General features: G+C 45.9%; 66 protein-coding genes and 2 pseudogenes (2 of these 68 cut by a window edge). 35 read left to right on the top strand and 33 right to left on the bottom strand.

Features of this window, described 5'->3' with window-relative positions; translation table 11 throughout:
- The 9 genes from GN241_10995 to GN241_10955 all read left to right on the top strand — a co-directional run.
- A protein-coding gene (locus GN241_10995) for a hypothetical protein (protein ID XAT57840.1) crosses the window boundary here: on the top strand, positions 1-103 show its 3' end. The gene continues 770 nt to the left of window position 1, outside the view; 103 of the gene's 873 nt are visible here — the last part of the coding sequence; its start codon lies off the left edge, out of view; its stop codon occupies positions 101-103.
- A 97-nt stretch (positions 104-200) separates the two neighbouring features.
- Positions 201-698: a hypothetical protein gene (locus GN241_10990; protein XAT57839.1), complete on the top strand. Its 498-nt coding sequence runs from the start codon at positions 201-203 to the stop codon at positions 696-698.
- A gap of 83 nt (positions 699-781) precedes the next feature.
- Positions 782-1,093: a hypothetical protein gene (locus GN241_10985; protein ID XAT57838.1), complete on the top strand. Its 312-nt coding sequence runs from the start codon at positions 782-784 to the stop codon at positions 1,091-1,093.
- On the top strand, positions 1,090-1,380 hold the full coding sequence (locus GN241_10980; protein XAT57837.1) for a hypothetical protein: 291 nt from the start codon (positions 1,090-1,092) through the stop codon (positions 1,378-1,380). Before GN241_10985 ends, GN241_10980 begins: the two co-directional genes overlap by 4 nt.
- Before the next feature lie 63 nt (positions 1,381-1,443).
- The gene (locus GN241_10975; GenBank protein XAT57836.1) at positions 1,444-2,133 is read left to right on the top strand and encodes a TIGR02594 family protein; all 690 of its coding nucleotides are present in this window, start codon (positions 1,444-1,446) and stop codon (positions 2,131-2,133) included.
- 1 nt (position 2,134) lies between these two features.
- A complete protein-coding gene (locus GN241_10970) occupies positions 2,135-2,392 on the top strand; it encodes a hypothetical protein (protein ID XAT57835.1) in 258 nt (85 codons plus the stop codon).
- On the top strand, positions 2,389-2,751 hold the full coding sequence (locus GN241_10965) for a hypothetical protein (GenBank protein XAT57834.1): 363 nt from the start codon (positions 2,389-2,391) through the stop codon (positions 2,749-2,751). The genes GN241_10970 and GN241_10965 overlap by 4 nt, the downstream gene beginning before the upstream one ends.
- Positions 2,684-2,995: a hypothetical protein gene (locus GN241_10960; protein ID XAT57833.1), complete on the top strand. Its 312-nt coding sequence runs from the start codon at positions 2,684-2,686 to the stop codon at positions 2,993-2,995. The genes GN241_10965 and GN241_10960 overlap by 68 nt, the downstream gene beginning before the upstream one ends.
- Positions 2,992-3,444, top strand: a complete 453-nt coding sequence (locus GN241_10955) for a hypothetical protein (GenBank protein ID XAT57832.1) — start codon at positions 2,992-2,994, stop codon at positions 3,442-3,444. Before GN241_10960 ends, GN241_10955 begins: the two co-directional genes overlap by 4 nt.
- 398 nt (positions 3,445-3,842) lie before the next feature.
- Here the strand turns inward: GN241_10955 and GN241_10950 are convergent, their stop codons facing one another.
- The 3 genes from GN241_10950 to GN241_10940 form a co-directional block, all read right to left on the bottom strand.
- On the bottom strand, positions 3,843-4,064 hold the full coding sequence (locus GN241_10950) for a hypothetical protein (protein XAT57831.1): 222 nt from the start codon (positions 4,062-4,064) through the stop codon (positions 3,843-3,845).
- A 524-nt stretch (positions 4,065-4,588) separates the two neighbouring features.
- The gene (locus GN241_10945) at positions 4,589-4,963 is read right to left on the bottom strand and encodes a hypothetical protein (protein ID XAT57830.1); all 375 of its coding nucleotides are present in this window, start codon (positions 4,961-4,963) and stop codon (positions 4,589-4,591) included.
- A 68-nt stretch (positions 4,964-5,031) separates the two neighbouring features.
- Positions 5,032-5,415 (bottom strand): hypothetical protein, encoded by a 384-nt coding sequence (locus GN241_10940; GenBank protein ID XAT57829.1) that lies wholly within the window; start codon positions 5,413-5,415, stop codon positions 5,032-5,034.
- Positions 5,416-5,674: 259 nt separating this feature from the next.
- On the opposite strand from GN241_10940, the gene GN241_10935 reads away from it, so the two are divergent.
- Positions 5,675-6,913 carry a hypothetical protein gene (locus GN241_10935; protein XAT57828.1) on the top strand — a complete coding sequence of 413 codons (1,239 nt, stop codon included), beginning with the start codon at positions 5,675-5,677 and terminating at the stop codon, positions 6,911-6,913.
- Positions 6,914-7,023: 110 nt separating this feature from the next.
- Positions 7,024-10,077 carry a DUF2075 domain-containing protein gene (locus GN241_10930; protein ID XAT57827.1) on the top strand — a complete coding sequence of 1,018 codons (3,054 nt, stop codon included), beginning with the start codon at positions 7,024-7,026 and terminating at the stop codon, positions 10,075-10,077.
- Between the two features lie 114 nt (positions 10,078-10,191).
- On the opposite strand, the gene GN241_10925 is transcribed toward GN241_10930, so the two are convergent.
- From GN241_10925 to GN241_10905, 5 genes are all read right to left on the bottom strand, one after another.
- Complete coding sequence (locus GN241_10925; protein ID XAT57826.1) at positions 10,192-11,292, bottom strand: AAA family ATPase; 1,101 nt, start codon at positions 11,290-11,292, stop codon at positions 10,192-10,194.
- Entirely contained in the window at positions 11,289-12,128 is an 840-nt protein-coding gene (locus tag GN241_10920) for a virulence-associated protein E (GenBank protein XAT57825.1), read from the bottom strand. The genes GN241_10925 and GN241_10920 overlap by 4 nt, the downstream gene beginning before the upstream one ends.
- Positions 12,129-12,449: 321 nt before the next feature.
- Positions 12,450-12,647 (bottom strand): transcriptional regulator, encoded by a 198-nt coding sequence (locus GN241_10915; protein XAT57824.1) that lies wholly within the window; start codon positions 12,645-12,647, stop codon positions 12,450-12,452.
- Between the two features lie 78 nt (positions 12,648-12,725).
- Positions 12,726-13,277 carry a hypothetical protein gene (locus tag GN241_10910; GenBank protein ID XAT57823.1) on the bottom strand — a complete coding sequence of 184 codons (552 nt, stop codon included), beginning with the start codon at positions 13,275-13,277 and terminating at the stop codon, positions 12,726-12,728.
- Positions 13,270-14,466, bottom strand: coding sequence for a DUF4102 domain-containing protein (locus tag GN241_10905; GenBank protein XAT57822.1), 1,197 nt, complete (start codon positions 14,464-14,466; stop codon positions 13,270-13,272). Before GN241_10905 ends, GN241_10910 begins: the two co-directional genes overlap by 8 nt.
- A 410-nt stretch (positions 14,467-14,876) precedes the next feature.
- On the opposite strand from GN241_10905, the gene GN241_10900 reads away from it, so the two are divergent.
- Both GN241_10900 and GN241_10895 read left to right on the top strand, forming a co-directional pair.
- Positions 14,877-15,269 carry a hypothetical protein gene (locus tag GN241_10900; protein XAT57821.1) on the top strand — a complete coding sequence of 131 codons (393 nt, stop codon included), beginning with the start codon at positions 14,877-14,879 and terminating at the stop codon, positions 15,267-15,269.
- Position 15,270: 1 nt separating this feature from the next.
- The gene (locus GN241_10895; protein ID XAT57820.1) at positions 15,271-16,173 is read left to right on the top strand and encodes a hypothetical protein; all 903 of its coding nucleotides are present in this window, start codon (positions 15,271-15,273) and stop codon (positions 16,171-16,173) included.
- Positions 16,174-17,239: 1,066 nt separating this feature from the next.
- On the opposite strand, the gene GN241_10890 is transcribed toward GN241_10895, so the two are convergent.
- Entirely contained in the window at positions 17,240-17,968 is a 729-nt protein-coding gene (locus GN241_10890) for an SDR family NAD(P)-dependent oxidoreductase (GenBank protein XAT57819.1), read from the bottom strand.
- A 194-nt stretch (positions 17,969-18,162) separates the two neighbouring features.
- Here GN241_10890 and GN241_10885 point away from each other — a divergent pair, with 194 nt between their 5' ends.
- The 9 genes from GN241_10885 to GN241_10845 all read left to right on the top strand — a co-directional run bounded on the left by GN241_10885 (position 18,163) and on the right by GN241_10845 (position 23,807).
- The gene (locus GN241_10885; protein XAT57818.1) at positions 18,163-18,366 is read left to right on the top strand and encodes a hypothetical protein; all 204 of its coding nucleotides are present in this window, start codon (positions 18,163-18,165) and stop codon (positions 18,364-18,366) included.
- Positions 18,367-18,486: 120 nt separating this feature from the next.
- On the top strand, positions 18,487-18,801 hold the full coding sequence (locus GN241_10880; protein ID XAT57817.1) for a DUF3764 domain-containing protein: 315 nt from the start codon (positions 18,487-18,489) through the stop codon (positions 18,799-18,801).
- A gap of 143 nt (positions 18,802-18,944) precedes the next feature.
- Complete coding sequence (locus GN241_10875) at positions 18,945-19,319, top strand: hypothetical protein (GenBank protein ID XAT57816.1); 375 nt, start codon at positions 18,945-18,947, stop codon at positions 19,317-19,319.
- Between the two features lie 72 nt (positions 19,320-19,391).
- On the top strand, positions 19,392-19,844 hold the full coding sequence (locus GN241_10870; GenBank protein ID XAT57815.1) for an aldehyde-activating protein: 453 nt from the start codon (positions 19,392-19,394) through the stop codon (positions 19,842-19,844).
- A gap of 136 nt (positions 19,845-19,980) precedes the next feature.
- Positions 19,981-20,604, top strand: coding sequence for a DUF1989 domain-containing protein (locus GN241_10865; GenBank protein XAT57814.1), 624 nt, complete (start codon positions 19,981-19,983; stop codon positions 20,602-20,604).
- 199 nt (positions 20,605-20,803) lie between these two features.
- Positions 20,804-20,998 carry a hypothetical protein gene (locus tag GN241_10860; GenBank protein XAT57813.1) on the top strand — a complete coding sequence of 65 codons (195 nt, stop codon included), beginning with the start codon at positions 20,804-20,806 and terminating at the stop codon, positions 20,996-20,998.
- A complete protein-coding gene (locus GN241_10855; protein XAT57812.1) occupies positions 20,995-21,405 on the top strand; it encodes a hypothetical protein in 411 nt (136 codons plus the stop codon). The genes GN241_10860 and GN241_10855 overlap by 4 nt, the downstream gene beginning before the upstream one ends.
- A gap of 324 nt (positions 21,406-21,729) precedes the next feature.
- Entirely contained in the window at positions 21,730-23,178 is a 1,449-nt protein-coding gene (locus GN241_10850; protein ID XAT57811.1) for a hypothetical protein, read from the top strand.
- Positions 23,179-23,501: 323 nt separating this feature from the next.
- Positions 23,502-23,807, top strand: a complete 306-nt coding sequence (locus tag GN241_10845; protein ID XAT57810.1) for a hypothetical protein — start codon at positions 23,502-23,504, stop codon at positions 23,805-23,807.
- 111 nt (positions 23,808-23,918) lie between these two features.
- On the opposite strand, the gene GN241_10840 is transcribed toward GN241_10845, so the two are convergent.
- From GN241_10840 to GN241_10830, 3 genes are all read right to left on the bottom strand, one after another.
- Entirely contained in the window at positions 23,919-24,317 is a 399-nt protein-coding gene (locus GN241_10840) for a hypothetical protein (protein XAT57809.1), read from the bottom strand.
- A 600-nt stretch (positions 24,318-24,917) separates the two neighbouring features.
- Positions 24,918-25,142, bottom strand: coding sequence for a hypothetical protein (locus GN241_10835; GenBank protein ID XAT57808.1), 225 nt, complete (start codon positions 25,140-25,142; stop codon positions 24,918-24,920).
- Entirely contained in the window at positions 25,135-26,367 is a 1,233-nt protein-coding gene (locus GN241_10830; GenBank protein ID XAT57807.1) for a DUF4102 domain-containing protein, read from the bottom strand. Before GN241_10830 ends, GN241_10835 begins: the two co-directional genes overlap by 8 nt.
- Positions 26,368-26,989: 622 nt before the next feature.
- Between GN241_10830 and GN241_10825 the strand changes: the two genes are divergently transcribed.
- Positions 26,990-27,208 (top strand): hypothetical protein, encoded by a 219-nt coding sequence (locus GN241_10825; protein XAT57806.1) that lies wholly within the window; start codon positions 26,990-26,992, stop codon positions 27,206-27,208.
- 140 nt (positions 27,209-27,348) lie between these two features.
- Here the strand turns inward: GN241_10825 and GN241_10820 are convergent, their stop codons facing one another.
- The gene (locus GN241_10820; GenBank protein ID XAT59261.1) at positions 27,349-28,116 is read right to left on the bottom strand and encodes an HIT domain-containing protein; all 768 of its coding nucleotides are present in this window, start codon (positions 28,114-28,116) and stop codon (positions 27,349-27,351) included.
- A 630-nt stretch (positions 28,117-28,746) separates the two neighbouring features.
- Entirely contained in the window at positions 28,747-29,073 is a 327-nt protein-coding gene (locus GN241_10815; protein ID XAT57805.1) for a hypothetical protein, read from the bottom strand.
- 285 nt (positions 29,074-29,358) lie between these two features.
- On the opposite strand from GN241_10815, the gene GN241_10810 reads away from it, so the two are divergent.
- Positions 29,359-29,595: a DUF3303 domain-containing protein gene (locus GN241_10810; protein XAT57804.1), complete on the top strand. Its 237-nt coding sequence runs from the start codon at positions 29,359-29,361 to the stop codon at positions 29,593-29,595.
- Between the two features lie 251 nt (positions 29,596-29,846).
- Here GN241_10810 and GN241_10805 read toward each other — a convergent pair whose 3' ends face one another.
- A complete protein-coding gene (locus GN241_10805) occupies positions 29,847-30,545 on the bottom strand; it encodes a resolvase (GenBank protein XAT57803.1) in 699 nt (232 codons plus the stop codon).
- Between the two features lie 442 nt (positions 30,546-30,987).
- Between GN241_10805 and GN241_10800 the strand changes: the two genes are divergently transcribed.
- Complete coding sequence (locus GN241_10800) at positions 30,988-31,812, top strand: hypothetical protein (protein XAT57802.1); 825 nt, start codon at positions 30,988-30,990, stop codon at positions 31,810-31,812.
- 317 nt (positions 31,813-32,129) lie between these two features.
- Here GN241_10800 and GN241_10795 read toward each other — a convergent pair whose 3' ends face one another.
- Positions 32,130-32,441 (bottom strand): hypothetical protein, encoded by a 312-nt coding sequence (locus GN241_10795; GenBank protein ID XAT57801.1) that lies wholly within the window; start codon positions 32,439-32,441, stop codon positions 32,130-32,132.
- 125 nt (positions 32,442-32,566) lie between these two features.
- Here GN241_10795 and GN241_10790 point away from each other — a divergent pair, with 125 nt between their 5' ends.
- The gene (locus GN241_10790) at positions 32,567-33,034 is read left to right on the top strand and encodes a hypothetical protein (protein XAT57800.1); all 468 of its coding nucleotides are present in this window, start codon (positions 32,567-32,569) and stop codon (positions 33,032-33,034) included.
- Here GN241_10790 and GN241_10785 read toward each other — a convergent pair.
- Together GN241_10785 and GN241_10780 are read right to left on the bottom strand one after the other, a co-directional pair.
- Positions 33,031-33,264: a hypothetical protein gene (locus GN241_10785; protein ID XAT57799.1), complete on the bottom strand. Its 234-nt coding sequence runs from the start codon at positions 33,262-33,264 to the stop codon at positions 33,031-33,033. The genes GN241_10790 and GN241_10785 overlap by 4 nt on opposite strands.
- Positions 33,261-33,428 (bottom strand): hypothetical protein, encoded by a 168-nt coding sequence (locus GN241_10780; protein XAT57798.1) that lies wholly within the window; start codon positions 33,426-33,428, stop codon positions 33,261-33,263. The genes GN241_10785 and GN241_10780 overlap by 4 nt, the downstream gene beginning before the upstream one ends.
- A gap of 143 nt (positions 33,429-33,571) precedes the next feature.
- Between GN241_10780 and GN241_10775 the strand changes: the two genes are divergently transcribed.
- Both GN241_10775 and GN241_10770 read left to right on the top strand, forming a co-directional pair.
- Positions 33,572-33,757, top strand: a complete 186-nt coding sequence (locus GN241_10775; protein XAT57797.1) for a hypothetical protein — start codon at positions 33,572-33,574, stop codon at positions 33,755-33,757.
- Between the two features lie 55 nt (positions 33,758-33,812).
- Positions 33,813-33,995 (top strand): hypothetical protein, encoded by a 183-nt coding sequence (locus tag GN241_10770; GenBank protein ID XAT57796.1) that lies wholly within the window; start codon positions 33,813-33,815, stop codon positions 33,993-33,995.
- On the opposite strand, the gene GN241_10765 is transcribed toward GN241_10770, so the two are convergent.
- The 5 genes and pseudogenes from GN241_10765 to GN241_10745 form a co-directional block, all read right to left on the bottom strand.
- Positions 33,992-34,453 (bottom strand): hypothetical protein, encoded by a 462-nt coding sequence (locus GN241_10765; GenBank protein ID XAT57795.1) that lies wholly within the window; start codon positions 34,451-34,453, stop codon positions 33,992-33,994. The two genes, GN241_10770 and GN241_10765, sit on opposite strands and share 4 nt — an antisense overlap.
- A gap of 502 nt (positions 34,454-34,955) precedes the next feature.
- Positions 34,956-35,669, bottom strand: a complete 714-nt coding sequence (locus GN241_10760; protein ID XAT57794.1) for a hypothetical protein — start codon at positions 35,667-35,669, stop codon at positions 34,956-34,958.
- An 81-nt stretch (positions 35,670-35,750) separates the two neighbouring features.
- Positions 35,751-37,293: pseudogene (locus GN241_10755) on the bottom strand (phage tail protein).
- 524 nt (positions 37,294-37,817) lie between these two features.
- A complete protein-coding gene (locus tag GN241_10750; GenBank protein ID XAT57793.1) occupies positions 37,818-38,519 on the bottom strand; it encodes a hypothetical protein in 702 nt (233 codons plus the stop codon).
- A gap of 94 nt (positions 38,520-38,613) precedes the next feature.
- On the bottom strand, positions 38,614-39,141 hold the full coding sequence (locus GN241_10745; GenBank protein ID XAT57792.1) for a hypothetical protein: 528 nt from the start codon (positions 39,139-39,141) through the stop codon (positions 38,614-38,616).
- Between the two features lie 1,156 nt (positions 39,142-40,297).
- Between GN241_10745 and GN241_10740 the strand changes: the two genes are divergently transcribed.
- A complete protein-coding gene (locus tag GN241_10740; protein XAT57791.1) occupies positions 40,298-40,747 on the top strand; it encodes an aldehyde-activating protein in 450 nt (149 codons plus the stop codon).
- Between the two features lie 396 nt (positions 40,748-41,143).
- Positions 41,144-41,848 (top strand): IS6 family transposase, encoded by a 705-nt coding sequence (locus GN241_10735; GenBank protein ID XAT59260.1) that lies wholly within the window; start codon positions 41,144-41,146, stop codon positions 41,846-41,848.
- 153 nt (positions 41,849-42,001) lie between these two features.
- On the opposite strand, the gene GN241_10730 is transcribed toward GN241_10735, so the two are convergent.
- Positions 42,002-42,412 (bottom strand): hypothetical protein, encoded by a 411-nt coding sequence (locus GN241_10730; protein XAT57790.1) that lies wholly within the window; start codon positions 42,410-42,412, stop codon positions 42,002-42,004.
- 768 nt (positions 42,413-43,180) lie between these two features.
- Here GN241_10730 and GN241_10725 point away from each other — a divergent pair.
- A complete protein-coding gene (locus GN241_10725; GenBank protein XAT59259.1) occupies positions 43,181-43,981 on the top strand; it encodes a tyrosine-type recombinase/integrase in 801 nt (266 codons plus the stop codon).
- Between the two features lie 32 nt (positions 43,982-44,013).
- On the opposite strand, the gene GN241_10720 is transcribed toward GN241_10725, so the two are convergent.
- The 4 genes from GN241_10720 to GN241_10705 all read right to left on the bottom strand — a co-directional run bounded on the left by GN241_10720 (position 44,014) and on the right by GN241_10705 (position 45,606).
- On the bottom strand, positions 44,014-44,358 hold the full coding sequence (locus GN241_10720; GenBank protein XAT57789.1) for a hypothetical protein: 345 nt from the start codon (positions 44,356-44,358) through the stop codon (positions 44,014-44,016).
- Between the two features lie 2 nt (positions 44,359-44,360).
- Positions 44,361-44,708: a cupin gene (locus GN241_10715; protein ID XAT57788.1), complete on the bottom strand. Its 348-nt coding sequence runs from the start codon at positions 44,706-44,708 to the stop codon at positions 44,361-44,363.
- A 90-nt stretch (positions 44,709-44,798) separates the two neighbouring features.
- On the bottom strand, positions 44,799-45,029 hold the full coding sequence (locus GN241_10710) for a hypothetical protein (GenBank protein ID XAT59258.1): 231 nt from the start codon (positions 45,027-45,029) through the stop codon (positions 44,799-44,801).
- 121 nt (positions 45,030-45,150) lie between these two features.
- The gene (locus tag GN241_10705) at positions 45,151-45,606 is read right to left on the bottom strand and encodes a hypothetical protein (GenBank protein ID XAT57787.1); all 456 of its coding nucleotides are present in this window, start codon (positions 45,604-45,606) and stop codon (positions 45,151-45,153) included.
- A 116-nt stretch (positions 45,607-45,722) separates the two neighbouring features.
- Here GN241_10705 and GN241_10700 point away from each other — a divergent pair, with 116 nt between their 5' ends.
- Positions 45,723-46,220: a transcriptional regulator gene (locus GN241_10700; protein XAT57786.1), complete on the top strand. Its 498-nt coding sequence runs from the start codon at positions 45,723-45,725 to the stop codon at positions 46,218-46,220.
- A gap of 1,031 nt (positions 46,221-47,251) precedes the next feature.
- On the opposite strand, the gene GN241_10695 is transcribed toward GN241_10700, so the two are convergent.
- Positions 47,252-49,213 (bottom strand): tetratricopeptide repeat protein, encoded by a 1,962-nt coding sequence (locus GN241_10695; protein XAT57785.1) that lies wholly within the window; start codon positions 49,211-49,213, stop codon positions 47,252-47,254.
- A 189-nt stretch (positions 49,214-49,402) separates the two neighbouring features.
- Between GN241_10695 and GN241_10690 the strand changes: the two genes are divergently transcribed.
- Positions 49,403-49,720, top strand: coding sequence for a hypothetical protein (locus GN241_10690; GenBank protein XAT59257.1), 318 nt, complete (start codon positions 49,403-49,405; stop codon positions 49,718-49,720).
- 318 nt (positions 49,721-50,038) lie between these two features.
- On the opposite strand, the gene GN241_10685 is transcribed toward GN241_10690, so the two are convergent.
- From GN241_10685 to GN241_10675, 3 genes are read right to left on the bottom strand one after another with little or no spacing between them, the layout of a single operon-like run.
- The gene (locus GN241_10685; protein ID XAT57784.1) at positions 50,039-51,094 is read right to left on the bottom strand and encodes a methyltetrahydrofolate cobalamin methyltransferase; all 1,056 of its coding nucleotides are present in this window, start codon (positions 51,092-51,094) and stop codon (positions 50,039-50,041) included.
- 3 nt (positions 51,095-51,097) lie between these two features.
- Positions 51,098-52,030, bottom strand: coding sequence for a methylenetetrahydrofolate reductase (locus tag GN241_10680; protein XAT57783.1), 933 nt, complete (start codon positions 52,028-52,030; stop codon positions 51,098-51,100).
- 23 nt (positions 52,031-52,053) lie between these two features.
- Positions 52,054-52,350, bottom strand: coding sequence for a hypothetical protein (locus GN241_10675; GenBank protein XAT57782.1), 297 nt, complete (start codon positions 52,348-52,350; stop codon positions 52,054-52,056).
- A 297-nt stretch (positions 52,351-52,647) separates the two neighbouring features.
- Here GN241_10675 and GN241_10670 point away from each other — a divergent pair, with 297 nt between their 5' ends.
- Entirely contained in the window at positions 52,648-53,760 is a 1,113-nt protein-coding gene (locus tag GN241_10670; protein ID XAT57781.1) for a Ppx/GppA family phosphatase, read from the top strand.
- Entirely contained in the window at positions 53,760-54,476 is a 717-nt protein-coding gene (locus GN241_10665; protein XAT57780.1) for a 23S rRNA methyltransferase, read from the top strand. The genes GN241_10670 and GN241_10665 overlap by 1 nt, the downstream gene beginning before the upstream one ends.
- Here GN241_10665 and GN241_10660 read toward each other — a convergent pair.
- Positions 54,432-55,330: pseudogene (locus tag GN241_10660) on the bottom strand (helix-turn-helix domain-containing protein) (it continues 87 nt past the right edge of the window). The gene GN241_10665 and the pseudogene GN241_10660 overlap by 45 nt on opposite strands.

Here is a 55,330-nt window from a genome sequence, read left to right as displayed (position 1 = left end):
CGCTCTCGAAGTTCCGAGCCCACCAATGCAGACCATTTACCCGCTCCCGGACAGCGCCGCCCTCGGCGCACCGGAGGGCTATTCCTATTACATCAAATACTAAGGAGGCGGCTATGCAGACCGTTTACAAATTCGACCCAAAGACCCGCCGCCCGATTGGCCCTCAGGAATGCCGCACTGACCCTAAGAGCGGCGGGGTAATGCGTCCACGTTACAGCATTGATACCCCGCCACCTGACTATCCTGACTTTGTGGCGGTGCTGGCAGGCGAAGGCGTCTGGTTTGTTGACCTTGAGCGCAGTCGTATGAACGCGCTTGCGGAGGTGGATCAGATCCATGCTAGGCAATTACGCCAGCTGACAGGCAATGCGACCATCGAGGAGCGCGACACGTGGGCACCCAAGGCCAATGCCGCCCGTGCGCTGTTGGCTGGCACTGCGTATGATGCGCAGGCTGCGATGGTGGGGTTCGAGGCTGCGCAGCGTGGCATTTCGGCGGAAGAGCTGGCCCATGCCATCCTTGCCCGTGCGGCAGCGTTTGAACAGTTGATCGGCGTGGCAAGCGCGATCCGCACGAAAGCCCGCGCAGCGTTCAAGGCGGCTGAGACGTTGGATGAAATGCTCCTGGTGGGTCAGGCTCTCTATGCGGAAGCCGACGCGGCCATTGCGCAGATCAGCGCGGCGCAAGTCAAAGCCTGAACCGAAGTCGGCTCAGGCGGATGGATAACAAAACAAACCGGCGGTGAACAAATATACCCACTGAAATGGAGTTGAGTGGAAAAATGGAAGATCAGACAAGTTTGGCGGCGCTGTTTGCCAATATGAAAGAGCAAATGACCCTGCTGGCCTTTTCTGGCATTGGTGGGGCGTTTTTCCGGACTGTGCTGGCCCCTGAAGAACAATGGAAGCGCCGCATTGTGCAGGGGATCAGTGGTGCATTGTCTGCCATTTTTCTTGGCGGTGTTCTGGCCCATGTTATCGACGCGATGACCGGCGCGGGGCTGTTGTCCTATTTGGCCGCAGGTTTCTTGATGGGGTCAGGCGGCGAATTGGCCGTGAAGGCCATGCAAGACAGTCTGATGGTGAAGAAATGAACATCCTCTTGGTTGCTGATAACATCGTGTCATCGGCGCTGGTCATCGTGTGTTGGTGGCTGGCGCATCAGAATTCTGGCGGCCGTCAACCTTTCAAACGTGCCATCGCCACGGGGTACAGTCTGCTGGCAATGACGGTGCTGGCCTCAATGATGATTCTCAGCGTTTCTGATCTGCGGTGGTTAGTGCCCTATGCTGAATTGGCTGGGCGTACCGTTTTAACTGTAACCCTTGGCGCTGTTGCCGTCCGTCTAGCGGTGCTCCATTCCCCGCCGCCCGATCACTGATCACCTCACATTTTGAACCTTAACCGGCCCGCCATCGTGCGGGCCTTTTCTTTGGAAATTTCCATGACGATTGACTGGTTCGCCGTCCAGAAACGGCTGAAAGACCTTGGGTTCAATCCCGGTTCGATTGACGGGGTGCGCGGCCCCAAAACTGATGCGGCGGTCATCGCGTTCAAGCGCAGCGTGGGCTTGCGTCCGCGCCCCTACATTGGTCCGCTGACCTATGAAGCCCTGATGGGCGCACAGGTCCAGAAGGGCGGCAAGCCTGCTGATCTGCCATGGATGGCTGAAGCGGCGCGTGTTCGGGGGTTGCATGAGGCCCGTGACCTTGGCCAGTTGCGCGGCTGGTTCGATAAATCTGTCAGTTGGATCGATCCACGCGACGTGCCGTGGTGCGGCGCATTTGTTGCCACCTGTTTCCGGCAATGGAAGCTCGGCATCGACATCCCGGAAAACCCACTTGGCGCGCGTAACTGGGGCAAGTTCGGCCAGCGTTGCGATCCGCAGTTCGGTTCGGTTCTGACCTTCTGGCGCGGTAGCAAGTCCGGCTGGAAGGGGCATGTGGGGTTCTATCACGGTGAAGATGCCACCCACTTCCATTGTTTGGGCGGCAATCAATCGAACGCTGTGACGGTGTCGCGCATCGCTAAGTCGCGGCTACTGACCGCGCGTTGGCCCAGCGATTTTCCACTGTCCGGCAAGCGCCTTCAGGTGAGCGCAGCGGGCGTCCAGACCACCACAAACGAGGCGTGACATGCTGAAATTCTTTGGCCGCTATATGATTGGCGGCAGATCGGGCAAGCGGGAACAGGCATGGGCCGTGTTCCTGCTGTGGTGTGGTGCCTTCGGCTGGATGGCTGCGAAAGAGGCCGCAGGCGTTCCTATGGATGGCACCCAGTCTATCCTGTCGCTGGCTTTTCCCATGGTCATCGCCAATCTGGCCTTGGCTCATGGCATGGAGTGGGTCAGCACCCAGACCAACCTTGGGTCCACATGGGGTGAAGGCGAATGATGGCGCTGGCCTTACGTTACGGCGGGCGGTTGTTGTCCAGTCGCGGCGGTCTGGCCGTGGTGCTGTGCGCCCTGCTGTGGGGCTGGCACGTTTATGACAAGCGGCAGGCCATCAACACGGCGCGGGAAGGTTTTGTGCAGCAGTTCGAATTGACGGCGACACAAGCCGAGTTGGAAGCCCTGCGCCGCCGGATGGCTTCTGCGAGAGAGGCCAATCGCGTTCTTCAGGAAAAGGTGCAGGTGGCAGAGGGTGAAGCCCTTCGCTTCGCTGCTGAATTGGAGGTGTTCGAGCATGAGACTGGAATCAATCCTGATGGCGTTGTTGATTCCGATCTTATTGGCCGCTTGCGGTCAAACTGATCTGAGCCGCATCGACGCCGCAGCACAGGCCGTTGGTGAGGCCCGCGCAGCTGATGTCTGGCCGGAATTACCTGCTGATTGTCGCCAGATATCCCGCAGCGGCATTCAGCAAGGTGACAGGCTGGATGTGGCAGTCCTGAAAGCAGATGAAGCGTTATCGCGCCAGAACGCCCGCACGGTGCGATGTGCGGGTTGGTACGACCAGCAACGCGCTGATGCTGCTGCGGCGGGTATGGTCGAATGATCACGCTTGCTTTCTACAAAGGGCGTGGCAAGACGCGCTGGCAGCGGTTGCAGGATGTGGCCATTCGGTTTGCAACCCGTGGGCGCTATAGCCATGTTGAATTGATTGCGGGCGCTGCGTTGCATGGCGACATTGCGCGGTGCTTGTCTTCATCGGGTCGGGATGGTGGCGTTCGCGCCAAGCGCATCCTGCTTAGACCGGAAAATTGGGATTTAGTCGAACTTCGGATCGATCCTGCCAAGCCTGCCCAGTTCATCCATGACCGCATCGGCGAGCAGTATGATTACAAGGGTATTCTGCTGTCGCAGGTTTTCGCCCTTGGGCGTCACGATGAATCACGCTGGTTTTGTTCCGAGATATGTGCAGCTGCGCTTGGCCTGTCCAATTCGCAGCGGGTTTCACCGCAGTTTCTGTTCGATGTTGTGACGTGGGACAATCGGTCAAAATAGCGGTTATCAGGTTCATGGCTTGTTCAGTGTTTGTCCTGATAACTGAGACACACTAAGTGCCTGATTAGATTGTGCATACATCTGGATTTGCAATCCGCTGAAATGCGTTTTCAAGCGTGGTCCACCCTCATTGTAAGTCATTGATTTGTTTAGGGGCTTATAACCCCTTTTCGTGGTCCACATGACCCCTGTTTTATATGGGTGAAACGGCGATATTTGTTGACCGTGTGGGGGCACCATATTTCATCATAAAAATATTACATATCAACACGTTAGTTTTTATTGATGAAATTTGTCCCCCCTTTAGTCCCCCCTTTTGTTGACGGTACATCAAAAGTTTGGCACGCGGGCGCGCCTGTGCGTCGGCGCGTTATTTTCTGCGGTAGGGGTGGTTGTCATTACTTTTTGACGATTAAATTCATGCGGCTGAGAAAGCCCATCGTTAGATCTTTAGGCTTTGAGGGTTGTTCAGATTTTAAAGCGCCGCTCTTTATTTGAGGCTTATCGTTCAGTCCATACTGAAACTCTTGATCAAAAAGCTCACGTTCTTGTGTGGTCATTTCGGATACTTTTTTACCTGCCATTGAATTTCTGAGCGCCTGCTTTTCATTATCTGACATGCAAAAAACTCTCCATCTATAAAAGTAGTGGTAATGTACCACCTCCAGCAACGAATGGGGTAGCGCAGTAATCTTTAATTCTTATTTTTGTCGGTACATCGATAAACTATCTGATAAGTATTGTTACCCTTCACGCCGCAGTTGTTGCATCTGGCTCTCTGACGTACCTGATGGGCTGTGGCGTCGCCGCCTACTACAGCAATCAGGTTTGCCACCTCTAGAAGCGTATGACGTTTACAGATGCCGCAGGTGATGTTGAGTTGGTGCTGTGGTATGGTGGATAGTCTGGTCATTGATGCGCTTTTATTATCTCGCTCACGAAGGCTTATTATTTTTCAGCACCGCTTCGTTTAAGTGCATCTTGAATTTGAGATGCTTACGAATGAACTTCGTAATGCCGAACCAAATGACCTCTGATCCGCGCACGATCAATGGATCGACTAAGGTTTAGGGCGAGGCTAGAGCGGCTTTGAAGGATGCTGGTGTTGAGGGGCTGATCGCTCAGCCCGCTCATTAAATTGAATTTAAATCTTACAATGCTGCGCCCAATACTCACTGTCCCAATAAATATCAAAACTGAATTGCAACTCATCTTTGACGACGAAATGATGGACGGCCTTGCCGCTTAAACCGCCATCTGCAGTACAACTACAAAACACAACAACATCGGTTTCATTGGCGACAACTTTATCAATGTTGGGCATAAATCCCGGCCATGCATCATTAAGCTTACTTAAAACACCTTCAAGAAATGCAGGAAATCCGTGGTAAGTTCCCGACAAAGCATGCTGAGCATGCATGGTGTAAGTACATTCTGGATGATTTAGTTTGGCTAAAGCATCCATATCACCCGCGCCAAAGGCTGCATAAGCGGACATCACTACTTCTTCGGCGGTCATAATTTTCTCCTTTTACTGTTTTAAGGGATGTTGGTGTTGAGGCGCTGATCGCTCAGCCCGTTCATTAATCAAAAGATGCCCCAAATGGCATCAAGCTGTGTAAGTGCGGTAGCTCCGAATAAAATAGTTACAACAGTCTTAAACATGCCCCAAGGTGCTTTAAGGAACTTTGCTCCAAAGTTTGAAGCAGCTTCCTCTGCATCCATATCATCAGCGTTTGCCTTAAGGTCATCCATGCAATCAAAAGAATTGATCATGACAAAAATAAACGTCGCCAAGACCATTACGGAAATTGCTAGTGAAGGTAAATCTCCACCCTGCGAAATGATAAATAGCGTAACTAAATTGCTGAATATTGCGATCGTAAATCCCCAGTATAAGTCTCGCCCCCTCGTGGCTCCATTCCGCTGACGTCGATCACGATCCGCTACAATGTTCATAATATCTGACATTTTCCTCTCCCTAGTTATGGCTACCGCTATCGAAAAGGATTGATCCGTTTCTGTCAAATATTACGCCACGAAAGATAATATCAACATGACACGGGGCGAAAAAATATGCGCATTTATTGAGCATTATTGCCTAATTCCAGAAGGCGCTGTGTCTCCGTCCGCGTTTTCTTAACAGATTAAAATGTATCACCTGTTTTGATTGGCGTACGGGCCATTTGAAAATTTGTGGCATTAATCTGGCTTGAACGCAGGCACTGTGATGCTTGATGATCTGAGACCTATGTGTTTGGTTTACAGCATGAAGAATCTAAGTTTTCTGAAAAGCGGTCTGTTCGCTTTATTACTCGTTATTTACACTGGCGTTGCCTTTGCCGAAGAGCGCAGGTACGGCAGCTTTATATATAATTCCAAAATTCCCAACGCTCTGTTTTTTATGTCTTTAATTAATAATGGTGATGACTTTGAGCTGAGAAAAGCGCTGCGAAATCATGAAATAGATACTATTGTTTTGGCTAGTCCAGGCGGCAGTGTCTGGGCTGGCCTAAGCATGGCTGGAATTATTTTCGATAAGAAACTAAGAGTTTACGTCCCACCAAAGGGAGTATGCGCATCTGCTTGTTCTTTCATGTTTTTCGGGGGAAATGAGCGGTTGAACCACGGTAAATTGGGAGTTCACCAATTTGCTTCTCCTGATGCTTCAAAGAAAGAATTGGCCGGTAAGACTCAAGCACAATCTCAGTTCACGGTTTCCGAAATAATTGGATTTCTAAATGAGTTTAATACGCCCAGATTTGTACTTGAACGTATGTTTGAGGATCGTCAAATGTACTGGTTTAATGATGAAGAAACCGACCAGCTTAATTCAAAAGAGTTTACCCTAAATCAAGCCACTCAATCCTCAATCTCCGGATACATCGCCGAGAAGATAGATGCTGCCGCTAAAGAACCTGCGCGGCCTGACTACTCTGCAGAAGAATTAATTACATCAATTCAGGAAAGACTGAACGAAATTGGTTGTTCTGCAGGCGTAGCAGATGGTATTTGGGGACATAGGACTAACGCTGCTGCTGTCTTATTCGCTAGTAGAGTAGGTTTACCAACATCACAAAAGGATCTTATTTCGGAAGCCTTTTTGAATGCACTATCCAATGCAAAAGAAGGAGCTTGTCCTAAATCAATTGTGTTGAGATCATTTTTTCAAAGTTACACACTTTCATGCAGTAATGCGGTCAACCTTTCCAAAGCAAAGCCAGCAAGACTAAACAATGTTGTTTATAATCGTTCAAATGGAATTGGTAGCTTTAGGATAAAATGGAAGGATAGGGCAGCAAAGAGAGTAAACTTCAAGAAAGTTTCGAACAAAAGTATCTCAATCAAATTTGTTGAAGGCGCACTGCAATCCTCTTTGGTGATAGATAATACAGGAAAAGTAATAAGTTTTAGCTGGCGGCCCCACGTACAGAAATACTGTAAAAAGTATACTGCTCGGGCCAGATGATCTGAACGCTGCTGGATAGGGTTTTAAAATACTAGCTTACCTCACGTAAGTCGAACATCGTTTCTAACAATCAGATTGACCTTTTAAAGATATCTTTGTGATATCTTCACATGGCCTCATTTAACGAATTTATAAATTCCATAATCGCAGATGGAAATGACGGAAAAGCTTTTGAGCTTTTCTGTAAACACTTTTTGGAAACCGCTCCGGAATATAAAGACCAGTTTGAAAAAGTCTGGCTCTGGGACCAGTGGCCAAACAAGTGGTCGCACGACAAGGGCATCGATTTAATTGCTAAATACAAAGGCCGCGATACCTACTGTGCAATACAGGCAAAGTGCTACGCAGCTCACAATACTGTTCCATATGATGAAGTCACAAATTTCTTAGCTGACAGCAATCGAAGTGAGATCGAAGATCGCATTTTGATGATGTCGACCAATCGGCTTAACGAAAGGACTTCCAAGGAAGTTATTCAAGGGCAGGAAAAGCAAGTTGTAATTCGCGACCGCCACTATTTTGAAAGTATAAATTTCAACTACCCCAGTCATATCTCTGAATTGAGCAAAGCTTCCTTAAAACCAAAAGCTGAACCGCGAAAACATCAAGCCAAAGCAATTGCAGATGTTGAAAAAGGACTAATAGAAAACGACCGCGGTCAGTTGATTATGGCGTGCGGGACAGGAAAAACATTCACAACGCTATGGATTAAAGAGCGTTTAAGAGCGAACACAGTGCTTGTTTTACTTCCCTCCCTTAGCCTGCTCTCGCAGACCATGCGTGAGTGGGTTTGGGGTGCCAGTGAACGATTTGAGGCATTAGCAGTCTGCTCTGATCCTACTGTGGGTAAATCTAAGAAGGGCGATGAAGATATTTCCACTTCAGAAGTCGGTAGGGTCACATGGCAAGTTGAGGAAATTAAGTCCTTTATGACTTCCACAACTCCCAAGGTTATTTTTTGTACTTATCAAAGCTCAGAGCTTATTGAAGAAGCGCAAAGAGATGCTGAAATTCCGGCGTTTGATTTAGTCGTTTGTGATGAGGCCCATAGATGCGCTGGCAAATCAGACGCTGGCTTCGCGACGGTCCTTCATCATGATAAAATAAAAGCAAAGAAGAGATTATTTACGACCGCCACCCCACGTTATTACGGAAAATCCATCAAAAGCGCTGCTGAGGGCAGGGGCGTCGAAATCATCGGAATGGATGACGAAAGTAAATTTGGTCCCGTTTTACATAAGCTCACATTTGGGCAAGCCATCGAGATGGATATGCTCACGGATTACCAAGTGGTCGTGGTTGGTGTCGATGAGCCTATGGTGCGAGATTGGATTGCCGATGGTGAAATAATTTCCACAGGTAAAGATCACACTACTGACGCGCGCACCTTGGCCGCCAAGATAGCGGTCCTGAAGGCAATCAAAGATTATGATTTGAAACGAGTGATTTCGTTTCACGGAAGTATTCCACGCGCGAAAGATTTTGCTCAGGAGGTAGAGCAAGTCTCAGAGATTATCGAGGTCGAGCAAAGGCCTTCCGGAAAGATTTGGTCAGAACATGTTGATGGAACTATGTCAGCCGGAAAAAGGCGCGATTTAATCAACAACCTAAAAGGGCTGGATGGTTTTGACGTAGGCTTGCTAACTAATGCGCGCTGCCTGTCAGAGGGTGTTGATGTACCTTCACTTGATGGGATTGCCTTTGTTGATCCAAAAGGGAGCCAAGTTGACATTATTCAAGCAGTAGGTCGAGCTATTCGCAAAAGCGACAACAAAGCGAAGGGTACAATCGTGCTGCCAGTTTTCTTAGAAGCAGGCGACGACCCAGATACAGTTATAGATGCCAGCAACTTTAAGCCGGTTTGGGATGTGCTGAAGGCGTTGCGAGCGCATGATGAAATTCTCGCTAATACTCTTGATCAACTAAGGTTGGCTACCGGCCGAAAAGTAAATAAAAATATTGATCACATCGACAAAGTAGTAATTGATGTACCGCTGGAAATAACCCCTGATTTTGCCGCAGCTCTTAGGGCTGAATTAGTCGACGCTACGACCCATTCTTGGTATTTTTGGTTTGGGTTACTTGAAAAATATATAGAAAGTAAGGGAGATGCTAAAGTTCCTTCTAAGTATGTGACTGAACAAGGTTTTAAGCTAGGAATCTGGTGCGATACCCAACGTGTGAGGTATAAAAGTCAAAACTTAGAAACAGCTCGATTTAAAGCGTTAGATGAACTGCGATCAGTTGGCTGGGTTTGGTCTTTATTTGATTTTCAAAGAGAGCAAAACATTCGTGCGATCAAACGTTTTTATGATCTTGAAGGTCATGCAATTATAAAGGATCGATATATTGCCCCAGGCGGCGAAAAGCTTGGTGCAGTGGCAAAAAGTTTTAGGCAGGCTTACAATTCTGGCACTCTTGAAAAAAAATGGGTTGTATATCTCGAAAAAGAATTAAAATTTAAATGGAATTTGGGCCAATTTTGGTGGTTGGAGCAATATAAAGCTCTGCGACGCTGGCATCTAAAAAATCCATACTCTTCGCCATCTCGTAGTTTACGGGTCCAAATTAAAGTAACCGAAAGATATTCCGAAACTAGAAATCTTGCGCAATTTCAGCAGAGTTTAATAACATCTTTTAATTGGTATAGCGGGAAAAGAGGGCGATCTGGTCGGTCTGTGGCTCCAAAGCGTCTTACGGAAAAACAAATATTAGCTATTGAAAGAATTCCCAATTGGAGCTGGACAAAGCGTAAGGATGAGCAAGACAAATGGCGCGCTGTATTAAGAGATTTCCTTTCGACCAATAACGTTAGCGTTTTGAAGAGTGAAACCATCCATAAGGGCTACGCTATTGGAAGAAAAATCGCAAAATTAAGATCTAAAAATAGAAAAAAGCCGCTTCCAAGCCACGAGTTAGATTTTTTGACAGAGATGGGAATAAACTTAGATCCCTTTCAACAGCAGTGGGAGCATGCCTACAATTTACTTCTCAATTATGTGGAAGAACATGAAACAGCGAATGTACCTCAGTCCACGTCTCACGAGGGGTTCAAATTAGGCGCTTGGATTTCAACACAGCGGCAATCATACAAAGACAACAAGCTTTCGCAGGAGCGAATTAATCGGCTCTCAAATTTAAAAGATTGGGCTTGGATTTCTTAAAAAGCAAGGACACGTCGGACATCAGGACACCCTATTAGGGGGGTGTCCATGTCTGTCCGTCAGCGAATGTCCCGCTAGACAAGTCAGACATGTCCATCAAATGTCTTGTCTGTCCTATTCATGAATAATCCAAACTTCATCATTATAACAATGAACTATGCCGCTTTCTTGAAGTCTTGCGGATTGGCGCGTGAAGTCTTTTTTAACGGATTCTTCCTTCGCTCCGCTGTCTATTCTCATTTTCAAAAATACTGAACGCCAGTTGTCGATAGAAACTACATTGCGATTGGCGGGGTAATTTTCCTTATCAGCCATCTTACGGCCAAACTGTGCTATTGCCGCGTCTAGGGCCTGCTTGGCTATGCGTTCATTCGGGCTGACCTTCTTCGCGCGTCCTACATTGCTCAAGTCTGCGTCTGACTGCTCGACCACGCAGCTGGTTATCAGGTCATGTTCATCATCAAGGCCAAGCTCTATGACGCGCAACGTAAAGCCGACTTTTTTGCCGTTTTCCATATCGCGTTGCTTTTTGGTTTCTGCAATGCGGATTGCACCATCAACTTTGACCTCAATTTCTGTATCCACAGCTGCGCGAAGGGACGTGTGTCCTCGTGCGCCTCTGCTTTTATCCTTGCCTGTGTGGTGAATGATCATGACATGGCAATTATAGTGAGCCTTAAGCTTGCCAATATTTTGGATAAACTGCGCCATGTCCGCTGAGTCATTTTCTGAGCCGGCGCCGATTGACATGGCCAGCGTATCAACAACAATTAACGACAGCTTTTGCTCCGGTATCGCAGCAGTAATGGCCTGAGCATCTTGCTTGCCGTGCAAATCGACTTGGAGCGGAAGCAGTAAGAAATTATCGCTGTCACGCTTTTCTTTCAGAAACGACTTGGCTCTGCTGATAGCCTCAATTCGCGGCGCAAAACTCTTTTTACCGCCTTCGCACGCCAAATATAGAACCTGCCCAATTCGCGTTTTATGTCCCATCCATGACTGGCCCGTTGCAATATGGACTGCAATATCCAGTGCGAGGAATGATTTGCCGCAATTACTGTCCCCATAGATGACAGACATAGTGTCTGAACCAAGCCAGCCTTTCACAAGGTAATCACTTTTTAGATCAAAGCTTATATCCGCTGCGCTCAAGACTGCGTTTTTAATTTGGGACACGCGTTGGTTTTCAACTGGGGTAGCTTGCTGCCAATTCATAGCGGACCTCCGATTTCAGATAAAAGTTCATCATTCCAGTCGCGCCCGAGGGGTGGGATCATTGTTGAGGCATTCCAGCCCTGCAAAGACGCTCGCTGGCCGAGGTCATAGCTCGCGGCCATTCCTACTTTGTCGCCATCAGAAAAAATCATCAAATCCCTGCAATCATCTGGCAACGCAAATTTCCGCATGCCGGTAGCAGAAAGTGATGCATAAAAATTGGCGCGGTGATCGCCGCTCATACGCCGAACTGCGAGCGCATTTTCGATACCTTCGGCCACTGCGAGATACGAACCTGTTCCGCCCACGTAAACTGAGCCTCCTCCGCAAGGACCAAGCATCTTTTTACCAAGTTTTTTCCCATTAGCATTCAAAAAGGTGCGATGTAATCCAACAATTCGCCCGTGACGACGCACAGCGCAAACCATTGCTGGCCGTTGGGTGCTGTCATCAGAAAAGTGCAGTTTAGGATGAAAGCGCATATCATCTGAGTAAATTTCGAGACCGCGCGACTTAAGATAAACCTCCGCTATGGTTCCATTGAGAGCTATAGTTTGCTTCCAGATACTGAGCGCATACGCTGTGCGCTCTGCCTCGCTTTTTTGCGGGGGTTCTGCTCGAATGTATTTGCTGCCATCTTGTAAGTGTTCACCTTTCAAGCCGGTTGCAGCAAGGATTTCCTCGAAGCTGCATCCCGCAAAGCAGTGGAGAAGCAGTTTGCCATCCTTCGTATGATTTATGCTGAGTGATGGTGTCCCGTCATCATGGGCGGGGCATGTGTCAACATATCCATTTCCATTGCGCTTTGCTTTTGCGGAAAGTGGGAAGTTGATCATTTGCAGTCCCTCCGCTTTATCTTTTCGGGCAACTTTAGAAGTTCGTCCTTAATTTCTGAGCTGCAGAGCAAATTTAAATGCGAACAGACGTCGATAAGGCTGTCGCGCGTAGTGTGATAGCTCTTACCCACCCAAACGCCTCGGTTCGGCTTTTTCGTGGATCGCTTTTGAATGATGAATTGGAGTCCGTGGCGGCACAAAATAATACGCCAACCATTGCGAAGCTCCATAATCGCATTTTTATAGTTGTCATCCCGCTCGCGATGTGATTGAGGCGCTGTGACATATACCCCCGTGACATTTCGTGGGCGGGCGGGGGTTTCATGAGCGCTCATCTTGGCCCTCCTGAAGCTCCAAAATGCGTTTGTCGACCTTTTGCTCGTACCAGTATGAGCGCCGGCCCATTTTAATGGGCTTTGGCAGCCTTCCTGCCTCTAAATCAGTGTATATTGCAGAGCGTGATCTGTTTCCCAGCTTGGACTGCAGCTGTTGAAAGTTGATCAAGTTATTTGCGTTCATGATGTGCATCCTCGTGCAGTTACGGATGCTTTCAGTTTTACGGGTTGAAATTCTTCGCGTAAAAAGACAGAACTGAGGTCAGGTTTTGTCCAACGGGAAACGCTTTATTTCACGGGACCAAGCGCGCATTATCGCAAAAGAATCTTGGTAACCGGCAGCAAGGTCTAGATCAAATAGAACGTCCCAAACCACGTCCGCGGCGCAGATTTTGTTTATGCTCGTAGTCTCATTCTTAGTGGGTTGCATTCCCGTCCGCATGCATTCCAGAATGGCGATTCTTAAGCAAGTTGAGAAGCTGACATCTTTTGGACGGCCACCCTTGTTTTGAGGTTTGAATTTTGGATCAAGTTTGTATTTCGCGTCTGCCACTCTCGCTATGGCTGGGACTTCGAGACCATTAAGGTCAGCATAGGCAATGCCTTCGTTAAGTTTGTTGTGCCATTCATAACTGAGCTGCGCATCGGCGACTAAGCTTTCGGGCGATGCGATTAGGATCTTATATCCGATTTCGTCTGAGCTGCCAAAAATCAACTCACCGTTAATTTCATAGATCTCAACGCTTGGGGTACCGCTTTTATATCCCTCGAAGATGAAGCGCACTTTATTTTTGAGTTGCTCGAGTTCATCCATGGGGTAGCTTTTCAACATCCACGGCACCATCTCTGGTCACAAAATTTGCCCAGCGTTCCATTATGGGTCGGCGCTCTTCAACGAGTTCGGTTCTAGTATATCTTCGAGCAACAGAAGTCCCGACCTTGTGAGACATAATTGTCTCTTGAATATAATCCGACCCGATTGAATTTTCTGTCATCCAAGTTTTCATGCTTGCCCTGAAGCCTCCTGGGCGTGCTTGAATTCCTAAGCGCACCATGTGCTGCCGAGGCGTATTGATGCTCATGACTGGATTTTTGCCATCGCTGGGGAATAGGTTTCCGTTTTTGCTAAACGGCTTTAAATGGTCGATTATCCGCAGCGCTTCTAGTGATAAGGGTATGCTGAAGGCCTCTGCACGCTTAACCTCGCCCTTCATAAATTCCTTTGGGATCGTCCAGACATCGCCATCGATTTGATCAAGATTGATTTTTGTCAGCGGGCCAACCCGAGAGTTTGTGAGGATCAAAAGCCTTAAAGCCAGATGCGTCTGACTTAGTTGATCTAGGCTTTTATAAAAATCAGGGATCTCTTTATACGGCATCGATGGGAGGGGAGTTTCTTGATGATTTTGTTCCCCGAGGAGCGTCTTGGCTTTGAGGGTAAGTCCGAGATCAACGTCAAGACCAGCGGCTGCGGCATGCTTTATGGCAATATTAATTCTATTGATACATTTGCGTGCAACATCTGGGTGGACGTGCCAAAGCGACTTTAAGCAATGCGCTACGTCTCTTTGCGTTAGAGATGTGATTTCTAGATCGCCGAGTTTTGGCAGAACGTGCTTTTTAACTGGGCTTAGCCAGCGACCTGCTTTGCCTCCGTCTTTAAGTGTCGGCTGTTTTGCTTCAAATGCCTCAAGCATTACTTGTTTGAATGTAGTATTGTACCGCAGGTTATCTGAAATCACACGGTTCCTAGCCTGCCTTGGGTCAATGCCTTGCTTCGCGAGGTTCACGTAATGATCGCGAGCTTCTCTAGCGGCCTTGAGGCCAATTTCGGGGTAGCCGCCTAATCCCATTTCATGCCGCGCGGCATTGAGCCTGAACCGCAGAAACCAATCCGAGGTTCCAGAAGCGCGTTTGCGAAAGAAAAGACCCGCTCCATCGAGATGCTTCCCCGTTGGTGCTGTTTTTAAGAATGCATTTGTGAGTTTGTTTGCGGCGGCCAATTCTTGTCCCCCCTTTCGTCCCCCCTTTTTTACTGGATGCACGCAAGTAAAGAAAGGTATTAAAGGACAAGTTATCCATAAAAAATTGGATTAATATGAGGCTTTAACGCGTAGAAGTTTATCCATGGATATTCGTGTTGTGCCGTGTGGGGGCACCATTATTTTCCTAACATATTGATAACAAACGATAAGTGCATTTTGCGCGGTACTCGCGTGGTCCACATTGGGATTTTTAGGGCATCTGACGGGGTCGAACGCGAAAATCGTGGTACACCTTGCCCTTATTTTTATAGTGCAAACGCCGTTATTCTTGCTCCCCAGTGGACTCGCATTAATTTGAGGTGAACTACCTTACGGTTGAAAGCAGCTGTCAGAAATATTAACTGCGTTGGATTGACAGGAGAAATTTTATGGCCGGAAAGAAACGAGCATTCATTAGCTTCGACTATGATAACGACAGCACAGTAAAAATGTACTTGGCTTGGCAAGAGAAGAACCCCGACAGCCCATTTGAGTTCAAAGACAATTCGGTTAAAGCGCACTTAACTGGAGATTGGGAACAAAAGGTTCAGCGTAGGATGGACAACATTGATGTTGTGATCGTGCTTTGTGGCACCAAAACCCATACTGCATCTGGCGTTGATGCTGAGCTGAGGATTGCGAAAAAGCTGAACAAGCCCTATTTTTTACTGGCCGCGTATAAGGACAAACACTGCACAAAGCCAAGGGCCGCATCTGCAAACGACAAAGTCTACTATTGGACTTGGCCCAATCTTAAGCTGCTGATCGCAGGGCGCAGGTAGAATGAGAGCATTTTTGATACATCGAACTGCTCTTCGTGATGAAGCGAAGGCGTTCTTTGCATCGTTGAAGCGAACGGATGGAATTTACGTTGAGCTTTCAATTCTAAAGAAGTCATTCGGTTCCAAATGGAAGTTCCAAGCAGAAAGCAAGATAGAGTCTTCGGAGATAGTTGTTGTTTACGATCTGGAAGCCTGCGAGGATTCTGAAAACACGGTTTGGGAAATTGAACGGGCAAAGGAACTTGGCAAACCCGTTTTGACGCTATCGCGTAGTGACATCAACACAAGAAATGTCGCTGAATTGCAGTCAGCCTACAGCTTCAGTTCTGAGTTTGAGGAGTGTTTCGAAGAAGAAGCACGGGATGCGGCCCAAAGCTTGGAATTATACAAGATAATGGTGACTTCCTCTGAGCAACTTATTCAAAGACGCCAAATCACGAATGGCTTTTTCATCACTGTTATCGGTGCCATCGTTGGTGCTTCAGGATTGATCGTCAAGGAAAAGGTTCTAACGGATAGTACTGTCTTGGTTCTTCTGTTTCCACTGATGATTGGGCTACTAATGTGCCGATCTTGGTCAAATTTGATCAACAACTACGGCAAATTAAACGCAGGTAAATTCCAAGTTATTCACAAACTTGAACAAAAATTTGAAGCGCAGATATTTGCCGCTGAGTGGGTGGCGCTTGGGAAAGGAGTACGAAAAGAAAAGTACGAATCTTTTACAAGTACCGAGCAAAATGTCCCTAAGTTATTTTCGTATTTGTTGTGGGCGGCAATGTTGCTGACGTTGTTGATTGCAGATTGGCAGCCCATACTCGATTTCATTCAGACCGGATGGACAGTAACCACAAAATTTGTATCAGGTATCTTGAATCGCTTCCCGGCTGGCATCAGCGGATAATTCACCGAAAAATCAGTCATGGTGATGAAGCAAACGTGGTCCACATGTCTGGTAACCTATTGATATGTTTAGGGCGGTTTGGGGCTTAAACGTGGTCCACATCATCCTTATTTTTAAGGCAAATATGGCGCTATTTGTGGGTCGTGTGGGGGCACCATAAAATCAATAACTTAGATGACTTTAAAGCCTCTATGGGGAATATTATCACCTAAATAGGTTTCACTTAGGTTTCACCGTTAGGCTGATAAGTCTATCTGAAACTCAAATATATCGCTCATTATACCAAATCATTTTGACCAGACCCCCACCCCAGGGGTACCCCCTATATTGAGAAAGGCTTTATATAAAACCATGTATGAAGAAATGCTGAATTAGTTGGCAAATGGATTAGATTGAATTTATAAGATGTTTGGCTGCCATTGGTCCGCGGGAGAAGCGGTCACGCAAGCATAATATCGAGTTCAACTATAACAGCTGTGTGACACTAGCCTAGTGCCTGCACTTGTTACATTGAGTGTGGACCAAATGTATATTGATCAATCAAGTGTAGTAACTTGTGAATTTGCTGAATTATGCAGTGGCGCCGATCATAGCGCCAATTATCAAGAATGAAGCGCAGACGGCAACAATCAAAGGCATTAAGTTAAAATTGTCTAAGGTTTTGGAACTCAGTAATGTTCCACAACTTGGGCAATCTTCACTTAAAGAATTGCATATAGCTTCGCACTTATAGCAGATTTTCCGTTTCATACCGTGAGAAATATAACGCCAGTGCTCATAGTCAAAGAATACATAGGTATACTTTCAACGCACATTTTATCTGCATAAAATTCAACCAGTGAAAACTAGGTTATGGCTAAAATATGATCAATTACTCATCGGAGTGCATAAGCACAGCCATATCGCTCGCTTTACAGCACGAAGCATTGAACAACACTCAGGCGTCAGGCTGTCACATGCGAAGATTACCAGTGGCTGGTAGGTTGCTAAGATAACGCTCTCACATTTTATTTTCTCAGGGTACGTCAGCTTTGAGTTTTAAAAGTTGAGATATCTTATGACCAACTTAAAGATGCATATCAGGACTTTTCCAGGGCGAACGTTGGGGTTGTACGGTTATCTCAGTCGGACAAGCTGTTGTGGAAGTGCTTAAAATAAATTGAACAACTTGCGATATATCCTCTGGCTGCATCATTAGTTCTGGATTTAAACGTTCAGGATTCACCATCGATGTATTAACAAATCCAGGGTTTATAGTGCAAACTTTAGTACCGTATTCCCTAACATCTTTAAAAAGAACCTCCATGTAACCATCGATAGCCCGCTTTTGAGCGGTTTGAATACCTATGCCTGTATGTGGTGCGTCTCCAGAGTTTATTCGAATAACAGCACCACCTGGTGCCTTATTAATTTGTGGAAGTAAGTGCCTTGCAAAATGATATGTGCTGCGAAGATTTGCATCTAAAATATCATCCCAAACCTCTAAGTCGCACTCATCAGCTGAAGACTTATTATAGTTTCCTGCACAGTGAATTAAATAGTTTAATCCGCCAAGACAGTCGATTGCCTCTTCACAACATTTTTTAATTTCCTGACTTTTGGATATGTCACAGGAAAAGGTAAAACATGGATTTCCAGACGAAGAGCAAATTGAAAAAACATCTTCAAGTTTCTGTTTATCACGGCCAACTAAAGCGCAATGCACACCATTTTTGGCAAGCATGGTTGCTACTGCACTTCCCATTCCACCACTTGCACCAATGATTAGAGCTTTTTTGCCAACAAAATTGTCCATAGTCTCTTCTAGGCTCAGTAACCCAACATCACCGTGTCCAATCCAAATATTTAGTAGTCAAAAGCAAGTCAAGATAAATAAGGACATAACGAGAGGTCGTAACAGAATTATGAAAAAACGATCTGACAAAAATGGTGTGATCTCTGCGGTGGCAGGCTCATGGGCCGTATCCAAACACTGAGCAGACTGTTTTCGTGAAAACGGGTGTAGCTAGCGGTGTGGGCATAACTGTTTATCAAAATGAAAAAGCGCGTTTGGCTGGACATGAGATACGTAAAAAAGGACTGCAGACAGATATTTTTAGCAAGCATTTAAAAGATACCGTGGTCTTGGAAGGCGATGTGCTCATTCAATTTGGCAGAAATATCATAGAAGAAGAAAACCAACTTACCAAATGAGCGGCGTACTCATAAGTATTATTCTGAATATGATACAAAACATCGATAACGCCACGTTATGATTGCTTTTCGCCTGACCAGCCTTCATAACTAATTACGTTTGGCCGATCGGAGAGGGAAATGGCAATTATAGTGAAAAGTTCAATAAAACTTTCAAAAGGTTTTGATACTTGGCAAACGATGGTAAAGTCACAAGAAGACAGAATTAAAGAAATGGGAATTAAGTTTCTGTTTGCTGGTACTGAGAAGAATGATCCTACTCAACTTCATGCAATTATGATGTTTCCTAGCATGGAAGTGCTTCAAGCCTTTGGTTCTGATGCAGAGTTGACTGAAATTAGAAGGCAAGGCGGTGCCGGCATTGAAAGCGGCGTAATGACACCAATATCAGAAGAATATTTTACCAATTATCCAGACGCTCACATGAAACATTAGCTAGTAAAAATCTACGCATTTTGCATTTGGATTTGGAACGAAAAGAGCCTCCACAACTTATAAGGTTAAGTTCACGGGGGCTTAAAAAATTCTAAAAATATCTAAACGGGCTCATCACAAGCAAACAAAATGAAGGTTGAAATATGCTCAAGGAACGTTTTTCTAAACATTTTTTTGTTATCCACTCATTTGTATCTGATGAGGCGCGTCAAGAATATTTAACGCCGCCTGAAAAACGTAATCCGCCCCAACCACAAAAGTCAGAATTGCAGTGGGCAGTAGAAGCGATTGGCGAACACGCTCAATGTATGCAGACTTGGTGTGGAAACGATGACTTCTTTTACTGTCACTGGATTGCTGAAAGTGAAGATGATGTTTATCAGCAACTGAATGCCTTTGAACTTGAAGGCACAGTGGTTAATTCCAGGGTCAGCGAGATGCACCAATTTGTGTCCGCTTATCGGGCCTCCGATGAAATTATGCGTCAGTACCCTGCTGAAGGTGATAAATGGGAATAAACCTTATGCGCACCAAACTCATTGTACTGCTGATTACAATCCCTAAGCAGATAGCGGTTTTGGAGATATAAAATGAAGAAAATTGGTTCATGCCATTGTGGCAGTATCGAAATTAAATCGAATTATGCCCCAATGCTTATTAACCAATGTAATTGTACAAGTTGCAGGAAACTATACAGCGTTTTGTCCGTAACGGGTATTTTTTCGCAAGAAGAAATCGAAGTTTCCGGTGACTTAAAAAAATATACCTACAACGGAGGGAGCGGAGGAGATATTGAGCTATTTTTTTGTCCTAACTGCTCCACGAAAGCCTTCTACAGTGTTGAGGTTATTGAAGGGTTAGCCATTATTCCTATTGGAACTCTTGATGATAGCACGAAGCATGAACCCGACATTGAAATTTTCACCAATTCAAAGCTCAACTGGCTTTCAGATAATGGATGCATTTCAGAGCGTTTTGAGGAAGCAGCTGTCATGGAAAGAATTGAAAAAGTTATATTATCTCTTTCAGAACGTGAATTATAAAGCGAACTCTGTTATCGCTTGCTGTTAGATAAAGTAGCGCCATCCCTAGGGCCACTCCCTAGATTTTGTAGGGCTTTATGTAAAACTATGCATGAACAAATGGGCCCTAGATGTGGTTCTATTTTGAAAATCTGATATCCCTGAATTAAGAGATAGAAGGAGTGAAAATTTGGGTATTTACGAAGAAGAGGTCGCAGCTAAAACTTCATGGTCAGGAGTTGTAAAAGAGGGCCAACGCCTGAAGATAACTGACCTTGAAGGTCAACAAGCCGTAGACTTTCTCTGCTATAATAATGTTGATCGCTCAGATCGATATTCAGCTACTAACACGGTTAAAGTTCAGGGTAATGTCTATGTAGGATTAGGTAGTGTATTGTACTCTGATAGTGGCACCCAGTTACTTGAGGTGGTGGAAGACACTATTGGGCGGCATGACACTATTTATGGCTGCTGCAGCAATCCTAACAACAAGCTCAGATATGGCGTTGAAACGACGGAGTCCTGCTACGATAACTTTCAGGCTGAGCTTATCAAAAACGGGATGGGTAAAGAGGCTATAGTTCCCAATATAAATTGGTTTATGTCGGTTCCTGTTTTGGAAGACGGATCGGCTGGCGTCGATAATGTAACTCTTAAACCAAATAGCTATGTAACACTGCTGGCTAAGACAGACACTTTAGCAGTGCTGTCCAACTGCCCTCAGATGCATAATCCCTGCAATGGTTATAATCCCACGCCGGTAAGGGTAGAGATTTATTGATATACTAAGTTAATCTTAAGCTCAGATTCTCACACTGGTGTGTTTTAAAAACTAGTCCGCGTTGGCTTGTAAATTTGCTGTAATTGGTGTATGGAAGATATGTAGTAGATGTGAATAGCACATTTATCTGAACTCCATTAGCTGCAAGCGAGATCGCCATTTCATGGCACCTCTAGTCTTGCTCTGATGGAGAAAAATCATGACTGAAAATCAACATAAACGCCGCTCCTCAATGAGGACGCGTGGCTTTGGCGTGAGCGCTGCTGAGATACACCTCAACAAGCTAAACGCCCTGAGCAAGGGCAAGAGGGTTATGGAGACCATACCTAACCCCAACACCACCCAGACCAACAAGCCCTTCATACGGATCCAAGCAGAAAGGAAATATAAATGATACACTTCCTCCCAAATAACACCGTCACAGAGCGCCACTTACAGGGCGCTCTGGAGATCCTCAGAGACCCTAAGCGGTGGTGTAAGGTATATTTGCGCAAAGGGGATGCATATTGCATTAATGGTGCACTCTATGCGGCGGGTATGCCTGTATTCGAGGTCCCTGCAGAACATGTAGCTGACCAACCTAACTACGTCAGGGGCGACCTTGAACGCGGTGAGTTGCAAGAGCCATTTTGGTTCCTCCGCTCTGCGCTGGGCTTGTTCTCAGACTATCGTAATGTTGGATTGTTTAATGACGCTCCAGAAACGGAACACCATCAAGTCATTAGTCTGATAAGTTTGGCTACTAAGCTGGTACAGGCTGAAAATGTGGGCGTCAGTTATTCTGTTCGAGCGGTAGCTTAAACTTGGGGCGCCGTTTAATGACGGCGCCGCTAAAAATTGACTCCACAAAAAGCTGGATTTTTGTTTAGTTTGATGCATGCAGAAAACTCACTTTAATTTTATGATTGCTTTTGTTTTGTTTTCTTTGGTTACACTTATTGCCTCGCTGGCAAATAGCTCTACTAACTTTTGCTCTCAAAGAGCAAGCGCTTGTACTTCTAAACAATTATGCTTGTTTGCAACTAACCCATCTGTTGATGGTAATAAAAATGGAGTGGGGCTATTTGGCGAGAACATGTAAACGAAGCTAAACGACGAGGTTTAGGTTGTGGAGTCGCAGGTGCCGTGAATTCTACACCTTTGCGGACAGCATTCATTAAGTTAGCCAAAGAAGATCGAAAATTAGTTCAAGAGATTTTGAAGGAAAAAGGCCTCTATACATCAAAAGTTGATGGCCTTTATGGGAAAAGAACTTCAACAGCCTTAGGACAATTCAATAAAGCGCATTTTTCAGCCGCTGACTTGAAAAAGAAAGAGAACGTAGAAGCTTTATTGAATGCAGTTTTAAGGCTTAAAAATAATGTTGAAGCAGAATGTTCATATACTACTTCCACGTCATATTGCAGCGCAGCTCAGCTTTGTTATAACGCAACTCAATCGGTCAATGGCCAGCTTCAATGGGTCACAAATTCCTTCGCTGATGCTGCCAAAAAGAAGGGCTATTCATGTAACGTTGCGGAGATCAAAAAGCCTGTCAGTTGTTCTTCTAACCCAACGGCATGTCGAGATGATGAGATTTGTGCTCTAGCTACCAAAACGGACAGTGGTGTTGTGCAATGGCAAAATAATCCCAAGCTTAGAGCGCATATAGATGCTGCAAAAACCCGTGGGCTTGAATGTGGTGTGCTTGAAGGAATTGCTGCTGCAACCGTCGCTTTCGAGTCTGGTAAGTACAATACAGCTTTTGAATTAAGTCAGGTTCTCGCTGTTCAGGGAAACGCTGACGCTCAATTTTATTTGGGTAAGATGTATGAGGAAGGTCTGGGTGCTCTGCAGATATCAACACTAGCCCACATGTGGTTTAACATCTCCGCGTTGAACGGCAATGAGGAGGCTCCAGAACGGCGTAAAGTAATTCAGCAGTCAATGACTCCTGCGGCAGTGGAAAAAGCCCAGACGATGGCTTTGAGCTGCATACAAAGCCGTTACGTGGACTGTGGAGCAGTCATGCCAGTGGCTCCAAAGGTAAAAACACAGCAGGTACAGAAGCCCACAAGGGTAGAACCGACCTCTTCAGAACTTAGAGCGTATTTTGTCAGCCAGAGCCTAACTGAAAGAAAGCAGATCCAATATGCGCTTAAGCAGCTAGGATATTATGGCAGTTCAGTTGATGGCTTGTGGGGCAAGGGCACTAACAGAGCACTGGTCAATTATGTTTCTAATGAGCGCGACATAACTCTTCCTTCAGCGATCTATCCAAGTCTTATTGCGAAGGTGGAGGTGCCAAGCCGTTTTGCGACTGTAAAAAAGAAAGTCGTTCAGCAAAAGCCAGTATCAACTGCCAACCTTTCTCGTGATGGCAAGAAATGCGTGAGTAATGGGTTTTCACCAGGTACACAGGAATATTTGCAGTGCTTATCTTATGAGCAGCAAAGAAGACAAAACCAATCAAATATGCTATTAAATCTAGGCCAAGGCCTATTGCAGACACCCTCATTTCCAGCACCATCAACTGGCGGTTTAAATGGCGGCGTGTTCTGCAATACCATGGGTAATTATACGTACTGCAACTAGGTTAAGAGTATGATCACAGCGAAGCAGAATGAGTTTGCACAACAAGTGTCTGATGGTCTTTCGCAGACCAAGGCTTACAGATCTGCCTACAGTTCTGATAATATGGCGCCAAAGACTGTCTGGGAGGAATCCTCGCGGCTCAGGAGGCACCCCAAGGTGGCTGCAAGGATAATCGAGCTGGAGGCAGACTTCTCGTAAATTATTGATTTTATTAAATTAAAATATCTTAATTGGCTGAATTGGTACCATTTTTGGTACCATAAGTTTTCAGACTCCACAAATTTCGGAACCGCGTTATTCTGTAGCAATCAGAGGAGTTAATTATGGCTGGAATGATCAACTGTATGCGATTTCGACCTAAAGAAGGTCAGGAAGAGGCGCTTTGGAAAGCTTATGCAGAGTATTTACGAGATTATCCCATCGACGATATCATGCATAACATAATTGATTTGGGTACAGGTGAGTATGCTTTGATAGGCGTACATCATAGTGTCGAAAGTTTTATTGACATAATGAACCGAGACAATCGTGTAAGCGATGTGTTCAGATTATATATTGAACCTTACGAAGATGGTGAAAGTTTTCACTCATTTTCGGGTCCAGTCGTAAATTATAATGATTACCTTTAACCCCATGCGCACACTCCTGATAGCACTTCAGATGACACTCGCGACGCAGGCGGGGGCTGCGCTCACGAAAAACAGTTGAGGGGCTGATCGCTCAGCCCGCTCATACAGTTTTTATTGCCCAAACATTTTGCGCAAAGTTTCTAGGTCGAACTGGTTGGCATAAAGCATGGTGCTATTTATAGCAATTATACCAGTCATCATCGCAACAGTTTTGATTTCTTCATCACTGGCGCCTGCAGCTTTAGCCAATGCCGTATGAGCTATAATGCAATACTCACATTTCATCCCTGCAGAAGCTGCTAAGGCTACGAGTTGATAGGTTTTTTCATCGAAACTAGAGTTAGCTTTAAACGTATCCTCTCCCATCAACATTGCAGTGTAAGCACCTTCCATAGCCTTCGGCTCCAAAGGGGTTAATATAGGATGTCCATCACCATGTCCCCCTGCAACCAACTGTTGTGCTGCAAAAGCAAATGTGATTGTCGTTATTATAGATTTAATTAGTTTCATTGTGATTTCCTTTACTTGACATAAACAAGGTAACAGTAAGTGCACATTATAACAGCGATATGACACTCATACGGCGCCGAGCGATAAAGAAACATCTTGCAGATACAAATCATCAACATCCTTCTCGGTCAAAGTGCAATTGACTTGGGTCTTATAAAAATGTTTCCATGTCGCCTGTTGAGAAACAGTCGTATGCTTTTTGTACAACTTCTTAAGGCGTCTTTGATTTACCTCCAATTAAATGAGCTCTCATTCAAACTGTGGGATAAGGAAAGTAAACACTTACCCAACGAAAGTTACATTTAAATGACATGCTGCCAAAAGATTTGCTCATTTATTGAGCATTACTTCGTAATTCCTTAAGGTGCTCAGGTTGGGTGGCAGATTGAGCTGATCACACCCGCAACACAGGAGAGGGCTTTGAGAGAACATTGTAAAAATGGCTGACCCATTAAGAAGGCCAGCCAGTTACTAATCTTGAAACGCGAGGGAACGCGTTTCTGGAGAAAAGGCTGACTTCCCCAACCATTGACGAAGGCCAGCCTTAATCTAACAATATACGGGAAGCATAATGTTAGAACTCAATCATCTGATCGTTACCTAAAGTGTCAAAGTGTTACCTAAAAGGGTCGGTTGTGTTAAAAGCTTTGCTATCTCTAAACCAACCTCCGGTTGCTCAAAAAATGGTAGTTTTTCGCAAATATTTGCAAGGTGCTGACGATCACCAGTATCTTTATAATGCATCCATTCATTTTTAACGAAGGCTTTGCGCTCATCGTATAACATCTGTTTGATGCCTTCATCGCCATGATAAGTTTTAGACATTTTGGGCCTCCACAAATTTTAAATAACGCTCTGCCAATTTTGCTCTCTGTTCAAATAAATCATCACGTCGATAGTTTTTATCCAAACCTACTAAGGCATGATCAACGTATCGATCTGCTAAGAAATGATCGACGTTGTTGTTGAGGCACCAAGTTTTGAAGGTGGTACGAAATCCGTGTGTTGTGATGTTGTCAAACTTTTGAAAATTTCTGCGCAGCGTTTCTGCGTTGATTGGCTTTCGGCCGTCCACGGAAAAAACATAATCGCAAGCGCGAGGGAGTGCGCAAAGTGCCTCTGAGAGCGCCTTTGGGATTTTCATGGAAAACTCTCTACCAGACTTCATGAAGCCCATTTGCGCAGTCTCTATGTCCTTCTCTGGTATTGTCCATATGCCTTTGTCGCAGTCAAAATGCTCCCACCGCATATGTGCAATAACGCTTGCTCGATGGGCCGTTAAAATAGCAAGGCGCATTGCCATTTTTACTTGCTCAGAGAAAGGTGCTTCTGCAAGCCAAGCCCAAAGTTCCGGCAGCCTTTTATATTGCAAAGAAGCTGCGTGTTTAGTTAGCTTGTTAGGTACCGTAAAAGAAGCAAGGCGAGGGCAGGGATTGTTATCCATGAATTCGGCATCGTATGCCGCCTCAAATACTTCCCATAGGTATCCTAATAATTTTGAGCCAATCTCTGTCTGTTCAAGTAATATAGGCTGTAAAATCTGCTTGATCATTGGTCGGCGTATTTTATCAATTCGCAAATTGCCAAAGTGTTTTTCAATATGATTTTCATACGATCGGATGGGCCGCTTCTGCGAGGCGATATTTGTCCAGCGGTTGGCTTTTAGCTGAAGAGAATACCAATCTCGATAGGCTTGATCAAAAGAGGGGATGCCGGTGCGACCCGCTTCTAATTGAATGCCTTTTTTAAGCTCAGCTTCTAATTCGTTTGCTGAGTTTACGCGCAGGATGGCTGCTTGCAGTCGTTCATTTTGGATTTCACCAGATTTGATGAGACGCTTTGCAGCGAGTGCAATTTCTCTGGCATTGGCCAGCGACTTCTCTGGATATTCACCGAGATCAATCCACCGGCGCTTTTCATTTATTGCAACTCGCATCTGAAACAGTTTGCGGCCCGACAGAAACCCGCGAATGTAAAGCCCATCGCCGCATCTCTGACGATCACCATTCCCCTTTGGTGACCACTTTCTAATTGCAGTATCGGTAAGCATGAAAACCTCTGATTTGGTACCTAATTTGGTACCATTTTTTCGTAGATTTCTCAATACTGATATTTACCAATAGAGACCAATGTTAATATAACTTAATGAAAATAAACAAATAAATGTAAATTAAGTCATTGATATTATACACAGTTCTATTCCGTGTGGGGGCACCATTAATTAAAATAAATTGATAAATTACATCTACTTAGTTGGTTCTTCGTTGCGACTTGTGTACTAATTATTAGTATATTTGTGTACTAGTTTTTTGGTTTACTCTAATTGCCAAGTCTTCTAATTCGTTTCTTGACACACAATTATTTGGTAATGCTCCAAGGTTGCGCAGTTAATCATTGGGGTTGAAGCGATATCAGTGTTGCGACAACTTGTAGCTTGTTTGGTTTATTCTCCGCTTTATCTTTACGCCAACAATCAGGAGAACCATCATGAAACTTATCACAACGTCATTTTTTGTTCTTATCCTGTCTACTCCCTTTGTGGTAGCTGACGGATGCGGAAATCACGGCAAAGACGTGACTATGTCCTGCGCTGTAGGACAAATATGGAACCCCGAGACGCAGCAGTGCATGGACACAAACGCCTAAGAAATCAAAGCCTAATTGGAGTGCTTATGTTGGTTGCTAAAAAAATTATCGCTGCAAATCTAATCGTTGGTGGCGCTATAGTGGTCGCCGCTGGAACAGCAGCGATTGCTTATGCAATGTCTGACCCCAATTGCAGAGACAAGATCAAGGACTGCTCTGACAGAATGCGTGATTGCGCAAACAGAATGTGTAATCGTTCTTCCGATAGTGGTGATCCTGAAATGGCTAACTCAACCTCTAATTAAGTTACACCTACGACGACAAGACGATATGGCTTTAGACATGTATCTGCCGTGTCGCCTAGTTTGGAATTGTTCTTGGCTTTGTCGCCAGCACGCAGCCGTTTCAATTCTTCGTCCAGAGGGGAGGGTGTTCCGTTTACTCTTTAGTAGGTTTGTTTAGTTGGAATGACGCCCCTCATACCACCTCTAGGGTCCTCGACATCATCCTTCCGCCTTGGGATCAAATGTACATGGACGTGAAACACCGTCTGACCTGCTGAAGCTCCTGCGTTGATCCCAACATTAAAGCCATTGACTTTGTCATCTTGCCCTAGGATTGACTGGCGTTGTTCGTGCAGCATCTGATCGATAGCATTGCGTTCTGGCTGATAAAGCTCGAAGTAATCGGATACGTGCCGCTTGGGGATAATTAGCGTGTGATGCTCCGTAACTGGGAAAGCATCCTTAATCGCTACACATAGTTCGTTTTCAGATATAATACGCTCGGCATCTAACTCGCAGAAGATACATCCAACCTTACGGTGATGGTAACTGTCTAGTACTCCCCTAAAGTCAGTGTCGTCTTCTGCCCTCTTATTTGTATTGCAAGTCTGGCAAAGGGCTTGGAAGTTACTCAGATCGTCGGGACCACCTTTCGATCGTGGAATAATATGATCAACATGAAGTGCTACTTGGGTTTCATGCGCACCGCACAATTCACAACGATATTTTGCTCTTTTAAGGACATTGTATCTTGTCGAGCCTGAAACATAACCACTTTCGGAAGCTCTGTGCTGCCATATCCGGTCACCACGCTTATCTAGGTAATCTGAAATACTATTATCGCATTTGGCTATCAGTGAAGCTCTTTGGGCTTCTGTAAGAGCTTCTGAGTTGAGCCTATAACCTTTAGTCGCTCGGCCAGACTTGATGGGTTCTACTACACCATTTTTCGTTAGGACTTTCCCGACTGTCTAACGTCAGCGCGTTTGGGACAGATTTGACGATTTGATTGAGGAGGATTTCTGGTTCATCGTAACCTTCATGGAGTGCCAATAAAAGATAGAGTAGTTGTACTATCAATTAATCATAGAATGGCAGATGGCGGCCTTATGTTAGGCTATGAGCGTTCGGAAGAAAGTGTCTCAGCAACAGTTTCGTTCAGCGCATTTACTTCTGTACGTCTCTCATTTGGATATAGTGAAACGAATAGCAGTATTAGCTATTTCGACGATGTGGGATATACAGCTTCTCTTTCTTTCTTCTGAATAAGATAAGCTGCACAAACGGATAAAGACTGCAGGTTTATAGCGTGGCTTATCCAAATTAACCAAAGGCATTGACCCTAGACCAGCAGAACACAACAGGGCTTTCTATGCTTAACGCAAACTCAGTTCGTCACCGCATTCTTACGGCTCGAGATTGGCTTGAGAAAACACCTGAACCAGCAGCCCCTCAGAAGGCCACAGAAATGCTCTACAAGCGCAATCCAGACGGTTCTTTGGTCTAGGTTATCAAGTAAGTGTTTGTTAGTTCGTTGGCCATTAGTACGGCTTTGATATTTAAGGTGCCTCGCCTCTTGCGCTGAATGCCCTGACTGCGAGACCGTCCTGAAATTCGTAGGTAAATAGTATTGAGCCGTATGCTTCTGCTCTAAACCCAACGACGAGAATATCATCGGTAGCAAGAAAAACTTTGCTGGTTTCATGGGGAGTTGCGTTTGAAAATAGTTCAAGCGTTGTCTCTTTAGTCTCTACTTGCAGGCCAATCTTAATTTCCGTCCAACTTTCCCAATGAAAATCATCATGTAGCATTGAAGGGAATAATTTGTTGTCAGTCCCACTCGTATAACCAGCTAATGCGTCTACAAATTTTTCTCCAACAGTCATTTTTCGTTCCTTTCAATTAATGTTTTTGTTGCAATGTCATCAAGTGCGTGAGACTTTCTAACGCTCAAAACCTAATATCATTTATATCTCTTCTCAGCGGTAGTATTTTTCAAGCGTTAGATTAAAATCGTCCTTCTTACGTTGCGTAAAAAGTGGTTAATTGATAGCTGGCTTAGGTTGTCTTGTAGGGTTCTTTGAGTATTATTTTATCACTTTAAATTATCAATTAGGGAGGATTAATAATGTTATTTAAGTTTGCTTGGACACACTCACCCGCAGCTAGAGATGCAAGCAACTATCAAAAAGTTTATGGAGACTGGAGGTATGCCACCAGAAGGAGCGACGATGTTATCACGTTACCATAATATAGACGGAACAGGCGGCTTTGCTGTGGTCGAGAGTGAAAGTGCCGCTGCTCTGGCAGATTGGGCGTTGGAGTGGAATGGTATGATAACAATAAATATCACGCCACTTATGGACGATGAGACAATCGGCGGTGTCTTAGGTAATAAGTTTAGCTAATTTCTTCTTGAAAATAGCTTCTGAATTAAGGTCACTGGCGTGAAATCTGGTGGCCTTTTTCCATGTGTGATTTTTGGGTGTATCTCTGCTTGATTGTAGCTCTCCAGCAAAGGCTTGCGGGTAGTTGTGTTAATGGCTTACCTTAAAATCATATGGGTGTTTAGGGCTGCGCTTTTGCTCTCCGATCGCAAGTATTTATTTCAAATAACTGGATTAATTTCGCTGATGGGGTCATTTTCCACTGGAGGGGGTCAGGCTGCCATTCTATCGTAGATCCGCTTTACCGTGACGTTCTGCCATTTGCCTCTACCGCTAGGCGTCGGGATCTCTTCTGCATTCAGAGCTTGAGCCATAGAATTCATGGACATCTGCCCATCGGGGTTCAGTCTGTCAAAGAGTGGTTTGTAGTTCTCAGCTTTAGCATTGGCGTATTGCTTCTTGGCTGTAACTGCTTTCACGCAATCTTCTTTCGTACCAGTACGCCCAATGAACTTGCTCTTGTCGTTCTTGTCGTATGCTCCCAGTACCTGACCCCTAGCCTTTGCAGCAGCCAAAGCTCTAGTCACCCTGTCAGAGATACGCTTGGCCTCATCCTGAGCAATCACAGCCAAGATACCTATGGTAAGCTCTGTAGCGTTGGGGTTGTCAGCAGCTACCAGCTTCACGCCAGACTTCTGTAGACCTAGCAGATAGTGAGCATCCCGTGAGATCCTGTCCCACTTAGCAATGATAAGCGTAGCGTTATAGGCTTTCGCCAGTGCTATAGCTTCCTCAAGCATTGGACGTTGTATCTTACGCCCACTCTCAACCTCTACGAACTCTTGGACAAGCTCACCGCCTACGGCTCTGATGTGTTGCTCTACCTGTTCCTTCTGGGCAAGCAGCCCTAAACCACTGTCACCCTGACGTGAGGTGGATACTCTTACTAGACTCACGAATTTCTCAGCCATCTTTAGCTCCTATACAAATCATCAAACTAAAGTATCAAGTTTTGTATAGACTCATGCTTCCCAGTAAGTATGGGTCAATAGGTATTAAAACCTTCTCAGGTACACCCATGTTTCATTGACAAAAGCGGGGCCCCAGAGTATTATTAGAGTTGTTTTTAAGTGCGTTCGTATACACCTATAAGTGTAAGATAAAAGATTTACTTCGGCCTTCCTGCGTTGCCAGCTTTCGTCTCCAAACCAATCCCCTAGAAATATAAAAATAAGAAATAAGTTTGACCTTTGATTAATGTCCCGTAGTTTTAATATGTGGTCAAAAACAAAGGCATTTGATTGAACTATGAACTCTCAATGGGAATATACGAACACAAAGATTGCTCGGGAGTTTGACCCACAAAGTTATTCCACCCACCTTAACGATATGGGGTCTCAAGGCTGGGAGTTAGTGACAGTAGATACTTATGCTGACCTTGGTTTCAATTTGCTCTACTGGAAAAGGCGCTCTGCTTCTAAAAGTTTCTCAAAAACAGAGGGGTATTCCGTCGGGAAAGATGAGACGATTGATAACGACCTGAAAATGAAAGAAGAGGCATCCATAGTTGAAAGAGGGCAAACATTGTCTCCCATCGTAGCGGCCAATGCCCCCAAACCAGTCTTCGCATCTATTGTTCGTTTCGTCGTAAAACCAGGCCATATGAGTTCAATGTTTGATGAAATAACAAAGACTGGTTCGGAAGAAGCGGTAGTTCAATACACACTTCAAATCTCAGATTCTGAAATACTTAATGTAACTATGGTACCTGAGTTAGAGGATATGATTACGAAAGAAGAAACGGGGGTGAATTGGTTAGATACTGTCGAACATATGTTAGTTAAGTTCTCTAATGGCAGTAGGACAGATGCATGTTCAGGAGCAATATTGTTTGATTGGCATAATGACCAAAATGAATTGCAGTTGCAAAACAAAACTAAGGTACTGTCGGCTGTAAAGTATCGGGTCAAAGAAGGCTGTGTAGATGAGTTTCTAAACGCTGTGATGACGCCATCAGAAATTCCTATGAAAATACGTAAGACAATTATTCAAACTGATGAACAGGAGTTTTATGAGTTAGGTATCGCAGGTTTAGAAGAAAAAATTGAAACGGAAGACGAAGAAGTTAATTGGCTTGATACCGTAGAGCATTTACTTGAATTTTTCGGTGATAGCCGGACTGACGCTTGTTCTGGAGTGGTCAACATATGGAATAACCCGAAGTTTCTAGACGGTTGATTGTGGTTAATGCCATAAAAGATTGACCCCACCGAATAAGCAGAGCCAGTTTAAAAACGAGGAAGAAAAAATAAGTCTATAAATGATACGGATAAAGACAGGAATTGTTTAGCTGAAGTATTTTTTATAGTGGCTTTCACGTTCAGCTTTTAGCATCCCCGCTGTATCATCCATAAAGTTGTTTCTGTCCTCTCTGGATTGAAAAATCCAAATACAAACTGTGTCTTTGCCATGATAAATCGCTTTTAACTCATCATCTATGTCACAAATGTTTTGTGGTATCTCGGCTTTCATACAGTACATTTAAGTTAATCTTTCTAAGTGTTATTGTTCAGTACTCCGTTGATAAACTCAACTAAGACTGGCCCACTCAAGGGCATAACTTCCCTAACACTAAAGTTCTCACGTTGATCTTCGATAAAGCTCACCCTGTGCTGGTCAGCAACTGCTCTAGCTTCTTCATCAGGGTAAGTGTTGATGCCAATAGCTGAGGTATCTCCAGTCTTAACAAATAAGGAGATAATGTTATTGGGAAAGGGCCCTGACTTACCGTATTGTTGCGCCCAACCCTTAAGTTCCTCTGGCGTATCAAACTCAAACATTACAACATTTGCTACAGTCATTTTCATTAGCCCTCTTCATTCGCATAAACCTGACTGCAGCACTTATAATTCAATGGGTCAACTGATTGATGATGGCAGTGGTGCTTTAATTAAGGTCAGCATTGAATTGAATGCTATTGGCTCTAACTATCATGAGTAGCCAACCTACTGGTCACCAGTTCATACTGCTTTTATTCTTGATGACGCTTGCTTCGCATTCTTCATCTGAAGAAATAGGACCTTGCCCAGATGCTGATAACCGGACGGCTTGTGCCGTAGAGGAAGTATTAAACCAAGCTCTTGGCGCGATGCCACCTCTTTCGCCACCGCTCACAAAGAATGAAGAAGACGTATTAGTGGAGCAGATTAACAAATGCTGGAAACCAAAAACGAAATATTCAGTTTCGATCGTGCTAAAGGTAAAAATGAACCGCGATGGTACAGTTCAACACGACAGCATAAACTTGTTAAGTTCCTTTGAAAAAAAAGATAAACTTTTGGTAAATGAACTTTTCGATGAGGCAAAAAAGGCTTTAATTAATTGTGAGAATGGTGGTTACAATCTGCCTCTTGAAAAATACGAGCACTGGAAAGAGATTGAAATGAATTTTAATTTTTAGTGCCGCTGCATCTCAGTCAAATCAGCATCTTCATCCGTAAAGTCGGGCAGAGTATTCACAAGGTCAGCTAAAGGTGACCCCTTAGTTTCCAGTGCTTCTATCCCGTTATCTTTTAAAAACTGTCGCGCCACATTGAGGTCGGCTGATTTAGCTTCTGGGTCCGTTACGCGCTCCAAAAGCTGTTCTGCCAAGACCGTGTGTAGCTTGGCTAATAAATCGTGTTCTGTCATTTCATCTTATCCCTAGCGATGCCTTTGGATTTCTCAAAGCTCCTTAACCCGCCAAGACCCAACAGTGACAACGTCAGCGTCATCAATTCGCCAGTATTTAGCTTTGGTAGAACGGTATCGGGCATCCATATAACGACCGCCCATTCCGCTGTTGCGTTTGCCATTTCTATTATCCTTTGTTTGAATGGGAAATGACTGTCGTTGCTTACTTGGCTTGGTTGTCACACGCATGTGGCCTAGTCGTTCATCGTCGATAGTCGGTCTGTCTAAGGAGACAGGACGTTGACCCAGTTGGAAGGGAATAGAGATGTTTGAGTATTCTTGGATGTTAATTTTTGTGGCCATCAACGGGTTGCTGACCGTTGGTGAAATGGACACAAAAGAGGAATGTATGAAAGCCGCTTCTCAAATGGAAGAAGTGGGAACTGTTGGGATTACAGGAAATTTTGCCTGTATTCCTGCGCCCAATTATATAGCTGAAGGTAGTGACTAGGATAGTCGGTCTGCCTAAGGAGGCAGGACGTTGACCCATTGAAAGGAAGCTTAGAATGATTGATCTTTATACGAAGGTAATTCTGACCGTTATCGCGGTTGCACTGTCGGTAAATGTATTTGTGCAGTTAGAATTTGTTGGGCCAGTTCATGCTGCCGATGGGCTACAAAAGGTACAAATCTGCGACCAGTTTGGCTGTGCAAATGTAAAATATGGGCAACTTGCGGTCTCAAACTAAGCAAACATCTGGGCAAAATAGACCATTCCAACAAACCCAGCGACAAAGATAATAACGCCAACAGTAACCGATAGCCCCCAAAAGATTTTATCGCGTTGCCGCGCCTGTGCTTCTAATGCTTCTTGTTGCCTCTTACGCGCAGCGGCTTGCTCTTTGACAACTAAATCCCACATTCCGGGCGGTCCATATAGTTGACAAGCAGACTTCAATTCAGCTTGCGCTTCTTTGTATTTCATTTTTGCTTGAGCAATGGCAAAGCCTTCTTGTTCAGAAGACGCTAAGCGGCCCAGTGGCCCTTTATGTTTGCCAGCCTCAGCCGCTTGAATGTCTGCATCCAGTTTGGCGAGATTACCGAAGTGAGGCAGTAAATCGCTTACGTCACGACCAGCCTTAACGGATGCAGAAATGGCCCCAGCAACCTTCGTTACTGCGCCAGCCAAGGCCAATACCTCTATCATTTTGTAACCTTATGTTTTCTTCGCGGTCCTTGCGGAGCGTTTGAAATTCTTCGCTGTTGGTGCGCCTTTAGAACCTGCCTTGCGCATCCTTTCGCCAGAGCCGTTAGCTATGCGTTTACGCTTGGCGTGAATGTTGGCGTAAAGTCCTTTACCTGCCACGGCTCATCCCCCCTTTTTTAGGTTTTTTGGGTGGGCGACCACGTTTGGAGCCGTAAGTTCCAATTCCTTTGGGCATAATAATATCCTTGTAAATTGACGGGGCATGACGCCCCGCCAGATGTTCTTGAAAATTGATTAGGTGAAATAAAAAATGGCTGACCTATTCAGAAGGCCAGCCAGTTGAGAACAGTGAAACGCGAGGAAATGCGTTTCAAAGAGGGAGACTGGCTTCCCCAACCATTGACGGAAGCCAGTCGGTGAAACATCCACTGGTAATAAACGCTTCACCTCTGAAGTTCGCCTCACTTATTTGAGTGTCAAAGTGTTACCTAACGTCACAAATTTAAAATACTGATGATCTGCCTAATTTTTGTTCAACATCTTTGGTGTAAGCACTATCGCTCCCGTACCGCTTATCTTTCATTGCGGCCACAACCTCAGCTGTGGACCTAAATTCATCCTTCGCCGCAGCCTGTGCTTTGCCTTGAAGCAGGTTTGGCTCTGAGCCTTCTACCGCTTCGCGTCTGGCCATCAGCCACTCAACAGCAACCTTGGCGTTATCCGTACCTGTCTCAACCATCTGGTTGTAAATCTTTAACTCAGCTTCATCCATGTTGCCTTTAGCCCAGTCGGTCAGTTCTTTGTAACCGTCTGACCCACCAGCAACTGACATAACTGCTTCTGCATCAGCCGACTGCGCAGATTGCATTCCCTTGATGTATGTCTCGACCATTTCTTTGGGGTAACCCATCTTTTCCAACTCAGCGTAGCTGTCATCGGTTAAGGCTCCCTTGTCCGCAAATTCCGTTGCAAACTTGGAAAAGTCAGCTGTTTCACTTTGAGGTGAATCTTCCACCTTTGCTTCATCAGCTTGTGCATTTTCATCCGTTGGAGATGACAATTTCTTTTCAAGTTCTGCATATGACTTTGCAAGGTCTTCTGGGGATTGGAACTTTTCTGGCAACCATTCAGGTCGAGCAGACGAGTTATCCTGTTCAGCGGCTATTTGAGCCTCAGGGCCAGTCGGGTCTTCTGTGATTGTGATGCTTTCTGCCATGTTTAGAAATCTTCCCGTTTAATGGGATTGCTCTTAACCACGGCGGGTGCAGCTAAAGGCTTTTTGGTTTTAGCCTCAGCTTCATTCTGCTGTTTGTCTTTGGGATTCGACATATGAATTTCCTAATGCTTTGACGCCCTCTTGGATTGCGTTTGGACCAGCTTGCATTGCCACCTGTTGTAGCTGTGCTTGCTGCATCTCTTGGGCGATCTGTTCTTCTGATTTGATTAAACCCTCAGTATCAATGCCAAGCGCTGTTGCGCGGCGTTTGATGTAATCTTGTAGGTTCATATTGCTGCAAGACTTCTGGGCCTAACGCCTGAGCTATGCCCTGTATGAACAGGTCCAGCTTGCGCAGGTCATGCCCACGCCCCAAGGCTTCCATACCAGTAACGATTGTGGGTTTCACAATGTTATCTGGAAGTTTGGGCAGCTTGTTGGCTTTGGTTAAAACCTCAATCTTGCGGTTCACGTAGGGCAGCTGAAATTCTTGTGACAGAATTGAGTAGATGCCCGACAGGGTGTCTTCTAGCTCACCAGCTAGGTATCTGATTTCTTCCGCAGTGACACGCTCACCGTTACGCTGGATAAAGCTTTGTAACATGAACTGTTGAGAAAGGCGTTCTTCAATGCCCTGCATGGCCTGATAAGCCACGCGAAAATCATTGAACTTATCCATCTGTAAAACCGAAACATCGGTGCGGTTCCCTTCAATAATTGCTGTGTTCTCAGCCTGAGCGATTGTCCGCATTCTGGTTGTACCGTTAGGGTTCACCATGAATAAGACTTTGGCTGCGGCGGCTGCGCCTTCAACGATTGCTTGGCTTAAGGCTTCCAGTGAGCGTAGGTCGCCAAGGAGTTCCTCAACAAAGCCACGCCCATAATCCTCACCATCAATTCGACTAAAGCGAAGGGGTAGGAAAGGTACGCTGTCAGCTTTGTATTTACCTTTGGAACCAGCGATGACGCTGCCTTTGACCTCTTGGTAGACGTTAAAGAAAGAGTTCTTACGCTCAATGTGCGTGAATATCTCAACGGTCTTTTCGTCGCCCTCTAGCTTGCCTTGAATATTAGCAGCTGTTGCCTTGTCCAAAGCGTTTGGCGAAACGTGTTCAACTGTTACGACCTCAAGCACATCACCATTGGGCGCGCGCGAGACAACGTAACTGTCGAGGTGGAATACTCTGATTTTATCAGCGCCGATATGTACGAGGACATTACCGCCGACGATTAAGTGTTTAAGTGCTTCATGTACCGCAACTCTGTCACCCGCACTTTCAATCTCATTCATCACAGCCCGTTCATATTCGCCCAACTGTTTTTCAACATTGGTGCGAGCCGCAGGTTCTTGGGCCATTTCCTTGAGCGTGTAAGGCTCAACCATGAAACGAAAGAACGGTGCGTTAGGGGGCATGAGAGCCAAGGATAGTTTTGAGGCTAGGTTATTCACCCCTCTGGCACCTATGCCCTGATAAGGCGTGTAGAGGTCGCTTGTCTCGTTATGAGTATCCTGTGGGATAAGCGATGGAATGGTTAGCTCTGAACAATCTCTGGCTCTGTCGAGGTATGATTGGCGGGTGGTTTCAAGTTGGCGGTATCTGCTTTCGGCAGTACCCATACTCATTGGCTATCTCACTTGTTTATCTGCAAACCTGTAGCTTTACCCATCGATGAACGGTGGGGTCCAAGTCTACTTTAAGCTGGGATGTTCCCTTGGCTTTGTTTGATACAGCGCCTTTCTCTGCGGCCATACCACTCTCAGGCGATGACGGGTCGTACATATTCGTCAACACTGGGTTACCAGCGGCTGGCGCTGCGGGTGGCGGGGCAGGTTCGGGAGCCGATGGGCTACTATTGAAAAAGCACATTGGCTATTCTCCTAATTGGGAAGAGGATTGCTCTTCAAAAATTTTTTGTAGAAATTCTACGACTGAACGCTGTCCACCGCGCCATATAAGGTCAGCGTGTGTCTCAGATAACTCTGGTGATTTATTGGGGAAGCGTTGATTAAGTTCTTCCATTAACTCATTGGAAATATGTGGAAACAATTTTATTCCTCTTTAGTGCAACAAACAGAATTTAAAGTTATTTAAATGGATAGGTAAAATCTTGGTGAATTTACATAAAGCGTATAGCTTCAGGCATTGTTTATTTTTGACGTCTAATGAACTCGGCTAAAGCAAGAATCTCTTCATCTGTTGCTGTTCCTTTTACCCTGTTTGCTCTCATGCAAATCCAATTTACATTTCCTTCTTCGTAGCCTTTTTCATTATCTATTCTGTCTAGTGAGGCCGAGTTTATTCTGTCGCCTAGAGCTTCCATTTTAACGCCAAGTACTGGGCATAATCCGTCTGATGGGTAAATCGATTTGAGGTAGTCTTCAGTTATGGAAAACTTTAGCTTTTTTCTTTTTGCTCTTCCTTGAGCCCGTTTAAATCTGCTCGTTATAAAGTAGTTAAAGTCCTTAAATCTTTCAATTTGTTTGTTGAGCTCTAACTGTTTTTTCCTCTCAAACTCACGTTCTGTAACAAATATTGGCCTACTTTGCCCTTCTTCATCTAAAGGAGCATAATCATCAGTTGCCCAAAAAATTAGTCCTTCCTCAGTTACATCTCCACGTTTGTAGGGTTTTTGAGTTAGGGGGTTTGTCGGTCTTTTCCCCTTATTGCTTTTTCGTTCCCTAAGGGCCTCTTTTTCTTTTATTTTTTTAAAGACTTCTGGAGAACGCCACTTCTCATAAAAAGTACCATCTTGTCTCAGTTTTAATTCATACGTCCAAAAGATATAGCCATCTTCTCGGACATCCCCATGTTTAAATGGTTTGCCAGTTTTTGGGTTTTCTCTTTTCAACTTAGAACTCTATCGTGATGCTTTTAAGTATCATAATAAGGAAATTTTAGGTTGCAACACAGGCTTGCCCTGATGAAAGAGCAAGCCTCTAGGTTTACTCGCAGCTTTTTTTCCCAGTCTCTGGGTCTATGTAGCAAGCCTCAGCGTTAGCTTCTGGTGCTTTCACTTCATTTAAAACGCCATATCTTTTACCAGCCGCTCTAAAGGTCGTGATGCCTTTGCACCCTTGCTTCCAAGCATTGTAGTAAAGGTCCTTGAAGTCTTCGTAGCTGACATTGGCACCCACGTTACAAGTCTTTGAAACCGCGCTGTCCACGTATTGTGAAACCAATGCCAGAACCGACAGGTGTTCCTCTGCGCTAATCTCATTAGCTGTGCGCCCGTGAATACCTTGGGTGTACGCAAAGTCTTCTACGCGCTCTACGCTGTGACCATCAAACTTGGTGATGGTGCGGTCGTAGAAAAGTGAGAATGGCGGTTCGATGCCTGATGAAACATTGTCGGCTGTCAGTGATATGGTGCCAGTCGGAGCAATGCTGGTTAGGTGCGAATTGCGAATACCTTGTTCATGGATTTTCGCCTTAACCCAGTCAGGTAAAGTCTGAATGAATTTGCCCTGCATGTATTGGTATTCATCATAGAGCGGGAACGACCCTTTTTCAGCGTACTTAAAGTTATACCTAAAGTTCCGACTTAAGGTGATAGACCAAACTTAGTTGCCACCCCTCTTTAAAGACCAATTTTGTTAGTTGCACTTAAAGGGGAGGACGAGGGGATATAAATATTTAGATAAGAGTGAGGGGGAGGTAAGTAAGGTATAACTTATAGGTCACCTATAGGATAACCTAAGGTAACCTACTGGTCTTCTTTAGGTGCATCACCCCCACCTGATTTTTTTTAAAGCCCTGCTGGTCGCCATCAGTAAACTTTATCAAAAGCTGCGGTTCCCAGCCTTCCACACACAGAGATACATTGTGGGCCCAGCGGTAACTATTCAGAACTGCAAACTCCAACTTCAAATCGAACCTGCTCTGAGAAATTAGTAAATAATTTACAAACAAAAATCTGAATGCCTCAATTCAATATCTGAGTTGTCATCTTCCCCCCTTTAGGCACGCCGTAGGACAAACCGTAGGACAAAATCAGTTTGCTCTTGGAGAAAAGCCTCGGGAAAACTATAGGTAAACAAAACGTATTCAGTAGGTTGGTGCCTATTGAAGGAACCACCACATAAAAAAGGCCGTGTGGGGGCACCATTAAAATCAATGACTTAGAGTATTTTTGAGCATATCCACCTTTCCTGTGGGTTACATATGGGTTACAAAAACCCCCTGCTTGATTTTAATTTTGTCCTCATCTGGCGCGTTTCGTCTTACGCATTTAAAAAGCAGCGCGCCTAAAAACCTTCAGGGGCCCGCCACGTTTTTTCACCTAAAACACCAAGTTTAATCGCGCACGCGCTCGGGATTACGGGTAGGCATCACGGGCCGCGGGCCAAGGGCCGGGTTTTTGGGAAAAGGTTTGTAGCAAATTGCAAGGCGCTGCTCTAATACAAATTAGAATAGTGATTTCAAGGGGTTGAAAATGTTCCTTGCTATCGGGTCCCTGTCTGTCCGCCACCCATCATATATAAATCAATAACTTAGAGTATTAAAGATGGGTTTGACCACAATCTAACCACGATAAGCCGTGGGGTCGTGTGAACCTTTCCGAGAAATTTGGGACTCCACATATTTCTGCGCGGCGTTATTCTGAGGCAAATCAACGGAGTGTTTGAAATGAGTAAACAAACGGGTGGCTGCCATTGTGGTGCCATAAAATTCAAAAGTGACTTAGACCCTATGATGGTAGGAAAATGTAATTGTGAAAGGTGTAGAAGATTGACTGGCACCTTCGCCGTTGCAGCATTTTACTCCGAAGATGAAATTATCATTGAAGGCGATACTTCTACCTATGAATTTACCGGCGGAAGCGGGATGCCCGTTACGTCGCATTTTTGTGGTAACTGCGGATGCCGTGTTTTTAGCAAGGCCGAGTCTTTTCCGGGAATGGTTACTATGACTTTAGGTACTTTTGATGATTGCCACGGATTGAAGCCCAAAGGAGAGATTTACACAAATTATAAATTAGATTGGGTTAAAGATGATGGCTGTATTGAGGAGCGTTTTGAGGAGGCTGCGGTAGAAGAACGGCTAATGACACTGTTGACGAGCCTTGAAGATCGCTAATTTAACCACATGCGCACATTACTGATGGCTTTACTGATGACGCTGGCGACGCAGGTGGGGCTTTGAGAGAACATTGTAAAAATGGCTGACCCATCAAGAAGGCCAGCCAGTTACTAACCGTGAAACGCGAGGGAACGCGTTTCTGGAGGAAAGGCTGACTTCCCCAACCATTGACGAAAGCCAGCCTTAATCTAACACTATGCGTAATGAAGTTAGGGTTTAATCATCTGATCGTTATCTAAAGTGTCAAAGTGTTACCTGACGTAACAAATTTAAAATATTGATGATCTGCCTAATTTTTGTTCAACATCTTTGGTGTAGGCACTATTTCGTCCGTAGGCTCTGTCAGAATAAACCACCTTGCCCGACAGCATCTTGGAAATTAACTTCTGTGACATGCCCAATCCTGTATCCTTTCGCTACTTCAAAACCAGTCAAGAGATCATCCAACTTGCGGTGATGCTGTATGTGAGATTTCCACTCTCACTGAGAAATGTAGAAGATCTTCTGCATGAACGAGGCGTGGACGTAAGCTATGAAACTGTCCGCTACTGGTGGCACTGGTTTGGCTCTAAGTTCGCAAGCGAAATTAAAAAGCGAAGAGCAGGGGGCATGCAGTCCAGTAATTGGAAATGGCACCTGGATGAAGTCTTTGTGAAGATAAATGGGGAAAGACATGACCTATGGCGTGCAGTCGATCATGAGGGCGAGGTGCTAGAAAGCTATGTCACCAAAAAGAGAGATAAAAAAGCCGCTTTAAAGTTTATGAAGAAAGCCATGCGGCGCTATGGATCACCAAACGAGATCGTCACAGATAAGCTTCGCTCCTATAGTGCAGCAGCAAAAGAGCTAGGCTGTTCAGAAAAGCAAGTCACCAAGCGATGGACAAATAACAGAGTTGAGAATTCACACTTACCGTTTCGACGACGAGAACGTGCGATGCTTCAGTTTAGACGAATGCACAGTCTACAAAAGTTCGCTTCAATCCATACCTCGTTTCACAATCTATTTAACTCACAAAGGTCACTCTCAAAACGAAGTACTTTCAAGTTTAACCGTGACGCAGCTCTCATCGAGTGGCGTTCTTTAGTGACCCCATAGAATATAGCCGTCAAATGAATACTGATGCTTGGGCTCGTTTGTCTGACAGCATCCTTTTAATTAGTCTTACAGCACCATAGAGTCAGGTTTCGTGAAGCCATATCGATCCGCGAGGTCTGCCATAAGAAAACGAGACTACAATTAAAGGGGCCTTCACGTATGATATGGGAGATTGAAACCATCAATCCGAAAGGTGGTTTGAATAACATCCTGGTGCTCAAACTTTGGTGAATGTTTAGCTAGTGCTTTTCGAAGCGATCTAAGGTGCTCAAGTTCTTCTTTGCGGGCTTTGTGCTCCCGGCCATCGATCGAATTATCAAGCCCACTTCGGTAATAAAGTTCCTGTGCAACCATCAGATCGATCTCCAGATACTCAGCAAGCCGCCTTACACGTGAGTTAATAACTGTCTCACCTGGCTCCATAGTTTTACCACCCGTTTCCCTTTTTAAACCCACGTCTGTCATCCAGATAATTATCACGAGGTCTGACGTTAACAATGCGTCTGTGCGCATGATGCGCATGAGTTTTCTATAGAGTACTTCAGAAACCAAACTACCCAACATTACACAGGTGCTCCATAGAAACTTGATGCGCAACGGACGCACGTGCGCAATCCACGGCATCTTAAGTCTACATCTGGCCGGACAACAGCAACAACAACAGGCGACCTTTAGCCCCCTTTTTGAAAACCATTGTTTTCCAAAGCCACCGGAGCCCACTTCGGCCAGCATGGGACCCAATCTCAGGCCACCACAGAGGCCACCAAATGTGCCCTAGACAACCCAGGTCATTGGTGGCTAAGCTCTTGATATCGTTAAAGACGGGAGTCTGCTAGGGGCCTTACTAAGGAACCAACCCCGTGTGGGGGCACCATAATCCAAGCCAATGCATTGTAATACCTCACTATTTTGACTTTGATAGTGAGCCGTAGACCATGCTGGCAACCAAATCTAATAGTTGCACATTCCAAAAAAAGCGGCGTTTGGTATTTCTCCCGTCGAGTACCCGCAGATTTACGGCGGCATTACAGAACGGGTAGGATTGCTTATTCTTTAAGAACCAAATCCATCAAGGATGCTCGTGTTAGGGCCATGAGTGATGCCTCTAAGTTAGACAGGCATTGGCATATTCTGCGGATTTCCTCCGAAGATTTACCAGGCAAGCATTTACTCGCTGATGCCGTTCAAGAGCCAGCAGCTGAGGCTTCTGTAGATACCCATTCGTTGAAAGCAGCTGTGGCTGTTTATCTGCGATTAAAAGGCAATCATCGTCCACCAACGTTTGAGGCTGCTGTACGGCGCTGTTGCGGCTATCTGATTGATTGCTGTGGAATGAAAAACCTCGACGAATATGTTCGGTCTGATGCTACGAAGTTCCGTGATTATCTATTCGCCAAAGGGCTGAATGGAGCATCTGTAGCAAGGGTGTTTGGTACTGTAAGAGCCGTTATCAACCTAGCCCTGAGTGAGTTTGGGCTATCAATCGTCAACCCTTTCTCGAATGTCTATTTTGATCCAAGTCAAGGGGTTAAGAAACGCATTCCGGTAAAGCCTGAAGACATCGAGAAGGTTCAACAGAAGTGTTATAAAGCTGATGATGAAAAGCGGTGGCTTATTGCTCTGATAGCTGACACGGGCATACGCTTGGGTGAAGGCGCTGGGCTGTTAAGGTCAGACTTCGTGGAACAGGATGGTATTCTATGCGTCAACATCAGGCCGCATCCTTGGCGATCATTGAAAACTTTAAGCAGTAAAAGGCTGGTTCCACTTGTTGGCTCGTCTAAATGGGCCACAGAGCGCATATTAGCCCAATCGACAGATAGTCGCTTTGCCTTCCCCAATTACAATGATGGCCAACGCACCAATGCCAACTCAGCAAGTGCTGCCTTGAACAAGTGGCTAAAGTTAAAGATTGGGCGAGGTTATACAATTCACAGCTTCAGGCATTCAATGCGTGATAGGTTGAGGGCGGTAGAATGTCCCAGCGAGATTATTGATCAGATCGGTGGCTGGCTGACGTACGGCGTTGGGAATAGCTATGGCAATGGGTACGATTATAGAATTCTTAATAAGTGGATGAAGTCTTTAATCAGAACTGGGAGTCTCCAAGATGGCAACGAGGCGACTATATAGACGCCCCGCCTTTGTTTTTTGATTATTAAGTTTTAAAACTTACTTTCGTAGGGTGTCTGTCCACCGGTCAAGGCCAAGTCAAGCTTCATTACGTTGTTGTTTAGTGCAACAAGGCCCCAATTCACACCATCGGGCCCATCAATGAAATCTTGGAATTCAGAGTCTGAAATACCCTCTTTGGCTTCCCAGACGCAGTAGATAGGGCCTTCAGCTGCCATTGGCATGAACGAGTGGTTAAAAAAACCCTTTTCCATAGTATTCTTAACATTTTCAGAAAAGGCTGCCTCATCACTCATCAATCTACCAGTTTTTTCCCACCACTGAGAAGCCATGCCAGGTTTAAAGTGATGGTTAACAATGTAAAATGATGATGCCATTTCTATTCCCCCCATGCTCCGGCAAACTCGTACACAACCGCTCGTTTACCTCCAACGCACCAAGCGTCATGATTTGGCGAAATCGCATATGCATCACCAGCAGAATATGTGGCTTCTGAACCGTCATCACAAACGCAATGAATAGTTCCTTCGATTATGATCCCGGTATGCGTCGCTTGACAGCTTGGTGTGCCGACAATTGGTTTTATGTCTGTAGACCATTTCCAATCTGGTGCTAACGTCAGCTTCATCACTCGCTGACCTAGAACGTTTACCGCCTCCATACGTGCGTTGGGCATATCCTTGGATTCGTCTGCTTGAGATGCAAAATTTTTCACTTCAATTGGCATATTTTTCTTCCTTATTTTTTCTTATTTGAAAAATTGGGGATGAACCAAAGCAAACCAGTATTATTATCGTCATCCCCAATTAGCTCTACGTCACCGAGTGAAAGACTCCCCACTCATCGGTGTTATCACGGTCGTTTCCAAAACAGTGCCTGCGGCGGCTCTTTTAGCTTTGAGTTCCTCATGGCCGCCGAAAGCTTTCATAGATTCAGGTGATTCAAAATCGATAATAACTGTTAATTTATTATCGTTATCTTTTTCGGTCCCTGCGAACACAAGCTTCGCTCCAAGCGCATTTAAAGTTGCCTCATTCTCTTGAAACATTTCTTTCCATGGTTTGAAGCCACGAGCCAAATCTTGTGTAAGTTTTACCATCATGACGGATTTCCTTTAAATTTTGAGGATGGACTACAGTCCACAAATTTTCGTCTTATTGCTTTGAGCCCTACCAACTGAAATCGTAAATGCTGTGTGTTGCATCAATTTGGTATGTAGTTTGAAAACTTGGCTTTACGTTAGTGTTTCTATATTTACCGGTGCCGCTAGCCAGGGTTCCTGTGCCCATGCCTGTGCTGGTATCGATGGCAGCAACCCAAACTGAGGCATCTCCATCAGGGTCAACGGATTCACAAACGCCATTAATCGATGAAGGTGCTTGCTGTCCTGCTTCCATCAGTATGGTATAATGACAAGTTGCCGTGGCTGCTTTGGGCCAGCCTTCAGGTGCCTTTTGGTACTGCCAAATATCTTCTGAAATCATATGGGTAATTGAACCCGATTTTCCTTCCATAGTTGTGGAGGAAACCGTACTGGAAAAGCCTTGGCCATGTCCGTTGTGACCATCAGCAAAAGCTGTGGCTGGAAGTAGTGAAACGGCTGCTGCCAAAACGATGTTTTTCATAAGTATTTTCCCTTATTTGCGATTTAAAGATCAAGGCTTACTCCACCTTAAAAATACGGGTACTCGCATCGAAAGAGAAATACTAATGAATATTTTGAACTGCTCTTGTTTGCAGGATGGTTTCGCAATATCGTGTTCTTTTGAAAAGCCAGCGATTATTATGGAGAGTTGCCTTGAACCAAATTCGTAACCGGGACATAACATCTAAAGCCCAAAAATATTGTCCCATTTCTGCTGCCGCTGAGATAATTGCTGATCATTGGTCAGTTATCATCCTTCGGGATATAGGTGTTTGCAAGCAAAGGACCTTCAATTCAATTTTGGCTAACAATAATGAAAATATATCTAGCGCTACTCTGGCAAATCGCCTTAAGCGGATGTGTGATATAGGACTTCTCAGAACCATTAATGACCCTGGGCATTCGCAACGAAAGATTTATTGTTTAAACTCAAAGGCAATAGAACTGATGCCAATTTTGATCGATATGTCTGTCTGGGCGCTAAAGCATGCTCCGCCCTCGAGTGCACCTATTTCGCCTCCAGAAGAATTGGAGCGGCCATTATCTTTATATTCAAAAAAGTTGGTTGACGAATTGCGAATGGCGCACCTTTGATGTCTACTGGAAATTAATTAACTTTTGCGGCATCGCTCATAGTCCGAACACGAGCATCCTTGATGGATTTGGTTCTTAAAGAATAAGCAATCCTACCCGTTCTGTAATGCCGTCGTAAGTCTGCGGGAACTCGACGGGAGAAATACCAGACGCCGTCTTTTTGGAACGTGTAGCTATTAGATTTGGTTGCCAGCATGGTCTACGGTTCACTATCAAAGTCAAAATAGTGAGGTATTACAATGCGTTATGTGAGTAGGTGGCGCACCGGGGAGGTGATGGTTCCTCCAGCAGGAAACGACCCAACGCATTAACCCCACAAAACAAGGCTACTGTTTGATTATAGTTCCTGCAACAGGCGTAATTTGGTCTACGGTTTGGTCTACGATTAGGCCCCCCGCAAGTGCCACCCCCATATACCCGGGTATCGTATACAAGCCTGACCCACGATTAGGATTTAGCAATCGTCAACTAGCTGCATCAGGCGGTTTTATCGGGTCTTGACGGGTAAGCCTGTAACGAGCGGGTGGCGGCTCTGTGCATTGCTCAAGCTATTACCCAAGCTGATGCATCATACCGCTGCTTGATGCTGATTATCCCAGAATATTGTTAATGCTGCATCAGGGTACGGGGCATGGGTCATAGGGGGCTATGGGGTTGCTATATCTGTGATCTGCCAGAGTTCAGCCCTGTAACCTCGTAAACCACTTTGGGTTAAGTTTCGGGGTTAGATGACCGCCCTGCTGATCCTTATTGTGACAGGTTCCTATAAGTACCTATAGCACCTTGTCCCTTTAACGGTATTACTCCCCCGAAACTTCAGGCTCAGGCCCGTAGAGATACTCCAGCTTAAACTCAGTGATAGCAGCTTCACCCCAGCCAGCGGTTAAATAGGCTTCGGCTTCCTCATCAGTCCATTCGGTGTAGATGCTGGTAGTGGGGGAGCCTGAATAGTCTTTGGGTAGGAATAGGTGTTGGTGGGTGGTTTTACGTTTATCACCGCTTTAAAGGTAGATATCTAGTGGTTGTTCGGATTAAGCTTCAAGCCCATCAAAGACGCCATCCAAGAATGGCTCAAACTTGCGCCAAGCTTGCGAGCTGCCCTTGTAAACTTTCTGCCGAACTTGCTGCTGGGAAGCCGTTTTCACAGCCCTCTTGTTATTCTGTGGAGCCAGACATGCTTCTTCCCAATTAAGCGCCAAGTATTCAATCAAGCGCCGTGTCTCTGGCTCTTGATCTTCTGTTAGCTTTTCGTAGTCGAGGTTATAAATACGGTCACTGTAGCTTTGGACCCAGAAGTGCATGAGATCTTTGTATAGCCCGTGGTATTTGACTGTATCTCCAAGTTTGTAAGAGTATCCAAGGCCTTTTGAAGCAAAATAGTGTTTGAAGTTTGACCAGCATGTAGCTTTTGAGTTTCTCTGCACGTGGATGATCTTTGCTTCTGGAAATACTGCACAAATTAATGCGATGTATCTGAAGTTTTGTGGCATCTTATCGGTTGTAAAAGCTTGACCATCAGTACTTTTGGCAAGCTCTGTTAAATAACGATCTCTAAAAACCGCCAAGGCTTCTAATGAAGGTGCCGTTGGGCCTGAGGCTAGTTGTCCTCCGAATTGTGATACGTAACCCAGTTCGCCTGCACCAGTGACTTCAGAGTGGGAAGCAATAATTTGCTCGACCAAAGTCGTTCCAGATCTAGGCATCCCAAGAATAAATATGGGAGTATGCCTGTACAGTTTTTTCGGTGCATCCAAGACAACATCTTTAAACTGTGGTGCTATTTTTTTAATTCGATCAAACAGATGCTCATCTTGCTTAAGTTCATACGCTAGTAAATTCTGCCTGAGATCACCCCCAGCCACATAGCTATCAAATGCGGATCTCAAATTTCCTAGGTCCTCCTGCATTTTGGCGTTTGTGTAGAGCAAATTGCATCTATCTGAGTCGTTTAAGTCAGTCCGTTTCAGTAACGCTTCAACGGTACTAATCTGAGCGTTACCGGAGTTATACTTAGTTACTAAGCTGACATGCCTATGGGCCTCAGCATAATCAGGCTTGATGGAGAGGGCTTTTTTGTAAGCCTCTATTGCTTCTTCAAGCTTACTGTGTTCGTTGAGAGTAACGCCCATGTTGTTGTAGGCCTCAGCATAATCAGGCTTTAAAGATATGGCTTTTTCGTAAGAGGCTATCGCCTCGTCAAGCTTGCCTTGATCTTTGAGAGCATTGCCCAAGTTGTTGTGCGCTTCTGCATAATCAGGCTTTATTGAAAGCGCTTCGTTGTAAGATGCTATTGCTTCCTCAAGCTTGTCTCGGTCTTGGAGAGCATTGCCCAAGTTGTTGTGCGCTTCTGCATAATCAGGCTTTATTGAAAGCGCTTCGTTGTAAGATGCTATTGCTTCCTCAAGCTTGTCTCGGTCTTGGAGAGCATTGCCCAAGTTGTAATAGGCTTCTGCATAATCAGGCTTGAGTGATAACGCCTTTTTGAAGGCTTGCGCAGATTTAATTGGTTGGTTTAACTCTCCCAATAAACTGCCTAAGTTGTTATAAGCTTGAGGAAAATTAGGCTGTAATTTGATAGTTCTATGGAGGGCCCTCAAGGCACTAGAAGCTTCTCCGTGCTCCTTCAATAATGTGGCCAAATTATACCAGCTTTTAAAATGTTTTGGTTCAATTTTAACAGCTTTTTTGTAGGCTTTTATAGCATCAGTTTTTTGACCGGTTGAGCCCAAGACCTTACCTAAATTAAAATGTGCATCAGCGTTAAAAGGCGTCAAGTTTATTACCCGTTGAAAAGCAAGCTTTGCCTCACCAAAATTTTCCAACTTATTATGTACAGCCCCAAGCAAATTCCAATTTTCTGGGTCATTAGGAGCTTTACTGCACAGCTTTTCGGCCTGCTTTAGAACTAAGATAAATTGGCCATTTTGAAACATTGATAATAATTTTTTTTTTACATCGAGTGGATCACGTGCCATCAAAATCATTTCTCTCATTTTGCTTTAGATTAATGCTAACAGAAGAAATCGAAAAGTGCATTAGAAAGCAAATAACTTTTTACAAGATATAAAAACCTTTGAATTTCCAACCGAAGCCTATTTAACCGCTGGCTGGGGTGAAGGTGCTATCACTGAGTTTAAGCTGGATTATCTCTACGGGCCTGAGCCTGAAGTTTCGGGGGAGTAATACCGTTAAAGGGACAAGGTGCTATAGGTACTTATAGCCCTTATGGCCGTTATTGGCAAAAACTGCGGTTGCGCGTTTTCTTGCGCGATAGTTATCAATGTCAAATTTGTAATCAAATATGTGTAGGTCGGCACCGCTTCGATGACCGCGCGCCTGAATGCGATCATATCATTCCAATTCACAAACTGCCGCCTGACCGCATCTATGAAATCGAAAACCTTCAAACGCTTTGCCGGTCTTGTCACAAGCAGAAATCTGTTGAAGATTCTTCAAAAGGAGCGAGCACACACCTTCTTTGGCTTCCTGAGCCAAAGTAAGGTAATCCTGGTTACGGGCGCTCCAGGCGAGGGTAAATCGCGCTGGGCAACGAAGAATATGTTAGTGCAAGACGTATTAATCGATCTTGATCTTTGTTTTCAGAAAACTTCCGGCGAGCATGGGCATGATTTAACGCCCGAGCAATTCCATAAGTATTTTGTTGCGGCCATGCGGCTGCGCAATGCGCGCGATAAATTCGTCTGCGCTTAAGTGATCGTGCCACGCCTGCTCAGGCGCTTAAGACGCTTATCCCTATTTCAAAGCCGGGCAGGTCAGCATGTTTTGAACGCTTTATTCAGCCGTGGCAAACAGCGCGCTCATGCGCGCCGCCGTCCGCCGCGTCTGCCGCCACGCCCGCCGGCCTCGCCACTGCTGCCAGCGGGTTTATTAAACTGGATCCATGCGCCGCCATGCGGATCATTATTGGTTAATAAATTGGCAGCCCGGATGGCCTCCATCTCTTTGCCGGGGCGCGCTTGAGTGGATCCAAGGCCGAACAGTGTGACAAAGGTTTCGTCATCCATTTCGGGGGGCAGAATGATTCCAGCAGCTTCGACCGCGGCCTTCTTCTCGGCAATTTTGGCTTGGGTCACGGGCAAGGCAACCGGGTTCATGATCGCAGAGGTCATTCCCGCGCCCATCGCCATGGGCAAAAAGGCGTTGTTGATCCCATGGCGGTTGGGCAGACCAAACGATACGTTTGAGGCACCGCAGGTCGTATTTACGCCCAATTCCTCGCGCAGGCGACGCACCAATGTAAAGACTTGCTGGCCCGCTGTGGCCATTGCTCCGATCGGCATCACCAACGGGTCAACAACGATATCATAGGCGGGAATATTAAAATCGGCGGCCCGTTCAACAATTTTTTTGGCGACGGCAAAGCGCACGTCGGGATCTTCTGAGATGCCGGTATCATCGTTTGAAATCGCCACCACGGGCACATTGTATTTCTGCACCAAAGGCAGAACGAATTCCAAGCGATCCTCTTCGCCGGTCACCGAGTTTAAAAGCGGGCGGCCTTCTGCCATTTGAAGGCCCATTTCGAGCGCTTCGGGAACCGAGCTATCGATGCAAAGCGGCACGTCGGTTAGCCCTTGCACCAGTTCGATCATTTGCCTCATCAAAGGCGGTTCGGTTTCATTCGGGTTTGGGTTGGAATTATAGACCACCCCGGCATTGATATCCAAAATATTGGCGCCCGCAGCGACTTGAGCCAATGCATCTTTTTCAACGGTTGAAAAATCACCCGCCTCTAATTCTGCGGCAAGCTTTTTGCGGCCCGTGGGGTTGATACGCTCTCCAATAACACAAAATGGTTCATCAAACCCAAGTGTTGCTGTTTTTGTCTTTGATTCAACGATTGTGCGGGCCATGGTTTATCCTTCCACGATTTGGGCTGGTATGCCCGATTTTCCGCCATGCTCGGTCACCCAAGTGGCGCTTGTTTTTATTCCACCCAGCGGGAAGATATGAACGTTTGTAATATTAAAATCCGTATGTTTTGCTTTGTGCTGCGCAAGCTGCGTTAACACTTCGGTGGGTTCATAGGGCAGCAAAAGCTTGGTCACATCCATTGCGCGCTTTTGAAGAACCTTCAACGAGGGCCCGACGCCGCATGCGATCGCAAATTTTATCATGGTTTGTAATTTTGCCGGCCCTGCAATCCCGATATGTATCGGAATATCAATGCCAGCGGCTTTTATGGCGTTTGCCCATTCGATAATCGGCCCCGCCTCAAAGGCAAATTGGGTGGCCAAAGCCATCTGCGCGCCCGTTCTTTGTGAAAAGGCTTGCTTCCAATGCAATGCGGCTTCGACATTTTTCATGCTGCCATCGGGATCGATGTCTTTATTGCCTTCGGGATGTCCGGCCACGTGCAGGTGTTTAAACCCCGCTTTGTCGAACAACTCGGTTTCAAGCAGTTGCATTGAGCTGTCATAATCGCCATAAGGCGTAGTGACGCCGCCAGCCAGCAGCAGGGCTTGATCTACACCCGCCTCGCCTTGATATTGTGCGATCCAATTTTCCAGCGTGGCTTTATCCTTGATGATCCGCGCCGGAAAATGCGGCATCACCGAAAACCCTTCTTTTGCCAATCGCGCTGCGGTGGCCACCATGTCTTCGATTGGCGTGCCTTCGATATGCGCGATATAGACCCGCGTCTCCTGCGGCAGGATCTCCCGGAAATCTTCAACCTTTTGGGCGGTTCTGGGCATCACCTCGATCGAATAATCTGCGAGAAAGCTTTCCAGATCTTTATTAAGCACGCCGGTCTGGTTTTGTTTTTTTGAAAAGTTGAATAAAGCCATTTTACCCTCGGGTTTTGCGCGTGTTACGCCCAGCCATTATTATCGATTAACGCTTTTAATCGCGTTTTATCATATTGTTCTTCAAGCGCTTGCGCCTCTGTCAAAACAATCTCTTCGGCGCTGCCCTCGCGCGCTTCGGGGGCGCTTTTGCGCCATTCGGCCAGATAGTCATCCGTACCTGCCAATCCGCCTTTCATTGCCGCGCGGTCGATCGCCTGTTCAAAGCGTTCGCTGAGCTGTTGTTTGCAACCCCGGCGGCCTTTGCCCACGATAACTTGCGCTGGGATATCGCGCCAATAGACTATGGTGACGTCGGGCATGGATGATTCCTCCTTTTCGGTGGGCTGTGTGTATGACACTAGGCCTGGGTTCTTAAGTCGGTTTTCGACTTTTACACAGCTGTCAGCGACCTCTGTGCTTTTACTTTTAAAACGCCCTCTAGGCCAGTTGCTCTGGCCCCCAAAATTTACAAGATAGATATGAATTTATCGGCTCTTTTCAGCTGGCGTGCCGCTGGATATCGGCCCGTTGATCCGAAAAACTTTAACTGTTCTCTTGCGGGGGCAAAGGATGCACCCTATCGTGGGCCTAACTTTAAAATCCAGGAGGGCGCAGATATGGCGCCTAAGCGTCTCAAAGGTGCAGGCGCGTTCCCGAAACCGGTAGAAAGCCCTGCGCCGATACCGCCCAGCCCAACCGAGCTTTACGCCGCTTTGGACCTGGGTACGAACAGTTGCCGGATGCTGATTGCCCAACCCAAGGGCAGCCAGTTTCACGTGGTTGATAGCTTTTCCAAATCTGTTCAATTGGGAACGGGTTTGGAAAAAACGGGTCGGCTGAGCCGCAGCTCAATGCAGCGCACGATACACGCGTTGCGGGTGTGCCAGCTGAAGTTGAAGCAGCATGGTGTGACGCGGATGCGCTTGGTCGCCACCGAAGCATGTCGGCGTGCGGCGAATGCGCGTGAGTTTATCCGCCAGGTGAAACGCGAGGCGGGCCTGCAGCTGGAAATCATCGAGCCGGAAGAAGAAGCGCGGTTGGCGGTGATTTCCTGTGCACCTTTGGTGAGTATTAAAACCGAGCAGCTTTTGGTGGTGGATATTGGCGGCGGCTCTACCGAATTGGTCTGGATTGATTTATCTTCTGTACCAAAGCGCGAGCGGCCGCGGGCCATCATGCGGCTGCACGCCGGCTTTCATCCGGCCGAAAGCCCTTTTGCCGCCGCGAAAGTTGTCGATTGGATAAGCGTGCCGCTGGGCGTTGCGACATTGCGCGATCAATTCAATGATGTTGAAGATGATTCAGCCCGTTATGCATTGATGAGCTGGTTTTTCGAAGAAAACTTGGCAGAATTTGCCCCCTATCGCGATGAACAACCCCGTGATGGATTTCAGATCATTGGCACATCGGGCACCGTCACGACGGTTGCAGCCAGTCATCTTGGGTTGAAGCGCTATGATCGCACCAAAGTGGATGGGTTGCGTATGACCTCGGATCAGATTGACCGCGTGATCAATTCTTACCTAGCGTTGGGCCCGGCAGGGCGGCAGCTGGATCCGCGGATCGGCAGCGACCGGCAGGCTTTGATCATGTCGGGATCGGCCATCCTGCAAGCTTTGTTGCGCTGTTGGCCAACCGAGCGTCTTTCAGTTGCGGATCGCGGTTTGCGCGAGGGTTTATTATACGCCCAGATGAGCCGCGATGGCGTATTAGAGGATGCACCGCTGTAATGGATCAGGATAAGAAAAATACATCTGGGCGCGGTCAGCGTGATCTAAAGGTGAAGGTAAAGTCGGCGCGCGGTCGCTCGGTATCTCAAGTGCGCTGGCTGCAGCGGCAATTGAACGATCCTTACGTAAAAAGAGCCCAATCCGAAGGATATCGGGGGCGCGCCGCGTTTAAAATTCTAGAGCTTGATGACAAATACGGATTTTTAAAACCTGGGGTGCGCGTTGTTGATTTGGGATGTGCGCCAGGGGGCTGGTGCCAAGTGGCGGCGCGGCGGGTCAATGCGTTGGGCGATAAAAAGAACAAACCCAAAGGCTCTGTGTTGGGCGTGGATTTGCAAGAAGTCGAACCGGTTGCGGGCGCTGAAATATATCAGCTGGATTTCTTGGAAGAAGAGGCCGATCTAAAGGTCAAAGACTGGCTTGGGGGCACGGCGGATGTTGTCATGTCGGATATGGCGGCGGCCAGTTCCGGCCATAAGCAGACGGACCATTTGAGGATTATTTCATTATGCGAGGCCGCTGCTTATTTTGCTTTTGACGTGTTGGAAGAGGGGGGAACTTTCGTGGCAAAGGTGCTCGCTGGCGGAGCGGAAGGCGAGTTGCAAAAGCTTCTCAAGCAAAGGTTTACCAAAGTGGCCAATGTTAAACCACCGGCCAGCCGAGCCGATAGTTCAGAAAAATTCGTCGTGGCTTTGGGCTATCGCGGCGCGCCCTAAATGGGCAATTTGGCTTGGGCTGGCACCAAAACGCCGTTTAAAAGCCCGGCTCAGGGCCGATTGGTTTTCATAACCGCAGCGCAAGGCAATTTCAGCGATCGTTAAAGAGGTGCTTTCCACCAATTGTCGGGCAACGCTTAAGCGCATATGCCGATAGGCTTGGCCTGGGCTTGCGCCCAATTGAGCTTTGAATTGGCGCTCGAGGGTTTTGGGGGGCAAGCTATCTTCTGGGTGATTTGAGAAAGCGTTAGGGGCCGTTCGATATTGTTTTGCATCACCACAAGCGCCCGCTGCAGGGGCGTGCCTGGGGGTTGGCTTTGGGTGTTTTGCAAGGCAGGAAAAGGATCATCGCGTAGCATCAGCGCATCGATATCCAGAACCATAGAATTGCCAAGATGGCTTTGAATGATCTGACGCGTTAAGTCAAAGCTGGCCATCGCGCCGACGCAGGTGATGCGATTGCCATCCTTCACAACGCGCTGGCGTACACTATCCACGTTCAGAAATTTTTCGGCAAAGCTTTCCAAAACATCCCAATGAATCGTGGCCCGTCGGCCCTCTAAAAGCTCTGCGGCGGCCATCAGCCAGGGGGCTGTGTCCAAACCAATCATTACTCTGCATTGGCCTGCGGCTTTGCGCAGCGCTTTTCGGGTATTTGCAGCATCATGTCGCCGATGCTGATAGCTTGACAGCACAAATAAATAGTCCACAAATCCAAGATCTTTCATCCGTCCTTGGGGCAGAATCGGCAAGCCGCTCGAGGTGTGCACTGCCGCGCCATCCAGCGTCAGAAATATCCAGTCGAACACGCGCTGATGCGCAAGCGTATTGGCCGCGCGCATCGGCTCAAGGCA

The sequence above is a fragment of the Rhodobacteraceae bacterium IMCC1335 genome (assembly GCA_039640495.1).
Lineage (GTDB): Bacteria > Pseudomonadota > Alphaproteobacteria > Rhodobacterales > Rhodobacteraceae > Thalassovivens.
This window is presented reverse-complemented; position numbering and strand designations above follow the sequence as displayed.

Excerpts from the sequence above, each read along its gene's own strand:
- GN241_10990 (XAT57839.1), top strand. The coding sequence starts at position 201 with ATGCGTCCACGTTACAGCATTGATACCCCGCCACCTGACTATCCTGAC.
- GN241_10985 (XAT57838.1), top strand. The coding sequence starts at position 782 with ATGGAAGATCAGACAAGTTTGGCGGCGCTGTTTGCCAATATGAAAGAG.
- GN241_10980 (XAT57837.1), top strand. The coding sequence starts at position 1,090 with ATGAACATCCTCTTGGTTGCTGATAACATCGTGTCATCGGCGCTGGTC.
- GN241_10975 (XAT57836.1), top strand. The coding sequence starts at position 1,444 with ATGACGATTGACTGGTTCGCCGTCCAGAAACGGCTGAAAGACCTTGGG.
- GN241_10970 (XAT57835.1), top strand. The coding sequence starts at position 2,135 with ATGCTGAAATTCTTTGGCCGCTATATGATTGGCGGCAGATCGGGCAAG.
- GN241_10965 (XAT57834.1), top strand. The coding sequence starts at position 2,389 with ATGATGGCGCTGGCCTTACGTTACGGCGGGCGGTTGTTGTCCAGTCGC.
- GN241_10960 (XAT57833.1), top strand. The coding sequence starts at position 2,684 with ATGAGACTGGAATCAATCCTGATGGCGTTGTTGATTCCGATCTTATTG.
- GN241_10955 (XAT57832.1), top strand. The coding sequence starts at position 2,992 with ATGATCACGCTTGCTTTCTACAAAGGGCGTGGCAAGACGCGCTGGCAG.
- GN241_10950 (XAT57831.1), bottom strand. The coding sequence starts at position 4,064 with ATGTCAGATAATGAAAAGCAGGCGCTCAGAAATTCAATGGCAGGTAAA.
- GN241_10945 (XAT57830.1), bottom strand. The coding sequence starts at position 4,963 with ATGACCGCCGAAGAAGTAGTGATGTCCGCTTATGCAGCCTTTGGCGCG.
- GN241_10940 (XAT57829.1), bottom strand. The coding sequence starts at position 5,415 with ATGTCAGATATTATGAACATTGTAGCGGATCGTGATCGACGTCAGCGG.
- GN241_10935 (XAT57828.1), top strand. The coding sequence starts at position 5,675 with ATGCTTGATGATCTGAGACCTATGTGTTTGGTTTACAGCATGAAGAAT.
- GN241_10930 (XAT57827.1), top strand. The coding sequence starts at position 7,024 with ATGGCCTCATTTAACGAATTTATAAATTCCATAATCGCAGATGGAAAT.
- GN241_10925 (XAT57826.1), bottom strand. The coding sequence starts at position 11,292 with ATGAATTGGCAGCAAGCTACCCCAGTTGAAAACCAACGCGTGTCCCAA.
- GN241_10920 (XAT57825.1), bottom strand. The coding sequence starts at position 12,128 with ATGATCAACTTCCCACTTTCCGCAAAAGCAAAGCGCAATGGAAATGGA.
- GN241_10915 (XAT57824.1), bottom strand. The coding sequence starts at position 12,647 with ATGAACGCAAATAACTTGATCAACTTTCAACAGCTGCAGTCCAAGCTG.
- GN241_10910 (XAT57823.1), bottom strand. The coding sequence starts at position 13,277 with ATGGATGAACTCGAGCAACTCAAAAATAAAGTGCGCTTCATCTTCGAG.
- GN241_10900 (XAT57821.1), top strand. The coding sequence starts at position 14,877 with ATGGCCGGAAAGAAACGAGCATTCATTAGCTTCGACTATGATAACGAC.
- GN241_10895 (XAT57820.1), top strand. The coding sequence starts at position 15,271 with ATGAGAGCATTTTTGATACATCGAACTGCTCTTCGTGATGAAGCGAAG.
- GN241_10890 (XAT57819.1), bottom strand. The coding sequence starts at position 17,968 with ATGGACAATTTTGTTGGCAAAAAAGCTCTAATCATTGGTGCAAGTGGT.
- GN241_10880 (XAT57817.1), top strand. The coding sequence starts at position 18,487 with ATGGCAATTATAGTGAAAAGTTCAATAAAACTTTCAAAAGGTTTTGAT.
- GN241_10875 (XAT57816.1), top strand. The coding sequence starts at position 18,945 with ATGCTCAAGGAACGTTTTTCTAAACATTTTTTTGTTATCCACTCATTT.
- GN241_10870 (XAT57815.1), top strand. The coding sequence starts at position 19,392 with ATGAAGAAAATTGGTTCATGCCATTGTGGCAGTATCGAAATTAAATCG.
- GN241_10860 (XAT57813.1), top strand. The coding sequence starts at position 20,804 with ATGACTGAAAATCAACATAAACGCCGCTCCTCAATGAGGACGCGTGGC.
- GN241_10855 (XAT57812.1), top strand. The coding sequence starts at position 20,995 with ATGATACACTTCCTCCCAAATAACACCGTCACAGAGCGCCACTTACAG.
- GN241_10845 (XAT57810.1), top strand. The coding sequence starts at position 23,502 with ATGGCTGGAATGATCAACTGTATGCGATTTCGACCTAAAGAAGGTCAG.
- GN241_10840 (XAT57809.1), bottom strand. The coding sequence starts at position 24,317 with ATGAAACTAATTAAATCTATAATAACGACAATCACATTTGCTTTTGCA.
- GN241_10835 (XAT57808.1), bottom strand. The coding sequence starts at position 25,142 with ATGTCTAAAACTTATCATGGCGATGAAGGCATCAAACAGATGTTATAC.
- GN241_10830 (XAT57807.1), bottom strand. The coding sequence starts at position 26,367 with ATGCTTACCGATACTGCAATTAGAAAGTGGTCACCAAAGGGGAATGGT.
- GN241_10825 (XAT57806.1), top strand. The coding sequence starts at position 26,990 with ATGTTGGTTGCTAAAAAAATTATCGCTGCAAATCTAATCGTTGGTGGC.
- GN241_10815 (XAT57805.1), bottom strand. The coding sequence starts at position 29,073 with ATGACTGTTGGAGAAAAATTTGTAGACGCATTAGCTGGTTATACGAGT.
- GN241_10810 (XAT57804.1), top strand. The coding sequence starts at position 29,359 with ATGCAAGCAACTATCAAAAAGTTTATGGAGACTGGAGGTATGCCACCA.
- GN241_10805 (XAT57803.1), bottom strand. The coding sequence starts at position 30,545 with ATGGCTGAGAAATTCGTGAGTCTAGTAAGAGTATCCACCTCACGTCAG.
- GN241_10795 (XAT57801.1), bottom strand. The coding sequence starts at position 32,441 with ATGAAAATGACTGTAGCAAATGTTGTAATGTTTGAGTTTGATACGCCA.
- GN241_10790 (XAT57800.1), top strand. The coding sequence starts at position 32,567 with ATGAGTAGCCAACCTACTGGTCACCAGTTCATACTGCTTTTATTCTTG.
- GN241_10785 (XAT57799.1), bottom strand. The coding sequence starts at position 33,264 with ATGACAGAACACGATTTATTAGCCAAGCTACACACGGTCTTGGCAGAA.
- GN241_10780 (XAT57798.1), bottom strand. The coding sequence starts at position 33,428 with ATGGCAAACGCAACAGCGGAATGGGCGGTCGTTATATGGATGCCCGAT.
- GN241_10775 (XAT57797.1), top strand. The coding sequence starts at position 33,572 with ATGTTTGAGTATTCTTGGATGTTAATTTTTGTGGCCATCAACGGGTTG.
- GN241_10770 (XAT57796.1), top strand. The coding sequence starts at position 33,813 with ATGATTGATCTTTATACGAAGGTAATTCTGACCGTTATCGCGGTTGCA.
- GN241_10765 (XAT57795.1), bottom strand. The coding sequence starts at position 34,453 with ATGATAGAGGTATTGGCCTTGGCTGGCGCAGTAACGAAGGTTGCTGGG.
- GN241_10760 (XAT57794.1), bottom strand. The coding sequence starts at position 35,669 with ATGGCAGAAAGCATCACAATCACAGAAGACCCGACTGGCCCTGAGGCT.
- GN241_10745 (XAT57792.1), bottom strand. The coding sequence starts at position 39,141 with ATGCAGGGCAAATTCATTCAGACTTTACCTGACTGGGTTAAGGCGAAA.
- GN241_10740 (XAT57791.1), top strand. The coding sequence starts at position 40,298 with ATGAGTAAACAAACGGGTGGCTGCCATTGTGGTGCCATAAAATTCAAA.
- GN241_10735 (XAT59260.1), top strand. The coding sequence starts at position 41,144 with ATGCCCAATCCTGTATCCTTTCGCTACTTCAAAACCAGTCAAGAGATC.
- GN241_10730 (XAT57790.1), bottom strand. The coding sequence starts at position 42,412 with ATGTTGGGTAGTTTGGTTTCTGAAGTACTCTATAGAAAACTCATGCGC.
- GN241_10725 (XAT59259.1), top strand. The coding sequence starts at position 43,181 with ATGAAAAACCTCGACGAATATGTTCGGTCTGATGCTACGAAGTTCCGT.
- GN241_10720 (XAT57789.1), bottom strand. The coding sequence starts at position 44,358 with ATGGCATCATCATTTTACATTGTTAACCATCACTTTAAACCTGGCATG.
- GN241_10715 (XAT57788.1), bottom strand. The coding sequence starts at position 44,708 with ATGCCAATTGAAGTGAAAAATTTTGCATCTCAAGCAGACGAATCCAAG.
- GN241_10710 (XAT59258.1), bottom strand. The coding sequence starts at position 45,029 with ATGTTTCAAGAGAATGAGGCAACTTTAAATGCGCTTGGAGCGAAGCTT.
- GN241_10705 (XAT57787.1), bottom strand. The coding sequence starts at position 45,606 with ATGAAAAACATCGTTTTGGCAGCAGCCGTTTCACTACTTCCAGCCACA.
- GN241_10700 (XAT57786.1), top strand. The coding sequence starts at position 45,723 with ATGGTTTCGCAATATCGTGTTCTTTTGAAAAGCCAGCGATTATTATGG.
- GN241_10695 (XAT57785.1), bottom strand. The coding sequence starts at position 49,213 with ATGAGAGAAATGATTTTGATGGCACGTGATCCACTCGATGTAAAAAAA.
- GN241_10685 (XAT57784.1), bottom strand. The coding sequence starts at position 51,094 with ATGGCCCGCACAATCGTTGAATCAAAGACAAAAACAGCAACACTTGGG.
- GN241_10680 (XAT57783.1), bottom strand. The coding sequence starts at position 52,030 with ATGGCTTTATTCAACTTTTCAAAAAAACAAAACCAGACCGGCGTGCTT.
- GN241_10675 (XAT57782.1), bottom strand. The coding sequence starts at position 52,350 with ATGCCCGACGTCACCATAGTCTATTGGCGCGATATCCCAGCGCAAGTT.
- GN241_10670 (XAT57781.1), top strand. The coding sequence starts at position 52,648 with ATGGCGCCTAAGCGTCTCAAAGGTGCAGGCGCGTTCCCGAAACCGGTA.
- GN241_10665 (XAT57780.1), top strand. The coding sequence starts at position 53,760 with ATGGATCAGGATAAGAAAAATACATCTGGGCGCGGTCAGCGTGATCTA.